Annotated in this window: 51 protein-coding genes, 1 tRNA gene, 2 pseudogenes and 1 riboswitch (2 of these 55 running past the window's edge); of the genes and pseudogenes, 32 read left to right on the top strand and 22 right to left on the bottom strand. The window is 64.5% G+C overall.

Going from position 1 to position 56,712, the window contains the following annotated elements:
• The 4 genes and pseudogenes from cobM to cbiE form a co-directional block, all read right to left on the bottom strand.
• On the bottom strand, positions 1-591 hold the 5' portion of the coding sequence (gene cobM, locus MJ8_RS20815; protein WP_201410625.1) for a precorrin-4 C(11)-methyltransferase. 174 nt of this gene lie to the left of the window's left edge; 591 of the gene's 765 nt are visible here — the first part of the coding sequence; its start codon is at positions 589-591; the stop codon falls past the left edge of the window.
• Positions 588-734 (bottom strand): annotated as a pseudogene (locus MJ8_RS20810) (cobalamin biosynthesis protein); the annotation flags it as partial. The gene cobM and the pseudogene MJ8_RS20810, both read right to left, overlap by 4 nt.
• A gap of 216 nt (positions 735-950) precedes the next feature.
• Positions 951-1,085 (bottom strand): annotated as a pseudogene (locus MJ8_RS20805) (cobalamin biosynthesis protein); the annotation flags it as partial.
• Entirely contained in the window at positions 1,085-2,326 is a 1,242-nt protein-coding gene (cbiE, locus tag MJ8_RS20800) for a precorrin-6y C5,15-methyltransferase (decarboxylating) subunit CbiE (protein WP_201410624.1), read from the bottom strand. The pseudogene MJ8_RS20805 and the gene cbiE, both read right to left, overlap by 1 nt.
• A 1-nt stretch (position 2,327) precedes the next feature.
• Between cbiE and MJ8_RS20795 the strand changes: the two genes are divergently transcribed.
• Positions 2,328-3,095, top strand: coding sequence for a cobalt-precorrin-6A reductase (locus MJ8_RS20795; RefSeq protein WP_201410623.1), 768 nt, complete (start codon positions 2,328-2,330; stop codon positions 3,093-3,095).
• Here MJ8_RS20795 and MJ8_RS20790 read toward each other — a convergent pair.
• The 8 genes from MJ8_RS20790 to MJ8_RS20755 form a co-directional block, all read right to left on the bottom strand.
• Entirely contained in the window at positions 3,059-3,823 is a 765-nt protein-coding gene (locus MJ8_RS20790) for a precorrin-3B C(17)-methyltransferase (RefSeq protein WP_201410622.1), read from the bottom strand. The two genes, MJ8_RS20795 and MJ8_RS20790, sit on opposite strands and share 37 nt — an antisense overlap.
• Complete coding sequence (locus MJ8_RS20785; RefSeq protein ID WP_201410621.1) at positions 3,820-4,569, bottom strand: precorrin-2 C(20)-methyltransferase; 750 nt, start codon at positions 4,567-4,569, stop codon at positions 3,820-3,822. The genes MJ8_RS20790 and MJ8_RS20785 overlap by 4 nt, the downstream gene beginning before the upstream one ends.
• Entirely contained in the window at positions 4,566-5,198 is a 633-nt protein-coding gene (locus tag MJ8_RS20780; RefSeq protein ID WP_201410620.1) for a precorrin-8X methylmutase, read from the bottom strand. Before MJ8_RS20780 ends, MJ8_RS20785 begins: the two co-directional genes overlap by 4 nt.
• Positions 5,199-6,563 carry a precorrin-3B synthase gene (cobG, locus tag MJ8_RS20775; RefSeq protein WP_201410619.1) on the bottom strand — a complete coding sequence of 455 codons (1,365 nt, stop codon included), beginning with the start codon at positions 6,561-6,563 and terminating at the stop codon, positions 5,199-5,201.
• The gene (gene cobN, locus MJ8_RS20770; RefSeq protein WP_201410618.1) at positions 6,560-9,898 is read right to left on the bottom strand and encodes a cobaltochelatase subunit CobN; all 3,339 of its coding nucleotides are present in this window, start codon (positions 9,896-9,898) and stop codon (positions 6,560-6,562) included. Before cobN ends, cobG begins: the two co-directional genes overlap by 4 nt.
• 16 nt (positions 9,899-9,914) lie before the next feature.
• Complete coding sequence (gene cobW, locus MJ8_RS20765; protein WP_201410617.1) at positions 9,915-10,952, bottom strand: cobalamin biosynthesis protein CobW; 1,038 nt, start codon at positions 10,950-10,952, stop codon at positions 9,915-9,917.
• Positions 10,953-10,954: 2 nt separating this feature from the next.
• Entirely contained in the window at positions 10,955-11,383 is a 429-nt protein-coding gene (locus MJ8_RS20760; protein ID WP_201410616.1) for a DUF1636 family protein, read from the bottom strand.
• A gap of 39 nt (positions 11,384-11,422) precedes the next feature.
• A riboswitch (cobalamin riboswitch) is annotated at positions 11,423-11,627 on the bottom strand.
• A 30-nt stretch (positions 11,628-11,657) separates the two neighbouring features.
• Complete coding sequence (locus MJ8_RS20755) at positions 11,658-12,857, bottom strand: winged helix-turn-helix domain-containing protein (protein WP_201410615.1); 1,200 nt, start codon at positions 12,855-12,857, stop codon at positions 11,658-11,660.
• A 334-nt stretch (positions 12,858-13,191) separates the two neighbouring features.
• Between MJ8_RS20755 and MJ8_RS20750 the strand changes: the two genes are divergently transcribed.
• The 22 genes from MJ8_RS20750 (at position 13,192) to MJ8_RS20645 (ending at position 36,421) form a co-directional block, all read left to right on the top strand.
• Complete coding sequence (locus MJ8_RS20750) at positions 13,192-13,557, top strand: NADH-quinone oxidoreductase subunit A (protein WP_042643187.1); 366 nt, start codon at positions 13,192-13,194, stop codon at positions 13,555-13,557.
• The gene (locus tag MJ8_RS20745; protein WP_015317338.1) at positions 13,548-14,129 is read left to right on the top strand and encodes a NuoB/complex I 20 kDa subunit family protein; all 582 of its coding nucleotides are present in this window, start codon (positions 13,548-13,550) and stop codon (positions 14,127-14,129) included. Before MJ8_RS20750 ends, MJ8_RS20745 begins: the two co-directional genes overlap by 10 nt.
• 4 nt (positions 14,130-14,133) lie before the next feature.
• Entirely contained in the window at positions 14,134-14,739 is a 606-nt protein-coding gene (locus MJ8_RS20740) for an NADH-quinone oxidoreductase subunit C (RefSeq protein ID WP_201410614.1), read from the top strand.
• Positions 14,740-14,748: 9 nt separating this feature from the next.
• Positions 14,749-15,939: an NADH-quinone oxidoreductase subunit D gene (locus MJ8_RS20735; protein ID WP_126060207.1), complete on the top strand. Its 1,191-nt coding sequence runs from the start codon at positions 14,749-14,751 to the stop codon at positions 15,937-15,939.
• Positions 15,940-17,283, top strand: coding sequence for an NADH-quinone oxidoreductase subunit E (locus tag MJ8_RS20730; protein ID WP_201410613.1), 1,344 nt, complete (start codon positions 15,940-15,942; stop codon positions 17,281-17,283). It abuts the gene before it with no gap.
• 10 nt (positions 17,284-17,293) lie between these two features.
• Positions 17,294-18,598, top strand: coding sequence for an NADH-quinone oxidoreductase subunit NuoF (gene nuoF / locus MJ8_RS20725; protein WP_040982034.1), 1,305 nt, complete (start codon positions 17,294-17,296; stop codon positions 18,596-18,598).
• Between the two features lie 74 nt (positions 18,599-18,672).
• Positions 18,673-19,356 (top strand): NADH-ubiquinone dehydrogenase, encoded by a 684-nt coding sequence (locus MJ8_RS20720; protein ID WP_201410612.1) that lies wholly within the window; start codon positions 18,673-18,675, stop codon positions 19,354-19,356.
• Positions 19,357-19,430: 74 nt separating this feature from the next.
• Positions 19,431-21,512, top strand: a complete 2,082-nt coding sequence (gene nuoG / locus MJ8_RS20715; RefSeq protein WP_201410611.1) for an NADH-quinone oxidoreductase subunit NuoG — start codon at positions 19,431-19,433, stop codon at positions 21,510-21,512.
• Positions 21,513-21,514: 2 nt separating this feature from the next.
• A complete protein-coding gene (gene nuoH / locus MJ8_RS20710; RefSeq protein ID WP_201410610.1) occupies positions 21,515-22,558 on the top strand; it encodes an NADH-quinone oxidoreductase subunit NuoH in 1,044 nt (347 codons plus the stop codon).
• On the top strand, positions 22,558-23,049 hold the full coding sequence (gene nuoI / locus MJ8_RS20705) for an NADH-quinone oxidoreductase subunit NuoI (RefSeq protein ID WP_040982026.1): 492 nt from the start codon (positions 22,558-22,560) through the stop codon (positions 23,047-23,049). Before nuoH ends, nuoI begins: the two co-directional genes overlap by 1 nt.
• Before the next feature lie 230 nt (positions 23,050-23,279).
• Positions 23,280-23,900 carry an NADH-quinone oxidoreductase subunit J gene (locus MJ8_RS20700; RefSeq protein WP_201410609.1) on the top strand — a complete coding sequence of 207 codons (621 nt, stop codon included), beginning with the start codon at positions 23,280-23,282 and terminating at the stop codon, positions 23,898-23,900.
• A 1-nt stretch (position 23,901) separates the two neighbouring features.
• On the top strand, positions 23,902-24,210 hold the full coding sequence (gene nuoK, locus MJ8_RS20695) for an NADH-quinone oxidoreductase subunit NuoK (RefSeq protein WP_040982022.1): 309 nt from the start codon (positions 23,902-23,904) through the stop codon (positions 24,208-24,210).
• 11 nt (positions 24,211-24,221) lie between these two features.
• Entirely contained in the window at positions 24,222-26,195 is a 1,974-nt protein-coding gene (nuoL, locus tag MJ8_RS20690; RefSeq protein ID WP_201410608.1) for an NADH-quinone oxidoreductase subunit L, read from the top strand.
• Positions 26,195-27,700: an NADH-quinone oxidoreductase subunit M gene (locus tag MJ8_RS20685; RefSeq protein ID WP_201410607.1), complete on the top strand. Its 1,506-nt coding sequence runs from the start codon at positions 26,195-26,197 to the stop codon at positions 27,698-27,700. The genes nuoL and MJ8_RS20685 overlap by 1 nt, the downstream gene beginning before the upstream one ends.
• A 14-nt stretch (positions 27,701-27,714) precedes the next feature.
• Positions 27,715-29,151: an NADH-quinone oxidoreductase subunit NuoN gene (gene nuoN, locus MJ8_RS20680; protein WP_201410606.1), complete on the top strand. Its 1,437-nt coding sequence runs from the start codon at positions 27,715-27,717 to the stop codon at positions 29,149-29,151.
• Positions 29,152-29,155: 4 nt separating this feature from the next.
• Positions 29,156-29,977, top strand: coding sequence for a biotin--[acetyl-CoA-carboxylase] ligase (locus MJ8_RS20675; protein WP_201410605.1), 822 nt, complete (start codon positions 29,156-29,158; stop codon positions 29,975-29,977).
• Positions 29,978-30,071: 94 nt separating this feature from the next.
• Positions 30,072-31,742 carry a ribonuclease J gene (locus MJ8_RS20670; protein WP_201410604.1) on the top strand — a complete coding sequence of 557 codons (1,671 nt, stop codon included), beginning with the start codon at positions 30,072-30,074 and terminating at the stop codon, positions 31,740-31,742.
• Positions 31,743-31,870: 128 nt separating this feature from the next.
• Positions 31,871-32,275, top strand: a complete 405-nt coding sequence (gene mce / locus MJ8_RS20665) for a methylmalonyl-CoA epimerase (protein WP_201410603.1) — start codon at positions 31,871-31,873, stop codon at positions 32,273-32,275.
• Positions 32,272-32,556, top strand: coding sequence for a DUF1467 family protein (locus tag MJ8_RS20660; protein WP_201410602.1), 285 nt, complete (start codon positions 32,272-32,274; stop codon positions 32,554-32,556). Before mce ends, MJ8_RS20660 begins: the two co-directional genes overlap by 4 nt.
• 573 nt (positions 32,557-33,129) lie before the next feature.
• Positions 33,130-34,458 (top strand): proline--tRNA ligase, encoded by a 1,329-nt coding sequence (gene proS / locus MJ8_RS20655; RefSeq protein ID WP_201410601.1) that lies wholly within the window; start codon positions 33,130-33,132, stop codon positions 34,456-34,458.
• Positions 34,455-35,741 (top strand): lipoprotein-releasing ABC transporter permease subunit, encoded by a 1,287-nt coding sequence (locus tag MJ8_RS20650; protein WP_201410600.1) that lies wholly within the window; start codon positions 34,455-34,457, stop codon positions 35,739-35,741. Before proS ends, MJ8_RS20650 begins: the two co-directional genes overlap by 4 nt.
• On the top strand, positions 35,738-36,421 hold the full coding sequence (locus MJ8_RS20645) for an ABC transporter ATP-binding protein (protein ID WP_041007626.1): 684 nt from the start codon (positions 35,738-35,740) through the stop codon (positions 36,419-36,421). Before MJ8_RS20650 ends, MJ8_RS20645 begins: the two co-directional genes overlap by 4 nt.
• Positions 36,422-36,508: 87 nt before the next feature.
• On the opposite strand, the gene MJ8_RS20640 is transcribed toward MJ8_RS20645, so the two are convergent.
• Complete coding sequence (locus tag MJ8_RS20640; RefSeq protein ID WP_201410599.1) at positions 36,509-39,466, bottom strand: autotransporter domain-containing protein; 2,958 nt, start codon at positions 39,464-39,466, stop codon at positions 36,509-36,511.
• A 979-nt stretch (positions 39,467-40,445) separates the two neighbouring features.
• Between MJ8_RS20640 and MJ8_RS20635 the strand changes: the two genes are divergently transcribed.
• Entirely contained in the window at positions 40,446-41,696 is a 1,251-nt protein-coding gene (locus tag MJ8_RS20635; RefSeq protein ID WP_201410598.1) for a site-2 protease family protein, read from the top strand.
• 12 nt (positions 41,697-41,708) lie between these two features.
• Here MJ8_RS20635 and lipB read toward each other — a convergent pair whose 3' ends face one another.
• Positions 41,709-42,449: a lipoyl(octanoyl) transferase LipB gene (lipB, locus tag MJ8_RS20630; protein ID WP_201410597.1), complete on the bottom strand. Its 741-nt coding sequence runs from the start codon at positions 42,447-42,449 to the stop codon at positions 41,709-41,711.
• A 235-nt stretch (positions 42,450-42,684) separates the two neighbouring features.
• Here lipB and MJ8_RS20625 point away from each other — a divergent pair.
• Positions 42,685-42,769, top strand: a tRNA-Leu gene (locus tag MJ8_RS20625).
• 146 nt (positions 42,770-42,915) lie between these two features.
• Positions 42,916-43,509 carry a CatB-related O-acetyltransferase gene (locus MJ8_RS32680; RefSeq protein WP_318528187.1) on the top strand — a complete coding sequence of 198 codons (594 nt, stop codon included), beginning with the start codon at positions 42,916-42,918 and terminating at the stop codon, positions 43,507-43,509.
• A gap of 115 nt (positions 43,510-43,624) precedes the next feature.
• Here the strand turns inward: MJ8_RS32680 and sucD are convergent, their stop codons facing one another.
• The 5 genes from sucD to MJ8_RS20595 form a co-directional block, all read right to left on the bottom strand.
• A complete protein-coding gene (sucD, locus tag MJ8_RS20615) occupies positions 43,625-44,524 on the bottom strand; it encodes a succinate--CoA ligase subunit alpha (protein ID WP_040981997.1) in 900 nt (299 codons plus the stop codon).
• Between the two features lie 13 nt (positions 44,525-44,537).
• Positions 44,538-45,725, bottom strand: a complete 1,188-nt coding sequence (locus tag MJ8_RS20610; RefSeq protein ID WP_201410596.1) for a malate--CoA ligase subunit beta — start codon at positions 45,723-45,725, stop codon at positions 44,538-44,540.
• Positions 45,726-45,744: 19 nt separating this feature from the next.
• Complete coding sequence (locus MJ8_RS20605; protein WP_201410595.1) at positions 45,745-46,707, bottom strand: HpcH/HpaI aldolase/citrate lyase family protein; 963 nt, start codon at positions 46,705-46,707, stop codon at positions 45,745-45,747.
• A 10-nt stretch (positions 46,708-46,717) separates the two neighbouring features.
• Positions 46,718-47,908 carry an aminotransferase class V-fold PLP-dependent enzyme gene (locus MJ8_RS20600; protein WP_201410594.1) on the bottom strand — a complete coding sequence of 397 codons (1,191 nt, stop codon included), beginning with the start codon at positions 47,906-47,908 and terminating at the stop codon, positions 46,718-46,720.
• A 135-nt stretch (positions 47,909-48,043) separates the two neighbouring features.
• Positions 48,044-48,715 (bottom strand): response regulator transcription factor, encoded by a 672-nt coding sequence (locus MJ8_RS20595; RefSeq protein ID WP_225247981.1) that lies wholly within the window; start codon positions 48,713-48,715, stop codon positions 48,044-48,046.
• 360 nt (positions 48,716-49,075) lie between these two features.
• Between MJ8_RS20595 and mgtE the strand changes: the two genes are divergently transcribed.
• Together mgtE and MJ8_RS20585 are read left to right on the top strand one after the other, a co-directional pair.
• On the top strand, positions 49,076-50,494 hold the full coding sequence (gene mgtE, locus MJ8_RS20590; RefSeq protein ID WP_201410593.1) for a magnesium transporter: 1,419 nt from the start codon (positions 49,076-49,078) through the stop codon (positions 50,492-50,494).
• A 142-nt stretch (positions 50,495-50,636) separates the two neighbouring features.
• Positions 50,637-51,023 carry a MerR family transcriptional regulator gene (locus tag MJ8_RS20585; protein ID WP_201410592.1) on the top strand — a complete coding sequence of 129 codons (387 nt, stop codon included), beginning with the start codon at positions 50,637-50,639 and terminating at the stop codon, positions 51,021-51,023.
• Between the two features lie 12 nt (positions 51,024-51,035).
• Here the strand turns inward: MJ8_RS20585 and MJ8_RS20580 are convergent, their stop codons facing one another.
• Both MJ8_RS20580 and MJ8_RS20575 read right to left on the bottom strand, forming a co-directional pair.
• Positions 51,036-51,515, bottom strand: coding sequence for a methyltransferase family protein (locus MJ8_RS20580; RefSeq protein WP_201410591.1), 480 nt, complete (start codon positions 51,513-51,515; stop codon positions 51,036-51,038).
• Entirely contained in the window at positions 51,512-52,513 is a 1,002-nt protein-coding gene (locus tag MJ8_RS20575) for a heparan-alpha-glucosaminide N-acetyltransferase (protein ID WP_201410590.1), read from the bottom strand. The genes MJ8_RS20580 and MJ8_RS20575 overlap by 4 nt, the downstream gene beginning before the upstream one ends.
• Before the next feature lie 285 nt (positions 52,514-52,798).
• Between MJ8_RS20575 and MJ8_RS20570 the strand changes: the two genes are divergently transcribed.
• The gene (locus MJ8_RS20570; protein ID WP_201410589.1) at positions 52,799-53,998 is read left to right on the top strand and encodes an MFS transporter; all 1,200 of its coding nucleotides are present in this window, start codon (positions 52,799-52,801) and stop codon (positions 53,996-53,998) included.
• Here MJ8_RS20570 and MJ8_RS20565 read toward each other — a convergent pair.
• Positions 53,967-55,157, bottom strand: coding sequence for an aromatic ring-hydroxylating oxygenase subunit alpha (locus MJ8_RS20565; protein ID WP_201410588.1), 1,191 nt, complete (start codon positions 55,155-55,157; stop codon positions 53,967-53,969). The two genes, MJ8_RS20570 and MJ8_RS20565, sit on opposite strands and share 32 nt — an antisense overlap.
• Before the next feature lie 104 nt (positions 55,158-55,261).
• Between MJ8_RS20565 and MJ8_RS20560 the strand changes: the two genes are divergently transcribed.
• From MJ8_RS20560 to cobO, 3 genes are all read left to right on the top strand, one after another.
• The gene (locus MJ8_RS20560; RefSeq protein WP_201410587.1) at positions 55,262-55,948 is read left to right on the top strand and encodes a gamma-glutamylcyclotransferase; all 687 of its coding nucleotides are present in this window, start codon (positions 55,262-55,264) and stop codon (positions 55,946-55,948) included.
• Positions 55,949-56,070: 122 nt separating this feature from the next.
• The gene (cobU, locus tag MJ8_RS20555; protein WP_201410586.1) at positions 56,071-56,616 is read left to right on the top strand and encodes a bifunctional adenosylcobinamide kinase/adenosylcobinamide-phosphate guanylyltransferase; all 546 of its coding nucleotides are present in this window, start codon (positions 56,071-56,073) and stop codon (positions 56,614-56,616) included.
• 1 nt (position 56,617) lies between these two features.
• Positions 56,618-56,712, top strand: partial view of a cob(I)yrinic acid a,c-diamide adenosyltransferase gene (gene cobO / locus MJ8_RS20550; RefSeq protein WP_201410585.1) — the 5' end (the start) only. Its footprint extends 535 nt past the window's final position; the window shows 95 of its 630 coding nt (coding positions 1-95); it begins with the start codon at positions 56,618-56,620; the stop codon falls past the right edge of the window.

Genomic DNA, 56,712 nt, shown 5'->3' with positions numbered 1-56,712 from the left:
GTCCGGCCAGGAGACGCGGAAGACGACCGCGACCGGACACTCGGCGCCGTAAAGCGGCGTCAAATCGGCAACGACGCGATCGATGGCGTGGATGGCAAGATGAATGGCGAGCGTGGCGCCGGTGCGGCCGAAGCCGGCCAGCGTCTCGCCCGGCGGCATCTTCGAGGCGCGGCCGGAAACGCGGGTCAGCACCAGGCTCTGCGCGAGCTCGGGAATGGTGAGCTCGCGGCGAAGCGCCGCCGCCGCCGCCGCGAATGAGGGCACGCCCGGCGTCAACGTGTAGGGGATGCGGTGCTTTTCCAGGCGCCTGATCTGCTCCGCGACGGCGCTCCACACCGAAAGATCGCCGGAATGCAGGCGCGCGACATCCTGGCCGGCCTTGTGCGCGGCGACATATTCGGCCTCGATCTCGTCGAGCGACATCGGCGCGGTGTCGATCAGCTTGGTACCGGGCGCGCAATGCTCGAGCAACTCCGGCGCTACGATCGAACCCGCATGGAGGCAGACCGGGCAACTGGCCAGCAGCCGCGCGCCGCGCAAGGTGATGAGATCGGCCGCGCCCGGGCCGGCACCGATGAAATGGACGGTCATGGCGCATCTCCGCTGATGGCGATGGCGCAGGTGACCGGGCCAAGCACCGTGCGAGGCCCGAGCAGTCTTGCGCCGGCCCCGGCAACCGCGAGCGCGGATGCCTCCGACACCGACGGAGTGCCGGCGAGTTCTTGCGAGAGGTTGCGCGAGGCGGCCCCCTCATCCGGCCCTTCGGGCCACCTTCTCCCCGGTGGGGAGAAGAGGCTGGCGCCAGCGTTGGTAGCCTCCTCTCCCCTCGGGGAGAGGTCAGCCGAGCGAAGCGGAGGCTGGGTGAGGGGGAGCGGTGGTTCGGAGCCAGCGGCGTCCACCACTAGTACCGGGAGGCTGAGCCTACGACCGGCGGCAAAAATAGCTTCTTCGTTGCGTTTGAATTCGGTTGTCGCCAAGGCGGACAATGCCGTTAGGGGCAGGCCATGCGCTTCAAGCGCGGTCTCGATCGCCGTCAATACTTCTTCGACGCTCACGCCCTTGCGGCTGCCTATGCCCGCGACCATCATGGTTTCATCCAACTCCACTGCGTGACCGGCATGGCTGGACGCCAGGCTTGCATCGAGCCGACCGGCGCCGCCCGCGATAGCGCGATGCGGGTGAGGTCGCCGCCGCGCCTGTTGTGCTGGTCGAGCAGCAGCGCCTCCATCTCCAGCGTCACCGCGTTGGCGACGAGCCGGCCACCGGGACGTAGCGCCTTGATGGCCTTCTCGAGCACGCCGGCATCGCTGCCACCGCCGCCGATGAAGATCGCATCCGGTGTTTCCAGCTTGGCGAACGCCTTGGGCGCGGCGCCTTCGATCACGACAAGGTCCGGCACGCCACAATGCGCGGCATTGCGGGCGATGCGGGCGGCGCGCTCGCCGTTGGCTTCGATGGCAATGGCGCGCAATGAGGGATGCGCCAGCATCCATTCGATGCCGATCGAGCCCGAACCGGCGCCGATGTCCCACAGCAACTCACCGCGCCGGGGCGCCAGCGCCGACAGCGTGATGGCGCGGATCTCGCGCTTGGTGATCTGGCCGTCATGCTCGAACAGGTGGTCGGCAAGGCCGACGGTCAAAGGCAGGACGCGCGCATCCGGAGTCGATTCAATTTCGAGCGCCAGCACGTTGAGCGAATTGATGTTTTTGAGATCGAAGGCATCGGCTCGAGCGGCGCGGCGCATCTCATCGGGGCCGCCCAGCGCTTCGAGGACCGTGAATCGCGACGGGCCGAAACCGAGTTCGTCGAGCAGCGCGGCGATGGCGACCGGCGCGTCGCCATCCGATGTCAGGGCAAGGATGCGCGCGCCGGGGTGGAGCAGGGGCCGGATCAGGTCGATCGGATGGCCGTGCAGCGAGATGGTCTCGACGTCCTGCAAGGCCCAGCCGAGGCGCGATGCCGCCAGCGACAGAGATGAGGGCGCCGGCAGGACGAGCATCTGTTCCGGTTCTACCTTGCGGGCCAGCGTGACGCCGACGCCGTGAAAGAACGGGTCGCCGGAGGCCAGCACGCAGACGTCCTTGCCCGCGAGCGCCAGCACGTCGCGCATTTCGGCGTCGAAGGGTGTCGGCCATGAGCGGGTTTCGCCGTTGGCGAGGGAAGAGACAAGCGCGAGATGCCGCTTTCCGCCGAACACGACGTCCGCCTGCGCGATGCGCTGCTTGGCCTCGTCGCCGAGACCCGCTACACCGTCCTCGCCGATGCCGACGATGGTGAGCCATTTTGAGGCGGGCTTGGCGGCGCGCGGACCCTTAGCAGGCATGATGACCCACCGCATTCTGATCCTCGGCGGAACCACGGAAGCCCGGCAGTTGGCCGGGAAGCTCGTCCGCCGCTCCGATTTGTCGGTCACGCTGTCGCTGGCCGGCCGCACCGAAAGTCCCGCGGCGCAAGGCGTGCCGGTGCGTGTCGGCGGCTTTGGCGGCGCCGACGGGCTGGCTGCCTATCTTCACGAGGAACATATCGATCTGCTGATCGACGCCACGCATCCATACGCCGCGCGCATCTCCGTCAACGCTGCCCAAGCGGCGCGGCAATCCGGTGTGCCGATCCTGGCGCTGCGCCGTCCCGGCTGGGAACCGCTCGCCGGCGATCGCTGGACGCTGGTCGACAATGTTACCGAGGCGGCAAGGGTGCTCGGCACAGCGCCGCGTCGCGTTTTCCTCGCCATCGGCCGGCAGGAGGCCGGCGCCTTCGAGGCCGCGCCGCAACACCGCTATTTGATCCGCAGCGTCGATCCGATCGAGCCGAAGCTCGCCGTGCCCGATGCGCTCTACCTGCTGGCGCGCGGGCCGTTCCCGGAAGCGGATGAGCGGGCGTTGCTCGAAAAGTACGGCATCGATGCCGTCGTTTCCAAGAACAGCGGCGGTGAGGCGACCTATGGCAAGATCGCCGCTGCGCGGGCGCTCGGCATCGAGGTGGTCATGATCCGCCGGCCAGCGCTGCCGGAGGTTCCCTCGGCCGAGACCGTCGATGCGCTGGCGGCAAAGGTCGATCATCTTTTCGCGCCCGTTGCCGAACGCGGCGTGTAGACCAGCGCGGGTTGCTCGCCGCGCTTGATGATCCGGGTCTCGGGCGAGCCGATGATGATGCAGGTCGACATGTCGGCCTTTGCCGCATCGGCGTCCGCCAACAGGAAAACCTCGATGCGCTCGTCCGGCCGGCCGGCGGCGCGGCCGAAGATCACCGGCGTGGTGCCGGGCAGGATCGCCTTCAGGCATTCGAAGGCGCGGCCGAGCTGCCAGGGGCGGGCCTTGCTGATCGGGTTGTAGAGCGCGATGACGAAGCCGGCTCCGGCGGCCGCGAGCAGGCGCAGCTCGATCAACTCCCAGGGTTTCAGATTGTCGGAGAGCGAGATGGCGCAGAAATCATGACCGAGCGGCGCGCCGATGCGGGCGGCGACCGCGAGCATGGCGGTGACGCCCGGAACGACCGAAAGGTCGATGGCACGCCATTCCGCAGGACCGGCTTCGATCGCCTCGCAAACGGCCGCGGCCATGGCGAAGACGCCGGGATCGCCGCCGGAAACGACGGCGACGTTGTGGCCTTCGGCGGCCTTGGCCAGCGCCTCGTTGGAACGGGCAAGCTCCTCGCGGTTGTCGGAGGCGATGCGGGTCTGATCCGGCCGCAGCTCCAGCCGGTCGAGATAGGGCTTGTAGCCATAGAAGAAGGAAGCCTCGGCGACGGCATTGGCAGCCTGCGGCGTGACCTGGTCCGCATTGCCGGGCCCGAGACCGATGACGGTAAGGCGGCCGCTCACGGCTTTGCCCCGGGACGGGCCGACCAGCCAGCGACCAGCACGATGGCGAAATAGGGCGCCTTGTCGTCCGGCTTTTCGGCGAGCCGCATCGAGACGCTGCCCGGCATGGAGCCGCGCTCGACATAGACGGCCTTGGCCAACTTGCCGGTCGCTTCCAGCGCGCGGCGGATCTTCGGCAGGTTGCGGCCGACCTTCATGATGACGGCGGCATCGGTGTCGGCGAGGCGCCGGGTCAATTCGAACTCGCTCATCGTGCCTGGCAGCACGGTCAGCACGTCGTCGCCCTGGACGATCGGCAGGCCGGTCTGCGACCAGCAACCGGACATGGCGGTGATGCCGGGGATGACCTCGGTCGGGAAGCGATGCGCCAGGCGCACATGCAGGTGCATGTAGGAGCCGTAGAAAAGCGGGTCGCCCTCCGACAAAACGGCAACCATCCTGCCGGCGCCGAGATGCTCGGCGATCTGCTCGGCCGACTGTTCATAGAAATCGGTGATCTGCGCGCGGTAGTCGTCGTGATCCTTGTCGATCTCCGTCGTCACCGGATAGAGCAGCGGCAGCTCGATCATGTCCGGGCGGAAGCGCGCCTCGACGATGGCGCGCGCATTGCTGTTGTTGCCGCGCTTGGCGAAATAGGCGACGACGTCGGCCTCGGCCAATGCCCGCGCGGCCTTCAGCGTCAAAAGCTCCGGATCGCCGGGGCCGGTGCCGACGCCGACCAGACGGCCTTCCACGATCGCGTTCACAGGCCGGGCCTCGCCAGAGAGTTGAGCGCGGCGGCGGTCATGGCGCTGCCGCCCAGCCTGCCGCGCACGATGGCATAAGGTACGCCATAGGAATTGTCGGCTAGCGCGTCCTTGGATTCGGCGGCACCGACGAAGCCGACCGGCATGCCGATGATCGCGGCGGGCTTCGGCGCGCCGTCGCGCAGTTTTTCCAAGAGATAGAACAGCGCGGTCGGCGCATTGCCGATGGCAACGACGGAGCCGGCCATGCGCTCGCCCCACAGATCGATCGCCGCGGCCGAGCGCGTGTTGCCGATCTCTCTGGCGATGTCGTGCGTGCGCGGGTCACGCAGCGTGCAGATCACCTCGTTGCCGGCCGGCAGCCGGGCGCGAGTGACGCCATGCGCGACCATTTCGGCATCGCAGAAGATCGGCGCGCCGGCGGCGAGGGCGGTACGAGCGGCGGCGACGAAATCGCTGGAGAAGACGAAATTCTTGGCGGCTTCGACCTGGCCGCAGGCATGGATCATGCGGATCGCGACATCGGCTTCGGCCTCGGAGAAGCGCGACAGGTCCGCCTCGGCGCGGATGATGGCGAAAGAGCGCTCGTAGATCGCCATCCCGTCATGGATATAGTCGTAGGCGGCCATTCACTGGTTCCGTCGATAGAGTTCGGCGACGCCGGCAGCGCCAAGCCTTGTGAGGCAAGCGGCGGCGGTCTCGCCTTGATTTCGTTCACGGCGGACCGCCGCCGCAATGGCGGCAACCCCGCGCGCGGCGTCATAGCCCGGCCTGTATCCGTCAGGAAGGGCCTTTGCCGTCCCGTCCACGACAAGTCCGGCTCCGTTTTCGTCGCCGACCAGGGTGAGCGCGGTGGTGCCGGGATGCGCGCAGCCCTTGGCGCAGCCGGAAATGTGGAGCGTCAGCGAGGCGTCGAGGAGGTCGGCGCTTTGCTTGGCGATTGTCTCGGCGATGGTGCGCGTGGCAATGCGGCCGGAGGCGCAGGCCGGCGCGCCCGGGCAAGCGGCGATGCGGGTGCGCGGATCGGTGGGGTCGGTGACGAAGCCGAGGGCTGTGGCGGCGGTTTGCAGTGAGGTACAGGCGGACGGAGAGAGGCCGAGGGCAAGCAGGGCACGACCGGGGGCGAGGCGGATTTCGGTCGCGCCGAGGTGTGAGGCTTGTGTCGCCAGGTTGATGAGGTTTTGGGCCGGCATGCTGCCGTAGGGCAGGACGATGCCGAGCGCGTGGCCGGCGTTCAATTCGAAAAAGCCAATCGGCAAGCGATAGCCCTCTACGGCGCCTCCCTCTGTCCTGCCGGACATCTCCGGCAGGACAGAGGGGGGCGCGAAGGAGTGCCAGCCTGCGAGAGAGGCCAACTGCCGCTCCGACAAATCGCGGGTATGCGCCTCCCGGCCCTTTTCCGCGACCATCCGGAGGGCAGCAACTGTAATGTCACGCCCGGCATGCGCATCGACCGTCGCGAGCGGCTTTGCACCAAGCGTGTCGCCGGCAACCGACACGGCCCAACGGACATCCCCGCCGGCCCGCACGGCCCTCAGCCTCACATCGGCTGTCACCGCATCCATCGCCAGTTGGCCACCGCCGTCGACAACCACCGATACCTTCGGCCCCAGCCCCGCCGTCAGCCCGGCCTCCTCGATCGCCGCCCTGATCCGTTCGGCCAATGGCCGCGGATCGGCAATCTCTTGCGGATCGATCCCCGCCAGTGGCCCGGTCTCGATCGGAACGCCGGCCCGCGCCGCGATACCCAGCGCGTCCACCTCGGCCGCCAGCAACCGGGCGCTCTCGGCGGTCAAACCACGTACCTGCAGGCTGCCGCGCGCGGTCACTTCCATGATGCCGTTGCCGTGGCGCAGGGCGGATTCGGCGAGTCCGATCAGCGACTTGGGAGCAAATCCCCCGGCGACCGGGTTGAGCCGCACCAGAAGCCCGTCGCCGGTCTGCATCGGCGCGCTGAGGGCAGGGCAGGCCCCGCGTCGCGAGAAGGCGTTCATGCCGCCACCCCACTTGCCTGCGCTTCCGCGATCAGGGCTGTGAGATCATCGTCGATGGAATTCCTGAGCGGATGCCAGAGGCCGCGCCGCCGCGCGGCGAGGAACCGTTCGGCGATGACTTTCGCGGCGGCGGGGTTCTCGCGCAGCAGGAAAGCCCGAACGTCGGGGTCGCCGACATAGGCGTCATGCACGGCCTCGATCAGCGCGCCTGAAATGGCATGGGTGGTCTCGGCGAAGCCGACCAGCCGGTCGACGGTCTCGGCGAATTCGGAGGCGCCGCGCGGGCCGTGACGCATCTGGCCGGCGATGAAGCGCGGGTTGACCGCGCGGGCGCGGACCACTCGGGCCACTGCTTCACCGACCGAACGCGGCTTCGGCTTTTTCGGGTCGGTGGTGTCGAGCACGATGACGTCAGCATTCCGGCCGAGCGCGGCGAGGGCGGCCGAAAAGCCGCCGATAAAGGCGACGTCGGCCGAGCCTTCGAGGATGTCGCGGCCCGGATCGTCGCCGGTGTGGACCAGGAGGTCGGCCTCAGCAATGCGGGTTTCGAAGGCGCCAGGCGCCGAAATCGCCTCTCCATCCACGCCGCCATAGGCGTGCGAGGTGGCCTCCAGATAGGCGCGGCCGATCTCCTCGCGTGCACCCCATTCGCCGCGCGACAGCAGATCCTCGACGCCGGCGCCATAGGTGCCGGGCGAGGTGCCGAAAATGCGCGGGCTGACCTTGCCTTGGACGCGGGTCGCGGCGGCGAGCGGGTTCTCCGAATCGTCCTCGTCGCGGCCGGCCACGGCATTGGCGGCGGCATCGATCAGCGCGATCTGGGTCGGGAACATGTCGCGGAAAAGGCCGGAAATGCGCCAGGTGACATCGACGCGCGGACGGCCGAGCGCAGCCGGCGGCAGCACCTCGATGCCGGTGACGCGGCCGGTGGCGGCATCCCATTGCGGCCGGCAGCCCATCAGCGCCAGGCCTTGCGCGATTTCCTCGCCGCCTGTGCGCAGCGAGGCTGAACCCCAGAGATCGATGACCAGGGAGCGCGGCCAGTCGCCATGGCTCTGCATGTAGCTGCGCACCACTTCCTCCGCTGCCGCCTGGCCGAGGTCATAGGCGGTCGGGGTCGGCATGGTGCGCGGATCGGAAGTGAAGAGGTTGCGGCCGGTGGGCAGCACATCGGAACGGCCACGCGCCGGGGCGCCGGCGGGACCCGCCTTGATGTGGCGGCCATCGAGGGCGGCAAGCAGGGCGGCCTTTTCGGCTTCCGCGCTTTGCCGGCGCAGCGGATCGGCTTCGTCCTCCGGCGCGCGGCCATAGACATGCAGCCCGTCCTTGACGGCGAAATCCTTGAGGTCGCAGAGCCAGGCATCGATGCGGCGCAACGCTTCGTCGGGCTGGTCGGTCTTCGCCACGCCGGCTTCCGAGGCAAGCCCGGTCTTCCGCGCCGTCTCAACGATCAGCTTTGCCAGGCGGTCGCGGCGGCGGCGGTCGAGGCCGTCGGCCTGGGCATATTCGTCGACCAGCCGCTCCAGCTTCTGCTGCGCTTCGTCAAGGCCAGCGCCGGTCAGCGGCGGGGGCAGGTGGCCGAGCGTCACGGCCGAGATGCGGCGCTTGGCCTGTGCCGCCTCGCCGGGATTGGAGACGATGAAGGGATAGATGACCGGCAGCGAGCCGGCGACAATCTCGGGGAAGCAGGTTTCGGAGAGCGCGACGGTCTTGCCCGGCAACCATTCCAGCGTGCCGTGGGCGCCAACATGGACGATGGCGTGGACGCCGAGCGATTTTTGCAGCCAGAGGCCGAAGGCGATTAGCTCGTGGCGGGGCGGCAGGGTCGGGTCGTGATAGTCGGCGCGCCGGTCGGCGGAGCGGCCGCGGTCGGGGGCGAGTGCCACGGTGACGTTGCCGAAGGTCGCGGCGCGGAAGGGGAAATGGGTTTTAGGGGTTACCTGCGAAGGTTTGCCCCATGCGGCTTCCACTGTATCGCGCGCTACCTCCGGCAATTCGGCCGAAAAGGCGAGATAATCCTCTACGGGGAGGCCTTGCCCTGCCTTCAGCGCATCCAGCAATTCCCGCGGCGATTGCGGAATCCCGTCAACAGCATATCCCTGTTCCTTAAGGTCCTGCAGCATCGCGAGCACGCTTGACGGCACGTCAAGTCCTACGGCGTAGCCGGTCCTTCCAGGCGCGCTGGGATAATTCGGGATCAGGATGGCAAGTTTGCGCTCGGCCCGCCCGGTCCGCCGCAGACGGATAAACGCGGCGATCCGCTTGGCGACCTGCGACACGCGATCCGCCTCGGGCCGGTTGGCGAAGGCGCGGAAGGCCAGCGCCGGATCGGTCTCAACCTCGCCCTTGAAGGAGATGGCGCCGGCGAGGATACGGCCGTCGAGTTCGGGCAGCACGACATGCATGGCGAGGTCGGCGGGCGCCAGGCCGCGCTGGTTCTTGTCCCAGACTTCGCGCCGCGTCGTGGCGACGATGACTTGGAAGACAGGCACGCCGGCGCGGTCGAACAGGGTCTCGGCGCCGGGCTCCGCGCCGGAGGCAAAGGCCGTGGCGGTAACGATGGCGGCGGGGTTCAGCGAGGCGATGGCGGTTTCGACTAAGGCGGGAGACGCCGGATCCTTGAGGCTGGACACGAAGATCGGCACGGGGGCCATGCCTTGTGAGCGCAACGCATCGGCCAGCGCGTCGATTGGCGCGACGTCCGCGGCGAGCAGCATCGAGCGGTAGAAGAGGATGGGGATGACCAGGGTACTGAGGGATAGCGCCGGCTTTTCGACGACGCCAACTCCTGGCAGGTAATATCCCGCCTTAGGCACGCTCACCGGCTCGGTCACGGCCGCATCCGACCCGGCCAGACGCGCCAGCCTTTGCACCAGCGCATTCATATTGGCTGGCCCGCCTTCGCGGAAATAGCCGAGCAACGCGTCCAGATCGGCGCGCGGCAGGGTGGAGGCTTCGATCAGGCGCTGGTCCTCGTCATGGCTTTCGCCGGGCAGCAGCGCGAGCTTTATGCCGCGCTCGCGCGCGATCGCGCCGAGCTGGTCGCAGCCATAGCGCCACCAGTCATAGCCGCCGAGGATGCGCACGAGGATGACCTTGGCGTGGCGGGCGACGCTGTCGATCCACAGGTCCACCGACATCGGATGACGCAGGTCGCGCAGCGCCGCCAGCCGCATTGACGGCAGCCGCGCAGCACCGGCCTTCCAGGCGGCGGCCAGGCCGGCGAGGTCGCTGTCGGTGAAGGACAGCGCCACCACATCCGCAGGCGTCTGCCTGAGGTCGATCGGCTCGGCGAGATCGTCGAGCGAAGCGGATGTGGTGGTGAGGATATGCATCGCGGTCCGGATTGCCTCAGCCGGCGAGGATACGCTCGATCGCCGGGCGGTTCAGCCCTTTGAGGCCGATGACGACGAGTCGCGAGCGGCGGTCGTCCTCAGCCGTCCAGGCGCGGTCGTAATAATGATTGACGCGCGGGCCGACGGCCTGCAGGAGGAGCCGCATCGGCTTGCCGCCGACCTCGACGAAGCCTTTGACGCGCAGCACGTTCTCCTGCTCGGCGGCAAGGGCGACGCGCTTTGCCAGCTCGTCGGGATTGGCGATCGACGGGATATCGACGACGAAGGAATCGAAATCGTCGTGCTCGTGATCGAGCTCGTCGTCGTGATGGGTCTTGCGGTTCTCGATATCGTCTTCGACGGCGAGACCGAGGCCGAGCAGCACCGAAGCATCGACCTTGCCCTGCGCGGTCGGCACGACTTTCACGGCGCGCGCGATATGTTCGCCGATGACGGCGTTGGCGCGCTCAGCGCCCGCCGCATCCATCAAATCGCTCTTCGACAGGATGATCAGGTCGGCGCAGGCGATCTGGTCCTCGAACACCTCCTCGACCGGATCGTCATGGTCGAGCGAATCGTCCGCGGCGCGCTGCGCCTGAAGCGCGTCCATGTCGGAGGCGACGCGGCCGTCGGCCAGCGCCGGGCCGTCGACCACGGCGACGACGCCGTCGACGGTGACGCGGCTCTTCACGGTCGGCCATTGGAAGGCTTGCACCAAGGGCTTCGGCAGAGCGAGGCCGGAGGTCTCGATCAGGATGTGGTCGACCTTCGGCGTGCGGGACAGGATCTGGTCGAGCGCCGGCACGAAATCGTCGGCGACGGTGCAGCAGATGCAGCCATTGGCGAGCTCGACGATGTTTTCCTCCGGGCAGGTGTCGACGCCGCACCCCTTCAGGATCTCGCCATCGATGCCGACATCGCCGAACTCGTTGACGATGATCGCCAGCCGCTTGCCCTTGGCGTTTTCGAGCAGGTTGCGGATCAACGTGGTCTTGCCGGCGCCGAGGAAGCCGGTGACGACGGTGCAGGGCACGCGGGAAACGGAAGCGTTCATGGTCAGTCCTTCAGCATGTCGAGGGGAGGGATGCGGGCAACCAGGCCGCGCTTGAGGGAATCGGGTCGGCCGCGCCAGGGGATCAGGCCGTCGGTCGAGGTGGCGAAGAGCTTTGCGCCGGCGACGAGGTCGGCGCCGCTGGTGGTGTCCAGGTCGCCGAAGACATAGCTCCAGCAGCCGTCGCGCAGCAGCGCGGCGCTCAGCCGGCGCTTGCAGTTGCCGAGGCATTCGACGGTGCGGATGCAGATATTTTCGCTCGAGGCGGCACGGCGCGTGTCTTCGGCCAGCAGGGCGCCGGCGCGCGGATGGGCGTCCGAGCCGCCCTCGTCACGACAGGAGGAACAGACGATGACCGTCACGCCGGCCAGCGCGTCATCGCGTTCGGACGAACTGTCCGCATTATTTGCCGGGGAACTGCCGTTGCGATCCAAAACCAGGCTCCTTGCCCGGAAAACCCGCCGGGCATTCGGATACTTAAAGTCTCAGACGGCAGGTCTCCTGGCTCGCGGGTCGTCGCCTCAGATGCCGCCTTCCCGGGAACACCCCAGTGGTTTTCGGCCGAGGCTCGTCGCTTACAGTTGCGGGGACAGCCGCGGATTTGGGTTTTCGGCCCGCACCGCATTCCCTCTTGGCTCCTCCCTTTGCCGGGAGAAGACCGTCTGGGTCAGGATTTAGGCTTACGGCTAGGCGCCTGTCAACGCGCGGCTACGACACCTTGATGTCGGCCAGCGCCGGTCCGAGGTCTCCGGCCGGCGTCACTTCGATCGCCTCTAAGCCAAGCCATGCCTGCATCTGCTTCAGTTCGTCGAACAGCTGGGCGGCGGTTTCGGCGGGAGCACCGGGCTCGGCATAAGCGGCATGGACGCGCAGCACGCTGGCCGGACGGTCGGCCCTCAGGTCGACGCGGGCGACGATGCGGTCGCCGAGCAGGAAGGGCAGCACGTAATAACCATACTGGCGCTTTTCCGCCGGCGTGTAGATCTCGATGCGGTAGCGGAAATTGAAGAGTTTTTCCGTCCGGGTGCGTTCGAAAACCACTGGATCGAAGGGCGCAAGCAGGGCGCGCGCCTCGATCCGGCGCGGGAAGCGGGCGTCCTTATGGAGATAGGCTGTTTTGTCCCAGCCTTCGACCTTCACCGGCAGCAAGTCGCCGGTCTCGACCAGCTCCTCGATGCGGTCCTTCGTGTCGCCCGGCGCGAGGCGGAAATAGTCGCGCAGGTCGCCATAGGTGGCGACGCCGTGGGCGCGCGCCGAGATGCGCAGCAATTCGCGATGGGCGTCCTCGACCGAGGGCACGGGCAGGTCTAGCACGGCCTGCGGCAAAACGCGCTCCGGCAGATCATAGTAGCGTTCGAAGCCGCGCCGGTAGGCAGTGGTGATGCGCCCGGCCCAGAAGAGCCATTCGAAAGCGTGCTTGGCCTCGCTCCAGCCCCACCAGCCGCCATTGCCCTTGTGGCCCTCGATGCCGGAGGCGGCGATCGGCCCGCGCTCGACGACCTCTCTATAGATCTCGTCGATCATCGCCTTGCGCTCACGGCCCCATTTCGCCAGGCCGAGATACATCTCGTCGCCCTGCTCGGCGCGCTGCATGCGCCAGCGCATCAAGGGATAGGTCTCAACCGGCAGGAACGAGGCCTCGTGCGCCCAATATTCAAAAACTGCGCGCTTGCGGGTGACGGCCGCGTTATCAAGCAGCGACAGCGGGTAGGAGCCGAGGCGCGAATAGAGCGGCATGTAGTGCGCGCGCACCACGGCGCTCACGGAATCGATCTGCAGCAGGCCGGTTCGCGAAAGCACCCGCGCAAGGTGGCGACGATCCGGAACCCCTGCCGGGCGAGGGTCGTTGAACCCTTGCGCGCCGAGCGCGATGCGCCTGGCCATGGCGAGCGAGATTTTCTCCTTCATCAAGGTGTCCTTGCCCCGATCGTCCGTGGATTTTTAGCCGGTGATTCCGACCATGCTAGCAGGCAAATGGCGGGAGATATGTCAGGAGAGAAAAGTGGAGTGAAAATTGAAGGAAATCAAACAGGAGCGGATCGGACCAGTTTCTTCCGATAAGGCGTCCAGGGCCGCGATTTGAACAAGGTTTGACTTGCGTCACCGAAACCGCTGCGCTAACCCTCGCCGCGTTGCAGCATGGGCCCTCCTAAAACGGTTCAGCGGTTAAACTGTCACGCTTCCGCATTAGAGTTCGTTGCTGTAATCAAAGTGAACTGCCCCGCCGAAGGAAAGCCGCCGCATGAGCGCACTCCTGAGTTCGTATCTGCCTATCGTCCTGTTCATCGCCGTGGCGATGATCGTCGGTCTCGCGCTTATCATTGCGCCCTTCCTGGTGGCCTACCGCAATCCCGATCCGGAAAAGCTTTCCGCCTACGAATGCGGGTTCAACTCGTTCGACGACGCCCGCATGAAGTTCGACATCCGCTTCTACCTGGTGTCGATCCTGTTCATCATCTTCGATCTCGAGGTCGCCTTCCTGTTCCCGTGGGCGGTGTCCTTCTCGAAGCTCGGCATGCTCGGCTTCTGGTCGATGATGGTGTTTCTGGCGGTGCTGACCATCGGCTTTGCCTATGAATGGAAAAAAGGAGCGCTGGAATGGGATTGAACGACAGTTCAGGCACCCTCGTCGCGCCAAAGCCCAAGGGCATCATCGACCCCAACACCGGCAGGCCGGTGGGGGAAGATGATCCCTTCTTCCTTGAAATCAACAATGAACTGGCCGACAAGGGCTTCCTTGTCACCTCGACCGAAGCGCTGATCACCTGGGCGCGCAGCGGCTCGCTGATGTTCATGACCTTCGGCCTCGCCTGCTGCGCGGTCGAGATGATCCACACCTCGATGCCGCGCTACGATTCGGAGCGTTTCGGCGTCGCGCCGCGCGCGTCTCCCCGCCAATCCGACATCATGATCGTTGCCGGCACGCTGACCAACAAGATGGCGCCTGCGCTGCGCAAGGTCTACGACCAGATGCCGGAGCCGCGCTACGTCATCTCGATGGGCTCCTGCGCCAATGGCGGCGGCTACTACCACTATTCCTATTCGGTGGTGCGCGGCTGCGACCGCGTCGTGCCGGTCGACATCTATGTGCCCGGCTGCCCGCCGAGCGCCGAAGCGCTGCTCTACGGCATTCTCCTTCTGCAGAAGAAGATCCGCCGCACCGGCACGATCGAACGGTGAGCCGATGACCCTGGCGTTGAACGAACTCTCCACCTATCTCGGCGAGAAGCTCTCCGGCCGCATCGGCGAAGCCGTGCTTGCCTATGGCGAGCTGACCGTCTCGGTCGAGCCGGGCAATCTGATCGAGGTGGCGACCTTCCTGCGCGACGATCCGCGCTGCCAGTTCATCTCGATCATCGACATATGCGGCGCAGACTACCCGTCGCGTGTCAGGCGCTTCGATGTCGTCTATCACCTTCTGTCGCCGAAGCAGAATGTGCGCATCCGCCTCAAGGTCCAGACCGACGAGGAAATGCTGGTGCCGTCGCTGACGGCCGTCTATCCCGGCGCCGACTGGTACGAACGCGAGACCTACGACCTCTACGGCGTGCTGTTCAGCGGCCATCCGGATCTGCGCCGCATCCTTACCGACTACGGCTTCGAGGGGCACCCGTTGCGCAAGGATTTCCCGCTGACCGGCTTCGTCGAGGTTCGCTACGATGACGAGGCCAAGCGGGTCATCTACGAGCCGGTCGAGCTCAAGCAAGAATTCCGCAATTTCGATTTTCTTTCTCCTTGGGAAGGGACGGACTACGTCCTGCCGGGGGATGAAAAAGCCAAGACGAATTGAGGCGCCACAATGGCTGAAACCTCCGTCCGCAACTTCAACATCAACTTCGGTCCGCAGCACCCTGCGGCGCATGGCGTTTTGCGCCTGGTGCTGGAGCTTGACGGCGAGGTGGTCGACCGCGTCGATCCGCATATCGGCCTGCTTCACCGCGGCACCGAGAAACTTATCGAGGCCAAGACCTACCTGCAGGCCGTGCCTTATCTCGACCGGCTCGACTATTGCGCGCCGATGAACCAGGAGCATGCCTTCGCGCTCGCGGCAGAGCGGTTGCTCGGCATCGAGGTACCGAAGCGCGGCCAGCTGATCCGCGTGCTCTATTCCGAGATGGGCCGCATCATGTCGCACATCCTGAATGTGACGACGCAGGCGATGGACGTCGGCGCGTTGACGCCGCCGCTGTGGGGCTTCGTCGAGCGCGAGAAGCTGATGGTGTTCTATGAACGCGCCTCGGGCTCGCGCATGCATGCGGCCTATTTCCGGCCGGGCGGCGTGCATCAGGACCTGCCGCAGAAGCTGGTCGAGGACATTGGCAAGTGGATCGACCCGTTTCTGAAGTCGATTGACGACCTCGACGCGCTTTTGACCGGTAACCGCATCTTTAAGCAGCGCAATGTCGATATCGGCACGGTGTCGCTGGCCGACGCCTGGGCGTGGGGCTTTTCGGGTGTGATGGTGCGCGGTTCGGGCGCGGCCTGGGACCTGCGCAAATCGCAGCCCTATGAATGCTATTCCGAGATGGATTTCGACATTCCGGTCGGCAAGAATGGCGACTGCTACGACCGTTATCTCGTGCGCATGGAAGAGATGCGCCAGTCGGCCAAGATCATGCGCCAGTGCGTGGATCTGCTGCTCGGCAAGGAGAGCGCCGGCCCGGTGTCGAATCTCGACGGCAAGGTGGTGCCGCCGAAGCGCGCGGCGATGAAGCGCTCGATGGAAGCGCTGATCCATCACTTCAAGCTCTATACCGAGGGCTATCGCGTGCCGGCCGGCGAGGTCTATGCGGCCGTCGAGGCGCCGAAGGGCGAATTCGGCGTCTATCTGGTCTCCGACGGCACCAACAAGCCCTATCGCTGCAAGCTGCGCGCGCCTGGTTTCGCGCATCTGCAGGCCATGGACTTCCTGTGCCGCGGCCACATGCTGGCCGACGTCACCGCCGTGCTTGGCTCCCTCGACATCGTGTTTGGTGAGGTCGATCGCTAAATGTCAGTCCGCCGTCTTGCAGAAGCCAGCCTCCAGCCCGCCTCATTCGCCTTCAACAAGGAGAATGCGGCGGCCGCCCAGCAGTGGATCGCCAAATACCCGAAGGGGCGCGAGCAGTCGGCCATCATCCCGCTGCTGATGCTGGCGCAGGAGCAGGAAGGCTGGGTCACCAAGGCGGCGATCGAGACGATCTCCGACATGCTCGGCATGCCGCGCATCCGCGGCCTCGAAGTCGCGACCTTCTACACGCAGTACCAGCTCAACCCGGTCGGCACACGCGCCCACATCCAGGTCTGCGGCACCACGCCCTGCATGCTGCGCGGCTCGGAAGCGCTGATGGATGTGTGCCGTTCGAAGATCCATCACGACCAGTTCCACACCAACGACAAAGGCACGCTGTCGTGGGAGGAGGTCGAATGCCTCGGCGCCTGCGTCAACGCGCCGATGGTCATGATCTTCAAGGACACTTTCGAGGACCTGACGCCTGAGCGTCTGGCCGAGATCATCGATCTCTACGACGCCGGCAAGGGCGCCGAGGTTAAGCCCGGACCGCAGAACGGCCGCCACGGGTCCGAACCGGCCGATGGTTTGAAGACGCTGACAGATGAAAAGGCGATCTTGAAGTCGACGCGCGACAAGGAAGCCAAGGCAGCCGCGAAGGCCGCCAAGGATGCCGCCGCCGCGGCGCCGGCTGCCGCTCCTGCCGCCGCCGTCTCGCCGGCGGCACCTGCCGCGGCCCCGGCACCCGCTGCGCCGGCAACTCCGCCGCCGGCGGCCTCGGGTCCGGTTGCACCGTCCAAGTCCAGCAAGCCGAAGACGCATGCTGCCGAAACCAGCCCGGCGCTCAACACGCCGTCGCCGGTCAAGGTCGCCCCGGCGACCGAGAACGGCGCCAGTGTCAGGGCGCCCCGCCACTCGGCCGCCAACGCCAACCAGGCTTCCCCCGAAGTCGAGGCTGTTGCCAAGCCGCGCAGCGGACCGCAGACGAAAGCCGAACCGGCCACGGCCTTCAAGGCGCCGGAGACCAAGCAGCCCGTTGCCAAGACGGCGAAGCCTTCGCTGGACGACAAGAACCGACCGGTCGGCGTCGAGCGCCCGGCGACGGTCGACGACCTCAAGCTGATCTCCGGCGTCGGCCCGAAGATCGAAGCGATCCTGCATTCGTTGGGCATCTACACTTTCGCCCAGGTCGCCGGCTGGAAGAAAGCCGAGCGCGAATGGGTCGACGGTTATCTCAATTTCCGCGGCCGCATCGAGCGCGACGACTGGGTGAAGCAGGCCAAGGCGCTCGCCAAGGGCGGCGTCGCCGAATACATCCGCGTCTTCGGCAAGAAGCCGGTCTGAGGGACGAAAAATGCTTCAGGACAAAGACCGCATCTTCACCAACATCTACGGCCTGTTCGACAAGTCGCTGGCCGGCGCGCAGTCGCGCGGCATCTGGGACGATACGCCAGGCCTCATCGCCAAGGGCCGCGACTGGATCGTCAACGAGATGAAAGCGTCCGGCCTGCGCGGCCGCGGCGGCGCCGGCTTCCCGACCGGGCTGAAGTGGTCGTTCATGCCCAAGCAGAGCGACGGGCGCCCGAGCTATCTCGTCATCAACGCCGACGAATCCGAGCCCGGCACCTGCAAGGACCGCGACATCCTGCGCAACGATCCGCACACGCTGGTCGAAGGCGCGCTGGTCGCCGGCTTCGCCATGGGCGCGGTCGCGGCCTATATCTATGTGCGCGGCGAGTTCATCCGCGAGCGCGAGGCATTGCAGCGGGCCATCGACGAGGCTTACGCGGCCAAGCTCATCGGCAAGAACAACACGTCCGGCTACGACTTCGACGTCTACATGCATCATGGCGCCGGCGCCTATATCTGCGGCGAGGAGACCGCGCTTCTCGAAAGCCTCGAAGGCAAGAAGGGCCAGCCGCGGCTGAAGCCGCCATTCCCTGCCAATGTCGGCCTTTACGGCTGCCCGACCACCGTCAACAACGTCGAATCGATCGCGGTGGCGCCGACCATCCTGCGCCGGGGCGCGGCCTGGTTCTCGTCCTTCGGCCGGCCGAACAATGCCGGCACCAAGCTGTTCTGCGTGTCGGGCCACGTCAACAATCCGTGCACGTTCGAAGAAGCGATGTCGATCCCGTTCCGCGAACTGATCGAGACGCATTGCGGCGGCATCCGCGGCGGCTGGGACAATCTGCTCGCGGTCATCCCGGGCGGCGCTTCTGTGCCGCTGGTGCCGGCCGAGCAGATCATGGATGCGCCGATGGATTTCGACGCGCTGCGCGATCTCAAATCCGGCCTCGGCACGGCGGCCGTCATCGTCATGGACAAGTCGACGGATGTCGTGAAGGCGATCGCCAGACTCTCCTACTTCTACAAGCATGAGAGCTGCGGCCAGTGCACGCCGTGCCGCGAAGGCACCGGCTGGATGTGGCGGGTGATGGAGCGGCTGGTGCGCGGCGAGGCGCAGAAGCGCGAGATCGACATGCTGCTCGACGTCACCAAGCAAGTCGAGGGCCACACGATCTGCGCGCTGGGCGATGCGGCGGCCTGGCCGATCCAGGGCCTGATGCGGCATTTCCGCGGCGAGGTGGAACGCCGCATCGACGAGTTTTCACGCAACGCGCACCGGGTCGAGCCGGTGATGGTGGCGGCGGAATAAGACTTCGAAATACGGGCGCAAGCCCGGACTGAAAGCAGGGGCGGGGCATACGAAGAAACGACCAGGAGCTCTCTATGGCGCCGTATTCGATACCCTATCCATTCATGCCTGATTTGGACCAACTCGAGAAGATGAACCAGGACCTGACCAAGATGATGCCGAAGGAGATGGCCAGCGCCGTCAACCTTCTGGCGCATCCGGTCGCGGGCGCCGCGGCGATGTCGGCGCTCGGCATCGGTCTTGCCAACCATGCCGTCGGCATGTGGATGGGCGCCTTCACCGGCGCGCTGGAGGCCTCGCAGCGCATGTTTGAGCCTTTCCTCGACGACCTCGCGGCTCGGAGCGAAGCGGCTGCCAACGCCTCCAAGGCGCGCAAGGCGACCGAGACTCTGATCGCCAGGGCGCAGACCTTCGCCAGGGACGTGACCGACATCGGGGCGACCGCGACCGAGAAAGCACTTGACGCGGCCGGGTCCGGCCTTGTCGCCTCACCGGCTGCGACCGGGCTGATGCCTGAGGATTTCCGGCAGCCGAAAGCCATCGACAAGCCGGCGAAGCCGTCGGACCTTAAGGCGATTTCCGGCATCGGACCGAAGCTGGAGAAGGTGCTCAACGGTCTCGGTATCTGGACCTATGGCCAGATCGCCGCCTGGACGTCGGAAGAGATCGCCTGGGTGGAAGATTACCTGTCGCTCGCCGGCCGCATCGGCCGCGACGACTGGACTGCCCAGGCCGCGGCGCTCGCCGCGAAGAAGTGAATTGAGATGCCGGGCGCGGCTCAGGTCGCGCGCGGAAAGATAGATTGCGGGACATCCGCAGGGGTTTGAGGCGAATGGCAAAGCTAAAGGTCGACGGGAAAGAGATCACGGTACCCGACCATTACACGCTGCTGCAGGCGGCCGAGGACGCCGGCGCGGAAGTGCCGCGCTTCTGCTTCCATGAGCGGCTGTCGATCGCCGGCAATTGCCGCATGTGCCTGATCGAGGTGAAGGGCGGACCGCCCAAGCCGCAGGCGTCCTGCGCCATGGGCGTGCGCGACCTGCGCCCCGGCCCGAATGGCGAGCCGCCGGAAATCTTCACCAACACGCCGATGGTCAAGAAGGCCCGTGAAGGCGTGATGGAATTCCTGCTGATCAACCACCCGCTCGATTGCCCGATCTGTGACCAGGGCGGCGAATGCGACCTGCAGGACCAGGCGATGGCCTTCGGCGTCGATTCCTCGCGCTATCACGAGAACAAGCGCGCGGTCGAAGACAAGTATATCGGCCCGCTGGTCAAGACGGTGATGAACCGCTGCATCCACTGCACGCGCTGCGTCCGCTTCACCACCGAAGTCGCCGGCATTTCCGAACTCGGCCTGATCGGCCGCGGCGAGGATGCCGAGATCACCACCTATCTCGAACAGGCGATGACGTCGGAGCTGCAGGGCAATGTCATCGACCTGTGCCCGGTCGGCGCGCTGACCTCCAAGCCTTTCGCTTTCCAGGCGCGGCCGTGGGAACTGACCAAGACGGAATCGATTGACGTCATGGACGCCGTCGGCTCGGCGATCCGAGTCGATTCCAGAGGCCGCGAAGTGATGCGCATCCTGCCGCGCGTCAATGAGGCGGTGAACGAGGAGTGGATTTCCGACAAGACCCGCTTCATCTGGGACGGCCTGCGCACGCAGCGCCTCGATCGCCCCTACGTGCGCAAGGACGGCAAGCTTGTTCCGGCAAGCTGGGCCGAAGCCTTCGCCGCGATCAAGGAACAGGTATCGAAGACGGCCCCGGAGCGGATCGGCGCGATCGCCGGCGATCTCGCCGCGGTCGAGGAAATCTACGCGCTCAAGCTGTTGATGGCGGCGCTCGGCTCGAAGAACATCGACTGCCGCCAGGATGGCGCAGCGCTCGATCCATCGCTCGGCCGCGCCAGCTACATCTTCAATCCGACCATCGAAGGCATCGAGCAGGCCGACGCGGTGCTGATCATCGGCGCCAATCCGCGCTTCGAGGCCTCGGTGCTCAACGCCCGCATCCGCAAGCGCTGGCGCGTCGGCAACCTGCCGGTCGGCGTCATCGGCGAGATCGGCGATACGCGTTACGACTATGAGCTGATCGGCGCCGGTCCGGAATCGCTCAAGGATCTCGCCGACGGCAACGGCAAGTTCTTTGAGGTGCTGAGCAAGGCCACGCACCCGCTGATCATCGTCGGCCAGGGCGCGCTGGCGCGCACGGACGGCGCGGCAGTGCTCGGCCAGGCGGCGAAGCTAGCGGCCGCCGTCAACGCGGTCACGGCCGAATGGAACGGCTTTGCGGTGCTGCACAACGCAGCGGCAAGAGTCGGCGGCCTCGATGTCGGTTTCGTGCCGGGCGAGGGGGGCAAGGATGTCGCCGGCATGCTGGGCGAGACCGATCTGCTCTTCCTGCTCGGCGCCGACGAAATCGACATGGCTAGGACCGGCGGCGCCTTCGTCGTTTATATCGGCACGCATGGCGATGCCGGCGCGCACCGCGCCAACGTCATCCTGCCGGCAGCCGCCTACACGGAAAAGTCCGGCACCTATGTCAACACCGAAGGCCGCGTGCAGCAGACCAACCGCGCCGGCTTCGCTCCTGGCGAGGCGCGTGAGGACTGGGCGATCCTGCGGGCGCTGTCGGATGTGCTCGGCAAGAAGCTGCCCTTCGATTCCCTGGCGCAGTTGCGCGCCAAGCTCTATGGCGAATTCCCGCATCTCGCCCGCATCGACCAGGTGCAGGCGGGCAGCGCCGACGACGTCGCCAGGGCCGCGAAACTCGGCGGGCGGCTGAACAAGGGCACCTTCACCTCGCCGGTGAAGGATTTCTATCTGACCAACCCGATCGCGCGGGCGTCGGCTGTGATGGCCGAATGCTCGGCGCTGGCCAAGAGCGGCTTCAAGCAGGCGGCGGAATAAGCATGGACACCTTCTTCTCCTTCTATGTGCTGCCGGCGCTGCTGATCCTGTTGAAGTCGGTCGTGCTGATCGTTGTGCTTCTGATCGGCGTCGCCTACCTGCTCTATGCCGACCGCAAGATCTGGGCGGCGGTGCAACTGCGTCGCGGCCCGAACGTCGTCGGTCCTTGGGGCACGCTGCAGGCTTTTGCCGACCTTCTGAAATTCGTCTTCAAGGAGCCGGTGATCCCGTCGGGCGCCAACAAGGGCGTGTTCCTTCTGGCGCCCCTGGTGTCGGCGGTCCTGGCGATCTCTGCCTGGGCGGTCATTCCGGTCAATGAGGGCTGGGCGATCGCCAACATCAATGTCGGCATCCTCTATGTCTTCGCCATCTCCTCGCTCGAGGTCTATGGCGTGATCATGGGCGGCTGGGCGTCCAACTCGAAATATCCGTTCCTCGGCGCGCTGCGCTCGGCCGCGCAGATGGTGTCCTACGAAGTCTCGATCGGCTTCGTCATCGTCACCGTGCTGCTCTGCGTCGGCTCGCTCAACCTCTCCGACATTGTCATGTCGCAGCAGGACGGGCTCGGCACCAAGCTCGGCCTGCCCAACACCTTCCTCGACTGGCACTGGCTCTCGCTGCTGCCGATGTTCGTTGTGTTCTTCATCTCCGCGCTTGCCGAGACGAACCGCCCCCCCTTCGACCTTGTGGAGGCGGAATCGGAACTCGTCGCCGGCCACATGGTTGAGTATTCGTCGACGCCGTTCCTGCTCTTCTTCCTCGGCGAATATGTCGCCGTCGTCCTGATGTGCGCGCTGGCGACCATCCTGTTCCTCGGCGGCTGGCTGCCGCCATTCAATTTCGCGCCTTTCACCTGGGTACCGGGGGTGATCTGGTTCGTGCTGAAGATCTGCCTGATGTTCTTCATGTTCTCGATGGTGAAGGCTTTTGTGCCGCGCTACCGCTACGACCAGCTGATGCGGCTGGGCTGGAAAGTCTTCCTGCCGATCTCGCTGTTCATGGTCGTCGCCACCGCGGCCTTCCTCAAGATCACGGGGTTTGCGTGATGTCCGCTCTGGCCCAGGCCGCAAAATCGCTGCTGCTGAAGGATTTCGTCAGCGCCTTCTTCCTGTCGATGCGCCAGTTCTTCGCGCCGAAGGAAACGATCAACTATCCGCACGAGAAGGGGCCGACCAGCCCGCGCTTCCGCGGCGAGCATGCGCTGCGCCGGTATCCGAACGGCGAGGAGCGCTGCATCGCCTGCAAGCTGTGCGAGGCGATCTGCCCGGCGCAGGCCATCACCATCGAGGCCGGCCCGCGCCGCAATGACGGCACCCGCCGCACCGTGCGCTACGACATCGACATGGTGAAGTGCATCTATTGCGGCTTCTGCCAGGAAGCCTGCCCGGTCGACGCCATCGTCGAAGGGCCGAATTTCGAATTCGCGACCGAGACACGTGAGGAGCTTTACTACAACAAGGAAAAGCTGCTCGCCAACGGCGATCGCTGGGAGCGTGAGCTGGCGCGCAACATCGCGCTGGATGCGCCCTATAGGTGATTAGCGTGCTTCTCCCCGTTTACGGGGAGAAGATGCCGGCAGGCAGATGAGGGGCGGCGCCAGCTTCTGGAAACTTGGCGTTACCCGTCATCCGGCCCTTAGGGCCACCTTCTCCCCGTAAACGGGGCGAACGAACAAGAAAGTGGACGGCGCAACGTCGTCCGTCTAAGGAACACGCGGTTTCGAACCGGAGGCGGGTCGGAGTCGGAATTTGGAACCCGGGGGAACCCATGCTGAGTGGACTAGAGGCGGCCTTTTTCTACCTCTTCGCCTTTATCGCCGTGGCGTCGGCCTTCATGGTCATTTCGTCGCGCAACCCCGTGCATTCGGTGCTCTTCCTGATCCTCACCTTCTTCAACGCCGCCGGCCTCTTCATGCTGACCGGCGCCGAGTTCCTGGCGATGATCCTGCTGGTCGTCTATGTCGGCGCGGTGATGGTGCTGTTCCTGTTCGTCGTCATGATGCTCGACGTCGACTTCGCCGAGATGAAGCAGGGCGCGCTGCAATACGCACCGATCGGCGCGCTGGTCGGACTGATCCTGGCGGCGGAACTGATCATCGTGCTCGGCGGCTACACATTCGCGCCGCAGCTGGCCTCGACGGTCGCGAAGACAACGCCGGATCTCGCCACGCGCTCCAACACGGCGGCGCTCGGCGATATCCTCTATACGGACTACCTTTATTACTTCCAGATTTCCGGCCTGGTGCTGCTGGTCGCCATGATCGGCGCCATCGTGCTGACGCTGCGCCACAAGGAAGGCGTCAAGCGGCAGTCGATCGCCGCGCAGGTCGCACGCACGCCGGCGACGGGCATGGAAATCCGCAAGGTCAAATCGGGCGAGGGCATCTGAGATGGTCGTCGGCATTGCACATTACCTGACCGTATCGGCGATCCTGTTCACGCTCGGCGTGTTCGGCATCTTCCTGAACCGTCGCAACATCATCGTCATCCTGATGTCGGTCGAGCTCATCCTGCTTGCGGTCAACATCAATTTCGTCGCGTTCTCGGCGGCGCTGCATGACCTCGTCGGACAGGTGTTCGCCCTGTTCGTGCTGACGGTCGCGGCCGCTGAAGCCGCGATCGGTCTTGCCATTCTTGTCGTCTTCTTCCGCAACCGCGGCTCGATCGCGGTCGAAGACGTGAGCGCGATGAAGGGTTGACGGGAACCATCATGTATCAGGCTATCGTCTTCCTTCCGCTGCTTGGCTTCCTGATTGTCGGCCTGTTCGGCAATTCGCTCGGCGCCAAGGCTTCCGAATACATCACCTCCGGCTTCCTGGTGATCGCGGCTATCCTGTCGTGGGTCGCCTTCTTCACCGTCGGCTTCGGCCATGGCGAGGTGTTCACCGTGCCGGTGCTGCGCTGGATCCAGTCGGGCGGCATCGACGTCTCCTGGGCGCTCAGGATCGACACGCTGACGGTGGTGATGCTGATCGTCGTCAACACGGTGTCGGCGCTGGTCCACATCTATTCGATCGGCTACATGCACCACGATCCGAACCGGCCGCGCTTCTTCGCCTATCTGTCGCTGTTCACCTTCGCGATGCTGATGCTGGTGACGGCCGACAACCTGATCCAGATGTTCTTCGGCTGGGAAGGCGTCGGTCTCGCTTCCTACCTGCTGATCGGCTTCTGGTACAAGAAGCCGTCGGCCAATGCGGCGGCGATCAAGGCCTTCGTCGTCAACCGCGTCGGCGACTTCGGCTTCGCGCTCGGCATCTTCGGCGTCTTCGTGCTGTTCGGCTCGGTCAATCTCAGCACCGTCTTCGCCAATGCGGCCTCGTTCCTGCCCGCAGAAGGCGCGCCGGCGGGTGCCGCCGTGCTCACCTTCCTTGGCCATGCGCTCGACAAGCAGACGGCGCTGACGGTGGTCTGCCTGCTGCTTTTCATGGGCGCCATGGGCAAGTCGGCGCAGGTGCCGCTGCACACCTGGCTGCCGGACGCGATGGAAGGCCCGACGCCGGTCTCCGCGCTTATCCATGCGGCGACCATGGTGACCGCCGGCGTGTTCATGCTGGCGAGGTTGTCGCCGCTGTTCGAGCTGTCGCATACGGCGCTGACCGTCGTCACCTTCATCGGCGCCTTCACCGCCTTCTTCGCGGCGACCGTCGGCCTGGTCCAGAACGACATCAAGCGCGTCATCGCCTATTCGACCTGCTCGCAGCTCGGCTACATGTTCGTGGCGCTCGGCGTCGGCGCATATGGCGCGGCGATCTTCCATCTGTTCACGCACGCCTTCTTCAAGGCGCTGCTGTTCCTCGGCTCCGGTTCGGTCATCCATGCCGTGTCCGACGAGCAGGACATGCGCAAGATGGGCGGCCTTCGCAAGCTGATCCCGACCACCTACTGGATGATGATCATCGGCACGCTGGCGCTGACCGGCGTCGGTATCCCGGCGACGGTGATCGGCACCGCCGGCTTCTTCTCGAAGGACGCCATCATCGAAACCTCCTTCGCCGGCCACAATGCGGTCGCGGGCTTTGCCTTTGTCCTGCTGGTGGTCGCCGCCTGCTTCACCAGCTTCTATTCCTGGCGGCTGATCTTCATGACTTTCCACGGTGAGCCGCGCGCCAGCCACGAAGTCATGCATCATGTCCACGAATCCCCGCCGGTGATGCTGGTGCCGCTCTACGTGCTTGCCGCGGGCGCACTGTTTGCGGGCGTCATCTTCCACGGCGCCTTCATCGGCGAGGGCTATGCCGAATTCTGGAAGGCGTCGCTGTTCACGCTACCGGACAACCACATCCTGCACGAGATCCACGAGCTGCCGCTCTGGGTGGAACTGGCGCCCTTCGTCGCAATGGTGATCGGTCTGCTCGTTGCCTGGCAGTTCTATATCCGCAAGCCTGAGATGCCGAAGGAACTGGCGGCGCAGCATCGCGGCCTCTACGCTTTCCTGCTCAACAAGTGGTACTTCGACGAGCTTTACGACTTCCTGTTCGTGCAGCCCGCAAAACGCCTCGGCAGGTTCCTGTGGAAGACCGGCGACGGCGCCATCATCGACGGCCTCGGCCCCGATGGTGTCTCGGCGCGCGTCATCGACGTCACCAACCGTGTCGTCAAGCTGCAAACCGGTTATCTCTACCATTATGCCTTCGCCATGCTGATCGGCGTGGCCGCTCTCGTCACCTGGATGATGCTCTGATGACCGACTGGCCAATCCTCTCGCTGGTCACCTTCCTGCCGCTGGTTGGTGTTCTCCTCATTCTGCCGATCAGCGACGACAGCGAAAACGCGCGCCGCAACATCCGCGCCATCGCCTTCATCACGACGGCGTTCACCTTCGTCGTCTCGCTGTTCATCTGGACGGGCTTCGACAATTCGCAGGCCGGCTTCCAGTTCGTCGAGAAGCACGCCTGGCTGGATTCGGGCATCTCCTACCATATGGGCGTCGACGGCATCTCGATGCTGTTCGTCATCCTGACGACCTTCCTTATGCCGCTTTCCATCCTCGCCTCCTGGGAAGCCATCGAGAAGCGGGTCAAGGCCTATATGATCGCCTTCCTGATCCTCGAGACGCTGATGATCGGCGTGTTCTGCGCGCTCGACATCGTCTTGTTCTACGTCTTCTTCGAGGCCGGCCTGATCCCGATGTTCATCATCATCGGCGTCTGGGGCGGCAAGCGGCGCGTCTATGCATCGTTCAAGTTCTTCCTCTACACGCTTGCGGGATCGGTGCTGATGCTGCTCGCCATCATGGCGATGTTCTTCCAGTCGGGCACCACCGATATCCCGACGCTTTTGACGCATCACTTCCCGGCCAACATGCAGACCTGGCTGTGGCTCGCCTTCTTCGCCTCCTTCGCGGTGAAGATGCCGATGTGGCCGGTGCACACCTGGTTGCCCGACGCCCACGTCGAGGCGCCGACGGCGGGCTCGGTCATCCTGGCCGCCATCCTCTTGAAGATGGGCGGATACGGCTTCCTGCGCTTCTCGCTGCCGATGTTCCCGGAAGCGTCGGCGATGTTCGCACCGCTGGTGTTCGCGCTCTCCGTCGTCGCCATCATCTACACCTCGCTGGTGGCGCTGATGCAGGAGGACATGAAGAAGCTGATCGCCTATTCGTCGGTCGCCCATATGGGCTTCGTCACCATGGGCATCTTCGCCATGAACCAGGAAGGCGTGCAGGGCGCGATCTTCCAGATGCTCAGCCACGGGCTCGTCTCGGGCGCGCTGTTCCTGTGCGTCGGCGTCGTCTACGACCGCATGCATACGCGCGAGATCGATGCTTATGGCGGGCTGGTCAACAACATGCCGAAATACGCCACCGTGTTCATGATCTTCACCATGGCCAATGTCGGCCTTCCAGGCACCAGCGGCTTCATCGGCGAATTCCTGACCATGCTCGGCGTCTTCCGGGTCAACACATGGGTGGCGTTCTTCGCCGCAACCGGCGTCATCCTGTCGGCGGCTTACGCGCTGTGGCTCTATCGCCGGGTGATCTTCGGCGCGCTGACCAAGGACAGCCTGAAGAACCTGCTGGATCTGTCGCCGCGCGAGAAGGCGATCATCTACCCGCTGGTGGTGCTGGTCATCTTCTTCGGCGTCTACCCGGCGCCGGTGTTCGACGCGACGGCCCAATCGGTCAAGACGCTCGTCACCAACGTCACCGCATCCATCAATTCCGCGCAGACCGCGGCGGCGAACTGACTGGGGAATAGACTATGACGCCGGACCTTCTCTCCAGCCTTTCGCTTTCGACGCCGGAGCTTGTCCTCGCCGCGGGCGCGCTGTTGCTCCTGATGATCGGGGCCTATTCGCGCTCCAACAGCACCATGACCGTGGCCGGTCTTGCCGTCCTCGTGCTGGTGGTGGCCGGTCTGTGGCTAGCCTTCTCCGGCGGGCAGGGCGCTGCCTATGGCGGCGCCTTCGTGCAGGATTCCTTCGGCGCCTTCATGAAGATGCTCGCGCTGATCGGCTCGGCGGTGACGCTGATCATGTCGATGCGCTTCGCGCGCCAGGAACATTTCGACAAGTTCGAGTTCCCGGTGCTTATCCTGCTCTGCACGCTCGGCATGATGCTGATGATCTCGGCCAACGGAATGATCGGGCTCTATCTCGGGCTCGAGCTGCAGTCGCTGGCGATCTACGTGCTGGCGGCGATCAACCGCGACAACCTGCGCTCGACCGAGGCGGGCCTGAAATATTTCGTCCTCGGCGCGCTGTCGTCGGGCATGCTGCTCTACGGCATCAGCCTCGTCTACGGCTACACCGGCAACACCGGCTTCCAGGAGATCGCGACGGCGCTTGGCAGCGGCGAGCGCCAGCTCGGCCTCGTCTTCGGCCTGGTGTTCGTGCTTGCAGGGCTCGCCTTCAAGATCTCGGCCGTGCCGTTCCACATGTGGACGCCGGACGTCTATGAAGGCGCGCCGACGCCGATCACTGCCTTCCTGGCCGCTGCGCCGAAAATGGCGGCGATGGCGCTGATCGTGCGCGTCACCATGGGCGCCTTCAAGCCGGTCGCCGCGGACTGGCAGCAGATCGTGGTCTTCATCTCGATCGCCTCGATGGCCCTCGGCTCTTTCGCGGCCATCGGCCAGACCAACATCAAGCGCCTGATGGCCTATTCCTCGATCGGCCATATGGGCTATGCGCTGGTCGGCCTTGCCGCCAACAGCCAAGCCGGCGTGCGGGGCGTCGCCATCTACATGCTGATCTATCTGGTGATGACGCTCGGCACCTTTGCCTTCATCCTCGCCATGCGGCGCAAGGAAGGCAATGTCGAGCAGATCAGCGATCTCGCCGGCCTTGCCTCGACCAATCCGATCATGGCCACCATCCTCACCATCCTGATGTTCTCGCTGGCCGGCATTCCCCCGCTCGCCGGCTTCTGGGGGAAGTGGTACGTGTTCCTCGCCGCCATCAATGCGCATCTTTACGCATTGGCGATCATCGGCGTGCTGGCCTCGGTGGTGGGCGCCTACTATTACCTGCGCATCATCAAGATCATGTGGTTCGACGAGCCGGTCGGCGGCTTCGTGCCGATGGCGAGCGAGCTGCGCCTGGTGCTCGGCGTCAGCGGCGCCTTCGTGCTGTTCTACGTGCTGATCGGTGGACCGATCGGCAATTATGCCGAAGCCGCCGCCAAGACGTTCTTCTGACGGGATGGCGTTTCGACTGGCTCCAACCGCGGCGTCGGAGGGGTTCCGGCTCGAGGCGCATGACAGCGTCGGCTCGACCAACGCGCTGGCGCTGGAGCACGCGCGCGCCGGCGATCCCGGCAAGCTCTGGGTCGTCTCGAAAAAGCAGGAAAGCGGTCGCGGCCGGCGTGGCCGCGCCTGGGCTACGCCCGAAGGCAATCTCGCGGCGACACTGCTCCTGGTTCCCGCCGGCGAATTGCGGCTCGCCGCGACGCTCGGCTTCGTCGCGGGGCTGGCGCTGGCCGACGCGCTCGACGCCGTCGTGCCGAAGGGCCGAATCGCCGTCGCCCTGGACGGCGCTAGCCAGGGCCGCAACCGCTTCGAATTGAAATGGCCGAATGACGTGCTGGCGTCGGGCGCCAAGCTTGCCGGCATCCTGTTGGAGTCGACGATGCTTGAGGGCAGCCGTTTCGCGGTCGCCATCGGCATCGGCGTCAATGTCGTGGCTTACCCGGAAGATCTGCCTTATCCGGCGACGTCGCTGCAGGCATTGGGTGCCGATTGCGATGCCGAAACGCTGTTCCTGGCGCTCTCGGACGCCTGGAGCGAGAATGCCCGGATGTGGGATGATGGGCGTGGGCTCGATGCCGTCAGAGAGCGCTGGCTTGCCCGCGCGGCAGGCCTCGGCGGCGAGGTTGCTGTCAGAATTGACGGCAATGTGGTGCGCGGCGTCTTCGAAACCATTGACGAGGACTGCCGTTTCGTGATCCGCGACGATGAGGGATCAGTTTTGACGATCGCTGCCGGCGACGTGCATTTCGGCGCTGTCGCCTCGGCCCGCGTATAATTTTGTTTTATGCCATTCCGGACGGAAAACCGTGACACGCATTTCCCGGAATTGCCCCAACGGCTTGGCCTGACGGCCAGGAAGGAAAGAATTCATGGCGAATAAGGAAAACGCCGAGCTCGTCTTCGCGCCGCTGGGCGGCGTCGGCGAGATCGGCATGAACTTCGCCCTCTACGGCTACGGGCCTGCCGAAGCGCGGGAGTGGATCATCGTCGATGTCGGCGTCACCTTTCCGGACTCGGCGCATCCCGGCGTCGATCTCATCCTGCCCGATACGCGTTTCATCGAGGAGAATATCGATGGCTTGCGCGGCATCGTCATCACCCACGCGCACGAGGACCATTACGGCGCGCTGCTCGACATCTGGCCGAAGCTTAAAGTTCCAGTCTGGATGACGCCGTTCACCGCCGGCCTGCTCGAAGCCAAGCGGCAGGGTGAGCAGAACGCGCCGAAGATCCCGGCGTCGATTTACCGGGCCGGCGAGAAGTTCACCATCGGACCTTTCGAGATCGAGGCCATTCCGGTGGCGCATTCGATCCCCGAGCCGATGTCGCTGGCGATCACCACTCCGGCCGGCACGGTGATCCACACCGGCGACTGGAAGATCGATCCGGCTCCGACGATCGGCCCGAAGACCGACGAGGCGCGCTTCCGCGCCTATGGCGACAAGGGCGTGCTGGCTCTGATCTGCGATTCCACCAATGCGTTGAGGGAAGGGGAGTCGCCCTCGGAGGTGGCGGTCGGCGAGGGCCTCAAGGGCGTCATCGAGCAAGCCAAGGGCCGCGTCGCGGTCACCACCTTCTCCTCCAATGTCGGGCGAATCGTCTCGATCGCCAGGGCGGCGCGCGATGCCGGCCGGCAATGCCTCGTGCTCGGCCGCTCGCTGAAGCGCGTCATCGATGTCGCGGGCGAGCTTGGCTACATGGACGGCCTGCCGGAGTTCATCTCCGAGGAGGACTATGGCTATATCCCGCGTGAGAACCTGGTGATCATCTGCACCGGCAGCCAGGGCGAGCCGCTGGCCGCACTTGCAAAGCTCTCACGCGACGAGATGAAGTCGGTGGCGCTGACGGCCGGCGATACCGTTGTATTTTCTTCGCGCACCATTCCCGGCAACGAGAAGGCGATCCTCGAGATCAAGAACCGCCTGATCGACCTCGGCATGAAGATCATCGAGGACGGCGACGCGCTGGTGCATGTCTCCGGCCATCCGCGCCGCAGCGAACTGCGCAAGATGTATGAATGGGTGCGTCCGCAGATCGGCGTTCCCGTGCATGGCGAGGCGGCGCATCTGGTGGCGCAGGGCTCGCTGATGTCGATGTCGGGCATCGGCCAGGTGGCGCAGGTGCGCGATGGCGACATGCTGAGGCTCTGGCCCGGCCCGGCGACCATTATCGATCAGGTGCCGTTCGGCCGGCTTTACAAGGACGGCTTGCTGATCGGCACCGACCAGGCGATGGGCATACGCGACCGCCGCAAGCTTTCCTTCGCCGGCCATGTCGCGGTCAATGTCGTGCTCGACGATAAATATGAGCTCGCCGGTGACCCTGATCTGGTGGCGATCGGCGTGGCGGAAGCGGATGCCAGCGGCGAGACGCTGGAGGACCTGATGCTCGATGCGGCAATCGGCGCGGTGGACTCCATTCCGCGCCAGCGCCGAAAAGACCTCGATCTGGTGCAGGAAGCGGTGCGCCGCGCCGTGCGCGCCGCCGCCAACGAAGCCTGGGGCAAGAAGCCGCTGGTGACGGTGTTCGTCACGCGGTGACGAACAAGGGAGTAGGGGAGTAAGGCAGTAGGGCGGCAGGGAAAGGGCGATAGATTTGTATACGCCGAGATTTTTCCCTACTGCCATACTGCCCTATTGCTTTACTCCCCCAAGAGCGGAGCGCTTTTATGCTTGGACGCCTGAACCATGTCGCGCTTGCCGTGCCGGATCTGGCCGCGGCAATGGCCGCCTATCGCGACACGCTGGGGGCGCAATTGAGCGAGCCGCAGGCGTTGCCGGAGCATGGCGTGACCGTCGTGTTCGTCGATGTCGGCAATACCAAGATCGAATTGCTGGAGCCGCTGGGCGAGACATCGCCGATCGCCGCCTTCCTCGAGAAGAACCCTTCGGGCGGCATGCATCACGTCTGCTATGAGGTCGACGACATCCTGGCGGCCCGCGACCGTTTGAAAGCGAGCGGTGCGCGCGTGCTGGGCGACGGCAACCCCAAAATCGGTGCCCACGGCAAGCCGGTGCTGTTCCTGCATCCCAAGGATTTCTTCGGCACGCTGGTCGAACTGGAGCAGGCATGAACTGGATCCTGTTCGCCGCGCTGTTCTTCGTCACCTGGTGGCTGGTGCTGTTTGTTGTTCTCCCGTTCAGCCTGCGCACCCAGGACGACGATCAGGATGTCACGCTTGGCACCGTTTCCAGCGCGCCACGCGGCCCGCATATGCTGCGCGCTTTCATCCGCGCGACGATCGTGACGGTGGTCGTGATGGGCATTCTCTACGGCCTGACGATGGGCCTGGGATTCAGCTTCGACGACATCATGCGGATCATGCCGGACTTTAGTCCGAATACCCATCACTGACGCCGAAGATACAGTCTCGACAAGTATTGGGCAGCATACGCGCGCCAAGGTTGAAATCGGAAGCCGGCTTCCGATTTTGGCTGTTATCTATGGCTGACGCTGTTTGGCAGATGGTGGTGCTAAGCAGATGATTGCACAAAAAAAATGCAAGGCACGAGGCCTTGCAATTTAAACGCGTCCGATCCGTTTCCGGTGTCCGGCGGCAGCGAGTTACCGCGCCTAGATCGCATCCTCCCAAGACTTTGACCGCGTAGGAGAGCAGATTTTTCTCCGCCCTCTCGGTTATCGGCGCACACTAGACCAAGGCAGGTGAAAATGTCACGAAGAATTTTGCCTCGAAACAGGCAATATCGTGCTGCACTGCACAATAGTGCGGCAGGGCTTGCTTGTGAATCGATCAAAAAGCCATTTGCGGCACTTTGCAGCCAAAATCGCCATTTTGGTAAGGTGCAGAAGGCCCGATACTTTGGGGCACTCGGGTTTCCATTCGGCCATGAAATGGCTATGAAGCCCGAGCAAGCAGCCTGAGGCGCGCCGATTCCCGCGCCGCCATCTTCATTCACGGACCAGTCCATGCGTTTGTCGCGCTACTTCCTGCCTATTCTCAAAGAAAATCCCCGCGAGGCCGAGATCGTCTCGCACCGGCTGATGCTGCGCGCCGGCATGATCCGCCAGCAGGGGCAGGGCAGCTTCTCGTGGCTGCCATTGGGCAAACGCGTGCTGGACAAGGTCTGCCAGATCATCCGCGAGGAGCAGAACCGCGCCGGCGCGCTGGAAATCCTGATGCCGACTATCCAGTCGGCGGATCTGTGGCGCGAAAGCGGCCGTTACAACGACTACGGCAAGGAGATGTTGCGCATCAAGGACCGCCAGGACCGCGACCTGCTCTACGGCCCGACCAACGAAGAGATGGTCACCGAGATTTTTCGCGCCTACGTCAAGTCCTACAAGGACCTGCCGCTCAACCTCTATCACATCCAGTGGAAGTTCCGCGACGAGGTGCGTCCGCGCTTCGGCGTCATGCGCTCACGCGAATTCCTGATGAAGGACGCTTATTCCTTCGACCTCGATTTCGAGGGCGCGAAGGCCGCCTACAACCGCATGTTCGTCTCCTATCTCAGGACGTTCACGCGCATGGGCCTGCAGGCCATTCCGATGCGCGCCGACACCGGTCCGATCGGTGGCGATCTCAGCCATGAGTTCATCATCCTGGCCGAGACCGGCGAGAGCCAGGTGTTCTGCGACCGCGCCTATCTTACGCTCGACGTGCCGGGCGCCGACACCAACTTCTCCAACGATGCCGAGATCGGCGACATCGTGAAGACGTGGACGACACCCTACGCCGCCACCGACGAGATGCATGACGAAGCGGCCTGGGAGAAAGTCGCCGAAGGCGACCGGCTTTCGGCGCGCGGCATCGAAGTCGGCCATATCTTCCATTTCGGCGAGAAGTACTCCAAGCCGATGAACGCCAAGGTGACCGGTCCCGACGGCAAGGACCATTATGCATCCGGCGGTTCCTACGGCATCGGCCCGTCGCGCCTGGTTGCGGCGATCATCGAGGCGAGCCATGACGAGAACGGCATCATCTGGCCGGAAGCGGTGGCGCCTTTCGATATCGGCCTGATCAACATGAAGGTCGGCGACGGTGAATGCGACCGCGTCTGCGACGAGCTTTATGCGGCGCTCAACGCAGCCGGCAAGGACGTGCTCTATGACGACACCGACCAGCGTCCCGGCGGCAAATTCGCCACCGCCGACCTGATCGGCCTGCCGTGGCAGGTGATCGTCGGCCCGCGCGGCGTGGCCGCCGGTGAGGTCGAGATCAAGAACCGCAAGTCGGGCGAGCGCGAGACGCTGCCGATCGCCGAGGCCAAGAAGCGCCTGGGTATCGCCGCATGAGCGAGGCGGCGGCAGCGGCCAGATCAGGGGCGGGCGCTTTCTCGGGCTTCGAGCGCATGGTGGCGTGGCGCTATCTGCGCTCGCGCCGCAAGGAGACGGTGATCTCGGTCATCGCCTCGATCTCCTTCCTCGGCATCATGCTGGGCGTCGCGACGCTGATCGTCGTCATGGCGGTGATGAACGGGTTCCGCGCCGAGTTGCTCACCCGCATCCTCGGCGTGAACGGCCACCTCATTGTGCAGCCGCTCGATTCGCCGCTGGAGGATTACGCCCAGGTGGCGAGCCGCATCAACGGTGTGTCGGGCGTCAAATATGCGATCCCGCTGATCGACGGCCAGGTGCTGGCGCAGGGCAATGTCGGCGGCGGCACGGGCGCGCTGGTGCGAGGCATCCGCGGCGAGGACCTCGGCAAGATTTCGATCGTCGCCAGCAACATCAAGCAGGGGACGCTCGACGGTTTCGACACCGGCGACGGCGTGGCGATCGGCAAGCGCATGGCGGAAAGCCTCGGGCTGGTGCTCGGCGACACGATCACGCTGATCTCGCCCGGGGGCGACGTGACGCCGATCGGCACCACGCCGCGCATGAAGGGCTACAAGGTGGCGGCGATCTTCGAGGTCGGCATGTCGGAATATGACAGCTCGATCATCTACATGCCGTTCTCCGAAGCGCAGCTCTATTTCAACATGGACGGGCGCGCGCAGACCATCGAGATCTATGTCGACAATCCCGACAATGTCGACGCGCTGAAGCCGCTGGTCGAACAGGCGGCGCAGCGGCCGGTCGACCTCGTCGATTGGCGCCAGCGCAACGAAACCTTCTTCTCGGCCCTGCAGGTCGAGCGCAACGTCATGTTCATGATCCTGACGCTGATCGTGCTGGTGGCGGCGCTCAACATCATTTCCGGCCTCATCATGCTGGTGAAGGACAAGGGCCACGACATCGCCATCCTGCGCACGATGGGCGCCTCGCGCGGCGCGATCCTGCGCATCTTCCTGATGACGGGGGCGGCGATCGGCGTCACCGGCACGATCGCCGGCGTGTTGCTCGGCGTCGTGATCTGCATCAACATCGAATCGATCCGCCAGTTCTTCTCCTGGATGACCGGCAGGATCCTGTTCAACCCCGAGCTCTATTTCCTCAGCCAGCTGCCGGCGAAGATGGACCCGCGCGAGACGACCTATGTCGTGATCATGGCGCTGGCCCTGTCGTTCCTCGCGACGGTGTTCCCGGCCTGGCGGGCGGCCCGGCTCGATCCCGTCGAAGCCTTGAGGTACGAATGATGGCCGAGGCCATTATCGAGTTGAAGGGCGTCGAGCGCCACTATGTCCAGGGGCCGCGCAAGCTCACCATTCTGAACGGTGCCGATTTTTCGCTCAGGCGCGGCGAGATGGTGGCGCTGGTGGCGCCTTCGGGCACCGGCAAGTCCACCCTTTTGCACACGGCCGGCCTCTTGGAGCGGCCCGATGCGGGCGACGTGATCCTCGCCGGCCGTGCCTGCGGCCGGCTGTCGGACGAGGAACGCACGGCGATCCGCCGCAATGATGTCGGCTTCGTCTACCAGTTCCATCATTTGCTGCCGGAGTTCTCGGCGCTCGAGAACATCATGATGCCGCAGCTGATCAAGGGGCTCCCTCCCAAGGAAGCCTCCGAGCGGGCGGCGCAGCTTCTCGACTATATGCAGATCGGCAAGCGCGCGCAGCACCGGCCGGCCGAGCTTTCCGGCGGCGAGCAGCAGCGCGTCGCCATTGCCCGCGCCGTCGCCAATGCGCCGCTGGTGCTCCTGGCCGACGAGCCGACCGGCAATCTCGACCCGACGACCGCCTCCTATGTGTTCGACGCGCTGGAGGCGCTGGTCAGGCAGTCGGGGCTGGCGGCGCTGATCGCCACTCACAATCACGAACTCGCCGGCCGCATGGACCGGCGGGTGACGCTGGCCGAGGGCAAGGTTGTTCCTCTTTAACGAAAGCATGTCGCGTGAACGGAATTCACGCGACTGCTTCAGGTCCTTGATTTTTCAGGCCGATATTCGGATGCGGCCAGCCTGCGATCACCACTTCACCCGCAGGCCGACATTGGCTCCGAAACCACGGTGCGATGGACCGTCCAGGGCGGTCTCGTAGCTGAGCGAGCCGTAGGCGCTGACGGTATCGGCTACCTTGGTGTTGAGACCGGCCTGAAGTTCGAGCGACGTGCCGCCCGTTGCGGTGTCGATCCCGACATCGTTGAACTCAACCGAACTGTCTGTCGAAAACCGGTGCCAGAAGTCGGCGCTGGCGAAAAACTGGACCGGTCGTCCGTTCATCTCGGTGTTGGCTTCCAGCCGCGCCCCGAGCCTGCCGGTAACGCCGGTCATGTCGGAATAGTCGATGCTGGTGAACGGATCCGACGTGTTCCCCAGCGATACATGCTGGACGATGATCTGCGCCTGCGGCTCAATGGCCCAAGTCTGGTCGATCGCCAGCGGCACTCCGACTTCCGCCGAGCCGAGCAGCGAAAAACCACTGATGTCATCGCCGACGCCGCGATTGGAGGTGGCGTCGCCATGCAGCCAGCCAACCATGCCCACGGCATCGAAATACCAGCCGTCCTTGTCGACATAGGTCCAATAGGCACCCAGCCCGTCGCTCATCAGGTTGAGCTTGCCGGTATGGATTTGCATCTCCCCTAGCGAATTGGCGACGATATCCCCGTCGGCCTGGCCATGCGAATAGAAAAGGCCTGCCCGGTCCTGGCTGCCGTCTTCGTGCAGCCTGCCGTAGAAGTCGGCGCCGATTTGCAGCCCCCAGATCGTCCCGTCGAATTTGGGCGCTATCTCGTAGGCCATGCCGCCGATCCGCGGCGCCCATGCGGCGTTTGACGATTGGCCGAAGACACGCGCCCAGCCGCGCGGATGCTCGCCATAAACGTCGAGGAACGACTGGTTGCCCTGGCGCTCGTGGAAGGTGCCGAGTTCAGTCAAGCCCAGTTCGGCCGCCATCATCGGTGTCACCACATAGCCGGGGATTTCCGGGCGGATCAACGGCACGTCGGGCGTGATGGGCTCGGGCGGTGGGGCCGGCGGTTCCACCGGCGGCGGTTCCACCGGCGGCAGCACCGGCACAGTCGGCGTGATGGGCGTCGGCGGCTCCGTAGGCACCGTCGGTGTTATAGGCGTGGGGTCGGTCGGGATAGGAGGCTGCGGCGGCTGTGGCGGCGGCTCGGGTGGGGTCGGAATGACGGGCAGCACCGGCACGGTCGGCGTAATGGGCGTCGGATTCGACGGAATGGGCGGCTCCGGCGGTGGATTTGTTATCGATGAGCGCAGGAACCAGTCGTTGTCGGTCGCTGCGTTCGGCGCCACCCCGCCCTGGAACAGCTGGTATTCGTAAATGCCGGCTGCGACCGGCCCGGCCAGGGTGAACGATCCGCTCCCGGTGGTCGCTCCGTTCTGGGCGTCGATCACCAGAATGCCGTTGGCGTTGGTCTGCGCGCCCGGCCCGCCGAAATTGGTGATGGCGAGCGCCGTGGCGCCCGTGCCGCTGCCGCCTCCGTTAGCGCCGTTGATGACGAGTTGGTCGGAGCGCGTGTCGCTGTCGGTGTCCAGAAAGGTCTGCAGCGCCAGCACGCCGTCGTGGCCGACATAATTGCCCATGACGACGAAACGGTTCCTCTCGGTCGAGGAGCCTGTCACCATGTCGATGGTGCCGGAGTTGCTCACGGTCACCGGATTACCGCCTACCGCCGAGGTCACGGTGTGAACCTCCGGGCTGCCGGCGATCACGCTCGACGTCGCGTCGTCGATGATGAGCTGGCCGGTCAGGGTTCCGGAATCGCCCAGCACCAAGGTGTCGCCACCAAATTCGAATGTTAGCTGCGAGCCTCGGGCAAGCGCGATGAGTTCCCAGTTCCTGATCGTGTCGACATTCGTGCCCTGCCCGCCGGCGGCATTCCGGGTGTTCTGCCAGGCGAGCTTGTCGTTGCCGGTGCCGCCATCGATGGTCAGCCCTGGCGTTAGGTTGGTCGACGTCAGATTGGAGAAGATCGCGCTGTCGTTGCCGGCCCCCGCGAACAGTCCGCTGCTGATCGTGCCGCCGCCCCAGGCGATGAAATCATTGTCGTCGCCCGCGTCCACCGAACTGGTGATCCTGCCGCCAGAGATACCGATAACGTCGGCGCCGGTGCCGGTCAGGATCTGGCCATTGATCGTCCCATCGACCATGAGGAAGTAGTCGTTGCCGGCGCCCATGTCGACGGTGCCGTTGGTCACCGGGCTGCCGCTGGCGCCGTTGGCGCGATTGATGAAATAGTCGTTGCCGCCGCCGAGCCTCGCGCCATTGTTGATGGTGCCCGCATTGTCGATCCGGTCGACGGAGTCGATGCTGCTCGTGTCGATCAGTCCACTGATGACGGCGCCCGAGCGGTTGATGACGCTGAAGGTTCCGCCACCGTTCTGCGTGATGGACTGGTTGATGGTGCCGGCATTGTCGATGATGGTGTTGTCGCCATTGATCACGACAGTATTGAGCTGAGCGCCGGCACGGTTGGTGATCGCATTCTGCCCGCCCGGGCCGGCCGTCAGGGTCAGCGACGAATTGAACATGCCGGCATTGTCGATGATGTTGCTCGCTCCATCCATTGCCACGGTGTTCACCGAATGGGCTGGGCGAACGGTCAGCGTATTGGTTCCGGTCGTGCCGTTGACGCCGATGTTCTGATTGATGCTGCCGTTCTGGTCGATGCTGAAGCTTGTGTTGCCCGTGGCGTAGATCGACATGTTCGACATCGCCGCGCCTGCGACCGTCCCGCTCAGGCTGCCGTTGATGTTGCCGCTGTTGACGATGCTGCTGTCGCCCGGTCCGGTGACGGCGATGCCGCCGGAATTGATCGTGGCGCCGCCGCTCACCGTCACCGCGACGGATTGACCCGGAGTGTTGGCATAACCGTCATTATCGGCGCCCGAGCACGCCACGACGCCGGGCGTTGTCGCGGCGCAATCGGCTAAAGATGGCGATGCCGCCAGCAGCAATGGAACCGCCGCCGTTCCCGTTGCTCCCAGCACAGCGCGACAACGACCGATTGCTGCCGTAAATGCTAAGGGCGCTGCAGGTAGGCGCCGTCGAGCCAGGGGAACATCGAATACCCGGCTTGGGAACAAGGACAGGCAAGCCTTGGACGCTTCCCGCCATGACTGCCGAGGCGAAGCGGTCTTTTCTGATCGCGAGTGTCTGATCTTCGCAGCCACGAACGATGCCCTATCTTCAATATTTGGATAGAAGTTGCGTGACGGACCGAAGTCAATAAAAATGCCTCGATATATGGGGGTATATGCCTACTCATCATGCTCCCAGTGATAATTCTGCAACATTAAATGCGGACCACCTGAAATAGCCAGATAATCTCCGTCAGCCCGCGCAGCATCAGCATTCGGATTCGCTAATACATGCCAAGCACACCGTCTTGCAAGACCGCTCAACAGAGGCAATGGTATAGATCTGTAAATTACCAAGCATTGTAATAATGGCGAATGCGCAGCTATATCAGTAATTTAGCGCGTCCCTGTTTGCTCCAGTCTTCCTGAAGAACGCCTGCTGGCGATCGATGCTCGAACAGTGGATCGACTAACCGTCATTCATCGTCGTCGTTACGAACATTACGTGAGGCGCCAGTCGGTTAACCCTTCGCTAACCGTGCTGATTCCTCGCCTGCCTCCGCATCCCGATGGTCGTTGACATTCGAACAAAATTAGAACAAATTACGAACATATTAACAACGGAGAGAGTTATGTCTGATCTGGTTCAGGATGTCGTCTCGCTGGTTTGCATGAGCACCTTTCTCGTTTCTATGGCGATCTGGATCGGCGCCATGTGACCGGGCGGCCTCGCCGCCGCTTCTCCGGGCGGGCAAGAGCCCGCCCTGGGACGGACAACAGTCCGCCCATTGTTGTTAAGTCTTTCTTGGCCGCGCCGACATAGGCTGCCTTTCCAAACAAGAGGGAGCCAAGGCAAGTGTCGGTCTTCGTCACGGTCACCCTCGTGGCCGGCAATCTCGGACTGATCTTTCTTTTGATGACCGTGCCGCTCGGGCTGCGCACGGTGACGGTCAGCCGCGTGATCAGAGCCGACCGCAACAGCCTCTGGCAGGCGCTGTGGCCGTTCGGCAGCGATACCGGCTGGTCCGGCGAAATCCTTTCCGCCGAGCCGCTCGACGGGGAGGGGACGGCGCTGATCAGGTTGTCCTGGGATGGCCGGGACGGCCGGCCGATCGAACGCAAGGCGCGGTTCGAGGACGTCGGCGAGGGCAGCGGATTCTCGATGACCGTCATCGAGGACACGGCGCTCGATCCCTCGTTCTGGGCGAACTATCGTGAGACCGCCGAGCTCGTGCCGGAGAGAGATGGCACGCGGGTCACGCTTACCCGGACCGACCGCTATCGCGGCGTTGCCTTCCTGATCTTCCGCTTCTTTGCCATGCGCCGCGAATTGCGGAAGCTCGACGTCTGGGCGGTGACTGGCACCTATCGCAGGGGCGGCTGGTTCGAGCATCCGCTCAGCCAGATCGGCTTTGCCGTGCTTTCGGCCCTGATCCTGTGGCCATTCTTCGGCCTCAATATCGGTGGCTTCGCGCTGGCGGCGATCCTGACCTCCGTCGTCGCCCTGCACGAACTCGGCCATATGGCCGCCTTCCGGCTGACCGGGCATCGTCGGGCTCGGATGATCTTCATCCCGCTGCTTGGCGGCATTGCCATCGGCGGCAGGCCCTACGACAGCCGCTTCGAGGTGGCGTTCGTGGCGCTGATGGGCGCCGGCTTCTCCGCTTTCCTGGTGCCGGTGCTGATCGTCGCCAGCGGCCTCGCCAACGGCGAAGGCCATCGCCTGGCCGCCATGCTCCTGGCTACGCTCGCCGGCTGCGCGTCGCTGTTCAACATCGCCAATCTGGTTCCGGTTTGGAAATTCGACGGCGGCCAGGTGCTGCGCCAGATCTGCCCGGGACCGGTAGCGCTTGCGCTGGCCTCCTTCCTGCTTTTGTCGGCGCTTTTGGCGCTCGGCTGGCGGGCCGGTTTCTCGCCGAGCTTCCTGCTGATTGCCGGCGCGGTTTTCGCGATGCTGAGCCTGATCACCGTGGGCAGCGGCGTGAAGCCGCGTCACGAGCTGAAGCCGATCAAGACCTTCGACCGGCTGGCCATGGCCGGCGCGTTGCTCGCCGTCTTTGCCATTCATGGCTACGGCGTGCTGTGGGCCTCCGCGCAATTAATGTAATGAGAAGGGCTCTCAGCCGACCTTGCGCGCCGGCTCCGCAATCGGAACGGCAGGCCCGAACACATCCTCGAAAGCGGATTTCAGCGCCAGGTCGAGGTCGGCCATGGTGACGGGAAGGCCAAGATCGACCAGGCTGGTCACGCCATGATCCGAAACGCCGCAGGGCACGATGCCGCTGAAATGGCCGAGGTCCGGCTCGACATTGATGGCGATGCCGTGGAAGCTCACCCAGCGCCGCAGCCGGATGCCGATCGCCGCGATCTTGTCCTCCGCCGGAGAGCCGTCCGGCAGGGCAGGGCGATCCGGCCGCGCCACCCAGACGCCGACGCGATCCTCGCGCCGCTCGCCGCGCACGTTGAAAGCGGCGAGCGTGGCGATGATCCATTGCTCGAGCGCCGCGACGAAGGCGCGCACATCCTCGCGCCGGCGCTTGAGATCAAGCATGACATAGGCCAGGCGCTGGCCGGGGCCGTGATAAGTGTATTCGCCGCCGCGGCCGGCGGCAAAGACCGGAAAGCGGTCGGGATCGATCAGGTCTTCGATTCGCGCGCTGGTTCCGGCGGTGTAGAGCGGCGGATGCTCGACCAGCCAGACCAATTCGCCGGCAGCACCGCTGCGGATCGCCTCGGCGCGCGCCTCCATGAAGGCCAGCGCGTCCGGATAGGCGGTCAGACCGGGTTCGATCACCCATTCCACCGGCGCCGAACCGGGGAGAGGGAGGAACGACGTGGCGATCTGGCTGCGTTCTGTCATGGATTGTTCGTTTATCGGCTATGCATGCCGCGATCCAAAATCGCGTTTCACCTTTGGGCGGCATGCGTCTCGGCTTATATGGCGGCAATCCCCTGAAACGTCCAGTTCCGGCCGTGCGCCGCCGGCCCGTAGAGGGTTGCGCAAATGAGCGACGAATATTCCGCTCAGCGCACTTGTTTCGCCGGAAACGATTTGCTACAGGCCCCGGGCCGGACGGTTCCGGCTCCTACCACGTGCGGTCGTGGCGGAATTGGTAGACGCGCAGCGTTGAGGTCGCTGTGGGGCAACCCGTGGAAGTTCGAGTCTTCTCGACCGCACCAATCAAGTCTTGAGTTATCAAGCCGCCAGTCTGCGGCGATGATGCCAAGCTTTTCTCATCGCTCGGGTTTCAGTCTCTACCTGGGAAATCTCTTGGGTTGTGAAGAATCGTCGGCTATGGACGAATTCGAACAAACCGGGGGGACTGATGTCGAGACTATCTAACTGGGCTCGGAGGAAGGGCCTATTTGGCCTGAAGCCGAAAATACCAGATTTTGCTACCGTTGGACGCTACACCTACGGCGTGACCGGCGAAAGTGTCTGGATGGCATCTGAGGACGCCCCGCTGATCGTCGGATCATATTGTTCGGTTGCAAGTGGCGTACAGTTCTACTGCAAAAGCGGTCACGTTCACGACTGCGCGACGTCTTTCCCGATCCACTTTTGCGTTCTCAAACAGCCAGCGCCGGCCGCAAGCCTTGGAAAGCGCAAAGGCATTCACATTGGGCACGATGTATGGATCGGCCGTAACGCCGCCATTATGCCGGGGGTGAAAATTGGCGATGGCGCAGTCATTGGCGCTCATGCCGTCGTGGCAAGAGATGTGCCGCCGTATGCTGTTGCGGCAGGCAATCCGGCAAAGGTCGTCAAGTATCGCTTCGACGACCAGGTCATTTCAAAGTTGCTGACCATTCGTTGGTGGGACTGGGACGAAGGCAAGATCAAACGGGAAGCAGAAGCGCTGACCGGCCCTATCGATGTCTTCGTGACACGCCATTTTAGGGCCCCGCGACAGCAATGACAAAGGCCACATACGCTTAGTCGAGATCAAGCCAAGCATACGCATCCTCAGCGGCACCACCGGTGCAGACCCTTGTGCGGTTTCCGCACAAGGGTAGCCGGTATCGATCGGTGCGCTACGCAGCCTTCTTCGTCCGCGCCAGCGTATCGGCCACCACTTCGCCGAAGGAGGCCGGGGTCGGCACGATGACGACGCCGGCTTCTTTCAGGATCTCGACCTTCTCCTGCGCCGACTCGCCGAAGGCGGAGATGATCGCGCCGGCGTGCCCCATGCGGCGGCCCTTCGGGGCGGACAGGCCGGCGATGTAGGCGATCAAGGGTTTGCGCATGTTGTCGCGCGCCCAAATCGCGGCTTCGGCTTCCTGCGGGCCGCCGATTTCCCCGATCATCACCACGGCGTCGGTGTCGTCGTCGCGCTCGAAGAGCTGCAGGATGTCCTTGAAGGACGAGCCGTTGATCGGATCTCCGCCGATGCCGACGCTGGTCGACACGCCGATGCCCAGCGCCTTCATCTGCGAGGCAGCCTCGTAGCCCAGCGTGCCGGAGCGGCCGACGATGCCGACGCGCCCGGGCAGATAAATGCTGCCCGGCATGATGCCCATCAGCGCTTGTCCGGGCGTAATCACGCCGGCGCAGTTCGGGCCGACCAGCCGCATGCGGTCCTCGAAGCGGTAGCGGCGCATGTAGCGCTTGACCCGCATCATGTCCTGCGAGGGGATGCCGTCGGTGATGCAGACGCAGAGTTTTATCCCGGCGTCCGCAGCCTCCATGATCGAATCGGCGGCGAAGGGCGGCGGCACGAAGACGATGCTCGCCTCGGCGCGGGTCTCGCGAACCGCGCCCTTGACGGTGTTGAAGACGGGCAGGCCGAGATGCGTCTGGCCGCCCTTGCCGGGGGTGACGCCGCCGACCAGCTTGGTGCCGTAGCGCTTCATGTCGTCGGCATGGAAGCTGCCGATCTTGCCGGTGAACCCTTGCACGATCACGCGCGTGCTGCGGTTGAGCAGGATTGCCATTTCTCGACCTCCCTCAGGCTGCTTTCTTGTTCTTGGTGGCTTCGCGCCAGGCGGCGACGGCCTTTTCGGCGGCTTCGGCCAGCGTGTCGGCGACGATCACCTTCTCGCCGGAATCGGCCAGGATCCTGCGCCCTTCCTCGACCTTGGTGCCGGAAAGGCGCACCACCAGCGGCACATCGACGCCGACCTCGCGGATCGCCTTGATGACGCCCTCGGCCACCCAGTCGCAGCGGTTGATGCCGGCGAAGATGTTGACCAGGATGGTCTCGACATTCTTGTCGCCAAGCACGGCGCGGAAGGATTTCGCCACCCGCTCCGGCGAGGCGCCGCCGCCGATGTCGAGGAAATTGGCGGGCTCGCCGCCGGCGATCTTGATCATGTCCATCGTCGCCATGGCCAACCCGGCGCCGTTGATGATGCAGCCGATATTGCCGTCCAGCCCGACATAGGAGAGGCCGCGGTCGCTGGCGAAAGTCTCTCGCGGGTCTTCCTGGCTCTTGTCGCGCAGCTCGGAGATTTCCGGACGGCGAAACAGCGCGTTCTCGTCGAACGACATTTTCGCGTCGAGCGCGACGAGGCTGCCGTCACGCGTCACCACCAGCGGATTGATCTCCAGCATCGTGGCGTCATAGTCCCGAAACACCCGGTAGCAGCCGAGGATGGTTTCGGTCGCCTTGCCGATCAAATTATCCTCGAGCCCGAGCCCGAAGGCGATCTCGCGCGCCTGGAAGCGCTGCATGCCGACCCCCGGATCGACGGTGGCGCGGATGATAGAGTCGGGCTTCTTCTCCGAGATATCCTCGATCTCCATGCCGCCGGCGGCCGACGCGACGATCATGACGCGCTCTTCCTTGCGGTCGAGCACGAAGCCGAGATAGAGCTCCTGGGCGATGTCGACCGCTTCCTCGAGATAGAGGCGCGAGATCAGCTTGCCGCGCGGGCCGGTCTGCTGGGTCACCAGCTTGCGTCCGAGCATGGCTTCCGCCGCGCTGGAAATCTCCTCGTCATTGGAACAGAGTTTTATTCCGCCGGCCTTGCCGCGGGCGCCGGAATGGACCTGCGCCTTCAGCACCCATTTCGAGCCGCCGATCTCGCGCGCCCGGTAGGTCGCCTGTTCGGGGCTGTAGGCCAGCCCACCGCGCGGCACATGCACGCCGTGGCGGGCAAGCAGTTCCTTGGCCTGGTATTCGTGGATGTCCATCTTGTCCTCCCGGTAATTTTTAGTGCGTCGCGCCATGCGCCTGGCCGGCGCGCTCGATCGCCTCGTTCACCACCAGCACGTTGCGCGCCATGCGTTCCGACGCCGCGTCGATCATCTTGCCGTCGAGCGCCGCCGCGCCCTTGCCGGCCGCTTCCGCTTCCTTCAGCACCTCGAGAATGCGGCGGGCGCGCGTGACCTCCTTCTCCGGCGGCGAGAACACATCGTTGGCCAAGGCGATCTGCGAAGGATGGATCGCCCATTTGCCCTCGATGCCGAGCGCCGCGGCACGCCTGGCGGCTGCGGTGTAGCCTTCCGGGTCGGAGAAATCGCCGAACGGTCCGTCGATGGCGCGCAGGCCATAGGCGCGGCAGGCGACCGTCATGCGCGACAGCGCGAAATGCCACTGGTCGCCGGGATAATCCGGATTGAGGCCGCCGATGTTGACGGTGCGCGCCTTGTTTGAGGCGGCATAGTCGGCGACGCCGAAATGCATCGCCTCCAGCCGGCCCGGCGTCGCGGCGATCGCCTCGACATTGGCCATGCCGAGCGCCGTCTCGATCAGCGCCTCGAGGCCGACACGCGTCTTGAAGCCCTTGGCCATCTCGATCTGGTTGACCATGGCTTCGACCATGTAGAGATCGGCCGGCACGCCGACCTTCGGCACCAGGATCGTGTCCAATCGATCGCCGGCCTGTTCCATGACGTCGACCACGTCGCGATACATGTAGTGGGTGTCGAGGCCGTTGATGCGCACCGAAACGGTCTTGCCCTTGGCGCGCCAGTCGATGTCGTTCAGCGCCTCAATGATGTTCTTGCGGGCTCGCTCCTTGTCGGGTGGCGCCACCGCATCCTCGATGTCGAGGAAGACGAAGTCGGCGGCGCTGTTGGCCGCCTTGTCGATCATTTCCGGGCTCGAACCCGGCACGGCAAGCTCGCTGCGCTGCAGCCGCAGTTTTTTCAGATGGTTTATGGTGTGGCTCATGGTCCGCTCCTCACGCCGCCTTGGCGACGGGCACGTCGGCCGTGCGGCGGAAATGCTCGATCGCCGCGGCCACGCCGGAGCCCGGCGCCAGGCGCACGCCGCAATCGAGCAGCGCCATTTCGGCCGCCGAGAGCGAGGCGCAGACCATCACCTCGTTCAGCCAGCCGAGATGGCCGATGCGGAAGACTTTTCCGAACACCTTGTTGAGGCCGCCGCCGAGCGAGGTCCGATAGGCCTGGTAGGCGCGCTTGACGACGTCGCCGCTGTCGATGCCTTCGGGCACCATGATGGCGCTGACCGTGTCGGAATGCCATTTCGGCGCTTTGGCGCAGAGCTTCAGGCCCCAGGCGTCGACCGCCTTGCGCACGCCTTCGGCAAGGCGATGGTGACGGGCGAAGATGTTGTCCAGCCCTTCCTCCTCGATCAGGTCGAGCGAGGCGCGCAGGCCGCGCAGCAGCTGCGTCGCCGGCGTGTAGGGGAAATAGCCGGCATCATTGGCGCGGATCATGTCCTCGAAGGAGAAGTAGCAGCGCCGGTGCGTCGAAAGGCGCGAGGCGGCCAGCGCCTTCTTGCTGACCGACAGGAAGCCGAGGCCGGCCGGCAGCATGAAGCCTTTCTGGGAGCCAGAGACGGCGCAGTCGACGCCCCATTCCTCCTGGCGGAAGTCGATCGAGCCGATCGAGGACACGCCGTCGACGAAAAGCAGGGCAGGGTGGTTGGCGGCATCGAGCGCGGCGCGGCAGCCGGCGACATCGCTGGTGACGCCCGTTGCGGTCTCGTTCTGCGTGCAGAACACCGCCTTGATGCGGTGTGCCTTGTCCGCCTTCAGCCGCTCCGCATAGATTTCGAGCGGAACGCCGGTGCCCCATTCGCAATCGATGACGTCGACCTCGAAGCCGAGGCGCTCGGCCATGTCGACCCACAGATGCGAGAACTGGCCGAAGCGCGACATCAGCACCTTGTCACCGGGGCTGAGGACGTTGGTCATTGCCGCCTCCCAGGCGCCGGTGCCGGAGGAGGGATAGATGAAGACGCGGCCGGTCTCGTTCTTGAACACACGCTTAATGTCCTCGAACAGCGGCAAGGTCAGGTCGGGGAAGGAGGCGGCGCGCATATCCTCCATCGGCAGGTTCATGGCCTGCCGGACTTGCTCCGGAATGTTGGTGGGCCCCGGGATGAAAAGATGCGTGAACCCAGCCATGCGCGAAACTCCTCCGATCGTTTGGGATTGTGGAGGCAGTTTCGTCTCGGCAAGGCTCGGCAACAACACCTTGCCGGGTAAGTTGTTGGCCCTTGCGGGTGGGGTGGACCTACCCGTTTGGCCTACCCGGGCAGCCTATCCGAGAGGCGATTTGGAGGTTCGGCGTTTCTCGCTGGCATAGAGCGCGACGGCCATGGCGCGGTTGCGGACGTCCAGCTTGTCGTAGAGATTCTTCAGGTGGTACTTCACCGTGTTCTCTGAAATCCCGGTCCGCGTTGCGATCTGCAAATTGGTCCAGCCGTCGGAAAGCACCGCCAGCAATTCGCGCTCGCGCACGGTGAGCCGGGACAGCGGCGTATCATTCACCTTGTTTATGTCGATATAGGGAATGCAGATGCGGCCGTGCGCGACCGCCAGGATCGTTTCGAAGATCACCGGCGGATCGTCGAACTGGAAGCAGTAGCCTTGAGCGCCTAGGCGCACGCATTGCTTCAGGATGCCGATGTCGTGGTCGTTGGAAAAGATCGTGATGCGCACGCCAAGCTCGCGGCTCTGAACTTCCGTAAGCACGTCGGCGCCGTCCATGTCGGCGAGCTTCCAGCCGACGACGGCGACGTCGAACTGCGTGGCGGTGGCCATATCGAGGAATTGCGCGCCGCTGTGCACGACGCCGAGCAAATCGAAGCGGCCGTCGCATTCCAGCATCTCGCGCAGCGCCGAAACGACGAAAGGATTGCGCTCGGCGACGACCACGCGAACGCGCCGCTCGGCAGTTCCTTCGCTCGTCTTTCCAGACTTGATGTTCAAGGGCAGCGTTTGTCCTCGGAGCGTTTGGCGATGCGCCGATCCTGCTGGATCATGCATCATGACAATTCTGCCTCAATGGGGAAGGGGTGCTCTTTCCCCAGCGACATGCGCTGTCGCGCCGGCTGAAGCGATTGTCACCCCTGCGACGCGGGGGCCATACGCTGCTCCCAAGAGGTTGCGAAGGTAAGACAATCGCCACATTTCCTTGGCTATTCCGCGCGCTAGAGCGAAATCTTTGCAAGACGAATCCTGTTGCCGCGCTATCTGCCGCACAGGTTTGGATTTCCCGAAAAGCGGTTTCCACTTTTCGGGATCATGCACTAGACCTCATTTCGGGATTCTTCGTTGCGGGAGGCGCTGGTGGAAGGCCAGGACAGACAGACGACCGGCGCCGCGCCCGCCGAGGAGCATCACGCCGACATCTATGGCGAGGACGGCGCCGTGCGCGCCTCCTTCCTCGCCCAGATCGGCGCGGCGATCGCCGACCGCGACACGATCACCCTCAAGCGCGAAGTCGACGACCTGCACCAGTCGGAACTGGGCGACGTGCTGGAGGCGCTTCATCCCGAACAGCGCCGCGCGCTGGTCGAGTTGCTCGGCTCCGATTTCGACTTCTCCGCGCTGACCGAGGTCGACGAGGCGATCCGCCTCGACATCGTCGACAATTTGCCCAACGCGCAGATCGCCCAGGCGGTGCAGGAGCTCGATTCCGACGACGCCGTCTACATTCTCGAGGACCTCGAGAAGGAAGACCAGGACGAGATCCTGTCGCAGCTGCCTTTCACCGAGCGAATCCGGCTGCGCCGCGCGCTGGACTATCCGGAAGAGACCGCCGGCCGGCGCATGCAGACCGAGTTCGTCGCCGTGCCGCCATTCTGGACGATCGGCCAGACCATCGACTACATGCGCGAGGATAAGAACCTGCCCGAGCGCTTCAGCCAGATCTTTGTCATCGACCCGAGCTTCAAGCTGGTCGGCGCCATCGATCTCGACCAGATCCTGCGCACCAAGCGCGCGGTCAAGGTCGAGGACGTCATGCATGAGACACTGCATGCGATACCTGCCACGATGGATCAGGAAGAGGCGGCCCGCGAGTTCGAGCAATACAATCTGCTCTCCGCCGCCGTGGTTGACGAGAACGGGCGGCTGGTCGGCGTGCTCACCATCGACGACGTGGTCGACGTCATCCAGGAAGAGGCGGAAGAGGACCTCCTGCGCATGGGCGGCGTCGGCGACGAAGAGCTGTCCGACACGGTGCTCGCCACCTCGCGCTCGCGGGTGCCCTGGCTGCTGGTCAATCTTGGGACCGCCTTCCTCGCCGCCTCGGTCATCGGCCTGTTCGACCGCACGATCGAGCACATTGTGGCGCTTGCCGTGTTGATGCCGATCGTCGCCGGTATGGGCGGCAATGCCGGCTCGCAGACGATGACCGTCACCGTGCGCGCGCTGGCGACCAGGGATCTCGACATCTACAACGCCGCCCGCATCATCCGTCGCGAGCTGGGTGTCGGCCTCATCAACGGCATGGTGTTCGCGGTGCTGATCGGCATGGTCGCCGGCTTCTGGTTCCGTGATCCCAATCTGGGCGGAATCATCGCGGCGGCGATGATCATCAACATGTTCGCTGCCGCGCTTGCCGGGATACTCATCCCGCTGGTGCTCGACCGCTTCAAGATCGATCCGGCGGTGGCCTCGGCCGTCTTCGTAACCACGGTTACGGACTGCGTCGGCTTCTTTGCCTTTCTCGGGCTGGCGACGTGGTGGTTTAGAGTTCCCTAAATCAATATGGGGCGTTAATTGACTTTTACGTAAATGCCGTGCGAGGTTGCCCCGGGGTCACGTGCCGATTCCGGCGCGGAATGGGTCTGATCGGAGGGAAGGGCGACGCTCCAAGCGGCGATGCCCGGGCTTGGGAGCGGCAATGCGGGAATATTACACGATCACCGAGCTGACACGCGAGTTCGACGTGTCGACGCGCACATTGCGTTTTTACGAGGACGAAGGGCTGGTGCAGCCCATAAGGCGTGGCCGCACGCGGCTGTTTAGGCCGTCCGACCGGCATCTCATCCGCCAGATCATGCGGGGCAAAAGGCTCGGTTTCTCGATCAACGAGATCCGCGAGATCATCCAGATGTACAAGGAGCCGCCCGGCGAGGTCGGCCAGCTCAAGCTGATGATCAAGCGCATCGAGGAGAAGCGCGAGGACCTGCGCCAGAAGCGGCGCGACCTGGAGGAGACGCTGGCCGAGCTGGACCAGGCCGAAGAGTCCTGCGTGGAGCGGCTGGCGGAACTTGGCGTCAACACTTAAACAGCGCTGGCCTCAGATCCAGCGCCGGACCCTTTTTGCGTAGTCGCGGTATTTCTTGCCGAACTTCGCCGCCAGGATCTTTTCCTCCTTCTCGATCGCCAGCTTCTGCGTCGCGAAGGCGGCGAGGAAGGCAAAGATCAAGAACCAGGCGATGCCGGTGATGAAGGCAACGCCGATCAGAAGCAGCGTGTTGGCGAGATACATCGGGTTGCGGGTGATGCCGAAGGGGCCGGATGTCACCAGGTGGTCGGGCTCGGCATTGGGGTCGAGCGTCGTCTTGGCCTTGAACATGGCGCGGATGGCCGTGATCCAGAGCATGGCGACGCCGAACAGCGCCACCCAGCCGACGCCGAACATGAGGTCGCCAAAAATGTCGCCGATCCAGGGCAGCGGGTAGAGCATGCCGAGCGCGACGCTCGCCGCGATCGCCACCACATAGATCACCGGCGGCCAGGGAATGATCCCGTGTCTGGGCTTTGCGATGCCCGTCATTGCTGCCCTCCCTCCATCTGGTCCTCGGTCGCGGCGGTGCAGGTTTCCGCGAGGTCGGCCAGATGCGATTTCCAGACGCTGGACTGGTCGTTGGCGTAGAGCTTGTCGAGAGACCCTTCGCCCTTCAGCGTGTCCAGCATGCAGCCACAATAGCTCGTACAGAACTTGCTGTCGCGTTGCTGCTCGCACTGCGCCTGGCACGCCGGCAGGAAGCCGGCTTCCTTGTCCTGCGGGGCGGCGGGCATGACCTGCGAGAAGAGCCACACCGAGCCGAACAGAAGCGGCTGGTGGATGAGGTAGAAGGCGAGGCTGTGACGGCCGATGAAGGTCAGCGGCTTCGACCAGCGGCCGGGCAGCCATGTCCCCAGACGGGCGAGGAGGCCTGTGGCGGATGCGAGCTTGACCGCGGCGATGCCCGCAAGTACGGCGCCGAACCACGGGAAAAGCGGCACATAGTCGTTGGAACGCGGGTTGGTGGCGGAAAGGCCGACCCACCACAGCGCCGGATGATCGAAGAATTCCGACCGCAGATAGTAGGGGGCGGCAATGACGGCCGCCGCAATGATCGCCGTCAGCAGCCAGGGCAGCCTGAGAAAGGCGAGGCCGAGCAGGCTGGCGAGCGCGATCTCGTGCAGGATGCCGAAGAAGATGAAGCCATCCGGCGTGACGATGTAGGTGACGACCGAGATGGCGGCCGCGGCGACCGCGACCATGGCGAAGCGTTTCCAGAAGCCCGGCCAGCGGATTTGCTTGCCATGGGCGAGGAAGAGGCTGACGCCGACCAGGAACAGGAAGGTCGAGGCGATGCAGCGCGCGTAGAACTTCCACCAGCCGAAAGCGGTGAGGGCGGGCGCAGTATAGCCGAAATTTTCGAGATCCCAGGTGAAGTGGTAGCTCGCCATCGCGATCAGCGCGATGCCGCGCAGGATGTCGATGGCCTGGATGCGGCCCTGCCCGGGGGTGTCCTGAACGGGTTCGCCGGTCGTTTGAAGGCTCATTGGTCTCGCAATCCGATTCAGTCCTGCCAAACGACTATCACGGTTCAAGCCGACGACAGAAGCAGCGGCCATCAATGCGTTTCATGGCAGCCATGAAATTCCGCTTTAGGCCAGAGGCGGAAAGCCTTTGGCAGGCTTCGCTTTTCGGCCTCCCGGGGTCGGTTTCCTGCTACCGGCCGGCGGTTGGTCCGGCCAGATTTGGCAAAGTTTGGATGCATGTCGTTGCCCCAGAACCGCAACACACTTCTGGGCGACATGCATTGTGATTCACGTTCCGGAGGGCCGATGTCTACCCATGTGCGCCATCCGATCTGGCTTCCGGCCCTGCGCCCGGCGGATGCGCGCACCTTCGCCTCGCTTTATGCGGTGGAATCCTTCGCCCGCGCCACCATCTCCAGCGTGATCCCGATCCAGGCCTACGAGATCCTGCACAATGAGCGGATCGTCTCGATCCTCTACACCATCGTGTCGCTGATGGGGCTTTCGGTGACGCTGTTCATGCCGATGCTGATCCGCCGCTTCGCGCGGCGCTGGGTCTACACGGCCGGCTGCGTGCTGCTGGCGATCGGCTCCGCCTTCTTCGTCACCCACACGCTGCCCGGGCAGATTGCCGGCATGCTGTGCCGCGTCATGGGGGCGAGCGCGCTGTCGATCACGCTCAACCTCTATATCATGGACCACATCCGCAAGACCGACTTCATGCAGGCGGAATCGCTGCGCATGGCGTGGTCGATGTTCGCCTGGACCGGCGGGCCGACGCTCGGCATCTTCCTCTACACCCATTTCGGCATCTATGCCGCGCATGGCGCGGTCCTGGTCTTTGCGTGCGCGCTGCTTTGCCTGTTCTGGTTCTATCGGCTGAGCGACAACCAGTCGATCCGGCCCGGCAAGTCGCGTCCCGCCAATCCGCTCGCCAATATCGGCCGCTTCGTGAAGCAGCCGAGGCTCAGGCTTGCCTGGCTGATCGCCTTCGGCCGCTCCTGCTTCTGGACGACGTTCTTCGTCTATGGCCCGCTGTTCATGGTGATCACCGGCCAGGGCGAACTCGCCGGGGGCCTGCTGGTTTCGGCCGGCAACGCGCTTCTGTTCGCGGCTATCTTCTGGGGCAGGGCGGGCAAGCGCTTCGGCGGAAGGCGCGTCATGACCTTCGCCTATTTCGCCATGTCGGCCGTGCTGTTCGCGGCAGGCGGGATCGGCGAGGCCGCGCCGCTTCTCACGGCCGCGCTGCTGCTCTTCGGCGCGCTCTTCACCATCGCGCTCGACGCGCTCGGCTCGACCGCCTTCATGCGTTCGGTGCGCTCATACGAGAAGGCGCAGATGGCGGCCGTCTATCGCACCTATCTCGATTTCTCCGAGCTGACGCCGCCGCTCGTCTATTCGGTTGTGCTCACCTTCTTCGGGCTGGGCTCGGTGTTCGTCACGCTCGGCATCCTGGCCGCCTTCTGCGGCTTCGTCACCTGGCGCTATCTGCCGAAGGCGTTTTAAAGGCCGTGTGGCACCCGCGCACCCAATCGTGGAAGCGGTGCAAATCGTATTCCTCCGGCATCAGGACACCGGCTCGATGGCGCATCGAGCGGAGCCCCTTCTGGTTGACCTCGCAGATCGCGGCGTCTTCCTCCAGCACCTGGGTGCCGAAGGCGACGATGTTGTCTATGTCGGTCTTTCCCAGCGCGTCCGGCGCGAACAGCCATTCGGCGGTGAGCTCGGTCTGCTCGGGGCCGAGCGGGGCGAGCCGCACGGTGCGCATGTAGTCGACGTGCCCCACGATGAACATAGAGGGTAGCGAGGTGGCATAAGTCTGGCCGGCGGCGCGTTCGGCCGGAGTCAGGCCGGAAAAGACGGGACCATGGACATGGCCATCCCGCGACCATGTCTCGGCGCCGGCGCGCAGGCGGCCGGAGAATTCCGGATCGTCATTGTCGGCGTGGCGCGCCCATTCGGGATCGTCATGCCTTGCCATCAGGCCGCGGCCATAGATCGGTACCAGTCGCGACAGGTCCTTGTGCACACCCGGGCAGTGCAGGCATTCGTTGAAGTTTTCCCAGAAGATCTTCCAGTTGCAGTTCATAACCTTGGTGAGCCGGTGGCCGGTGACGAGGGTTTCCAGCGGCCAGTTGGATAGATCGCCGGAGGCCTGATCGAAGAAGTTCTCCGTCGAATCTTCGGGTTCCTCGGCGAGGTTGACGAAGACGAAGCCGCGCCAGACCGAGAGCGCCATGCGGTAGAGCGGATAATCGGCCTTGTCGAAGCCCTCGGGCAAAGACTTCGACGGCACGCGCACGAGATCGCCGCGCAGCGAATAGGACCAGGCATGGTAGGGGCAGGTGAGCAGCCTGGCTTTCAGCCGCCCGGCGCTTTCCTGGCAAAGCTGTGAACCGCGATGCCGGCAGGTGTTGTGGAAGGCGCGCAGGGCGCCGGTCTCGTCGCACAGCACGACGATCTCCTGGCTGCCGATGCGCACCGTGCGGAAGGCGAGGGGTTCGGCAATGTCGGCCTCGCGGCAGACCATCAGCCAGCTTCGGTACCAAATGGCGTCGAGATCTCGCCGGTATGAATCGGCATCCCAATAGGCGACCGACGGCAAGGTCGGCTGGAGGCTGGTCAGGCCGTTGTAAGGATCGCGTTCGCTCGGATTGGGCTGCATCGGCTTCTCCTTTGCTGACGACCAGCCGACACCCCGGCAAAGCTGTTGTCAATTGCCGGCCCCGCGGATTGTAGCGCCGGCGCAGGAACCTTAAGGTCGCGTCCATGCTGCCAAGAACCATGTCGCTCACCGAGGAATTGGTCGCCCGCTGCTTCCGCATTGTAGAGGACAGCGGGCCCGATCCCGACGCCGCGCATCTGGATGACGCGGATTATGACGCAATGGCGCGTATGCTGGAGGCTCAGCTTCCCGCCAACGAACCGCTCTGGCTGTTTGGCTACGGCTCCCTGATTTGGAAGCCGGAGATCGAGCATGTCGAGGAGCGGGTGGCCGTGCTGCGCGGCTGGCACAGGTCCTTTTGCATGAAGATGACGCGCTGGCGCGGCACCAAGGAAAGCCCGGGCCTGATGATGGCGCTGGATCGCGGCGGACAGTGCAGGGGCGTCGCCTTTCGACTCGGCGACGGCGACCGGCGCGAGCAACTCGACAGGTTGCTGCGGCGGGAGGTGACGCTGAAGCCGACCAGCTACCATCCGCGCCTGCTCAATATGACGAGCGATGGCGGTCCGCTGAGGGCACTGGCCTTCGTCATCAACCGGCACGGAACCACCTATGCCGGTCCGTTGAGCGAGGAGGAGATCGTCGAGAGGCTGGCGACATCCTGCGGCCACTGGGGTTCGGGCGTCGATTATCTCTACAACACGGTGAAAAACCTGGAGCAGCGCGGCATCCACGATACGCATCTATGGCGGTTGCAGCAGCTGGTCGCCGCCCGGATCGCCGGCTCGTAGCAGTCGTGCCGCAATCGCGCCGAGCGGTGGCGGAATTTGGTTTGCCGGCAGGAGGGCTTGTGCCTAAAGTCGCGCCGTCGGGCTGATGGCCACGACGATGTTCATCCAAGGTGAAGGCAGGAATGACCGGCGCGACAGCGGCGAGCGGCAACAGAGCTTCCGATCGGAAACTGACCTTCGTCCTGGGCGGTGCCCGCTCGGGCAAAAGTTCCTATGCCGAGAAGCTGACGACCGCGAACCCATCGCCCTGGACCTACATCGCCACGGCACAGGCTTATGACGACGAGATGCGCGAGCGCATCGCGCTGCACCGGTCGCGGCGCGGCGAAGGCTGGGTCACCGTCGATGCGCCGCTCGATTTGGTCGGCGCAATCGAGAGCTTGCCAAACCACGAACCTGTGCTGATCGACTGCCTGACTTTGTGGCTCACCAATCACATGCTGGCCGAACATGATGTCGAAGCCGAGTGCCAGCGGCTCAAGGACGCGCTGTCACGGCCGCGCGGGCCTTGGTTCGTGGTTTCCAACGAGGTCGGGCTGGGCATCGTGCCCGATAACGCTTTGGCGCGCCGCTTCCGCGATGCCGCCGGCCGGCTCAACCAGCAGGTCGCGGCGACGGCCGACAGCGTTCTCATGATGGTGGCAGGGCTGCCGCTCAAGGTGAAATGACATGGCTGAGATCGAGGACAAGATGATTAGCGAGGGGGACGCCGAGCGTCATCGCGCCAAGATGGCCAAGCGGAAGGCCGTGCAGGATGCCGAGGT

The organism is Mesorhizobium sp. J8 (genome assembly GCF_016591715.1).
Lineage (GTDB): Bacteria > Pseudomonadota > Alphaproteobacteria > Rhizobiales > Rhizobiaceae > Mesorhizobium.
Note: the sequence above shows the minus strand (reverse complement) of the source record. Positions and strands in the feature narration are given on the sequence as shown.

What these genes read in the sequence shown, in the direction of transcription:
- cbiE (WP_201410624.1), bottom strand. Translation starts at nt 2,326, where the DNA reads ATGCCTGCTAAGGGTCCGCGCGCCGCCAAGCCCGCCTCAAAATGGCTC.
- MJ8_RS20795 (WP_201410623.1), top strand. Translation starts at nt 2,328, where the DNA reads ATGACCCACCGCATTCTGATCCTCGGCGGAACCACGGAAGCCCGGCAG.
- MJ8_RS20780 (WP_201410620.1), bottom strand. Translation starts at nt 5,198, where the DNA reads ATGGCCGCCTACGACTATATCCATGACGGGATGGCGATCTACGAGCGC.
- cobG (WP_201410619.1), bottom strand. Translation starts at nt 6,563, where the DNA reads ATGAACGCCTTCTCGCGACGCGGGGCCTGCCCTGCCCTCAGCGCGCCG.
- cobN (WP_201410618.1), bottom strand. Translation starts at nt 9,898, where the DNA reads ATGCATATCCTCACCACCACATCCGCTTCGCTCGACGATCTCGCCGAG.
- cobW (WP_201410617.1), bottom strand. Translation starts at nt 10,952, where the DNA reads ATGAACGCTTCCGTTTCCCGCGTGCCCTGCACCGTCGTCACCGGCTTC.
- MJ8_RS20755 (WP_201410615.1), bottom strand. Translation starts at nt 12,857, where the DNA reads ATGAAGGAGAAAATCTCGCTCGCCATGGCCAGGCGCATCGCGCTCGGC.
- MJ8_RS20750 (WP_042643187.1), top strand. Translation starts at nt 13,192, where the DNA reads ATGAGCGCACTCCTGAGTTCGTATCTGCCTATCGTCCTGTTCATCGCC.
- MJ8_RS20745 (WP_015317338.1), top strand. Translation starts at nt 13,548, where the DNA reads ATGGGATTGAACGACAGTTCAGGCACCCTCGTCGCGCCAAAGCCCAAG.
- MJ8_RS20740 (WP_201410614.1), top strand. Translation starts at nt 14,134, where the DNA reads ATGACCCTGGCGTTGAACGAACTCTCCACCTATCTCGGCGAGAAGCTC.
- MJ8_RS20735 (WP_126060207.1), top strand. Translation starts at nt 14,749, where the DNA reads ATGGCTGAAACCTCCGTCCGCAACTTCAACATCAACTTCGGTCCGCAG.
- MJ8_RS20730 (WP_201410613.1), top strand. Translation starts at nt 15,940, where the DNA reads ATGTCAGTCCGCCGTCTTGCAGAAGCCAGCCTCCAGCCCGCCTCATTC.
- nuoF (WP_040982034.1), top strand. Translation starts at nt 17,294, where the DNA reads ATGCTTCAGGACAAAGACCGCATCTTCACCAACATCTACGGCCTGTTC.
- MJ8_RS20720 (WP_201410612.1), top strand. Translation starts at nt 18,673, where the DNA reads ATGGCGCCGTATTCGATACCCTATCCATTCATGCCTGATTTGGACCAA.
- nuoG (WP_201410611.1), top strand. Translation starts at nt 19,431, where the DNA reads ATGGCAAAGCTAAAGGTCGACGGGAAAGAGATCACGGTACCCGACCAT.
- nuoH (WP_201410610.1), top strand. Translation starts at nt 21,515, where the DNA reads ATGGACACCTTCTTCTCCTTCTATGTGCTGCCGGCGCTGCTGATCCTG.
- nuoI (WP_040982026.1), top strand. Translation starts at nt 22,558, where the DNA reads ATGTCCGCTCTGGCCCAGGCCGCAAAATCGCTGCTGCTGAAGGATTTC.
- MJ8_RS20700 (WP_201410609.1), top strand. Translation starts at nt 23,280, where the DNA reads ATGCTGAGTGGACTAGAGGCGGCCTTTTTCTACCTCTTCGCCTTTATC.
- nuoK (WP_040982022.1), top strand. Translation starts at nt 23,902, where the DNA reads ATGGTCGTCGGCATTGCACATTACCTGACCGTATCGGCGATCCTGTTC.
- nuoL (WP_201410608.1), top strand. Translation starts at nt 24,222, where the DNA reads ATGTATCAGGCTATCGTCTTCCTTCCGCTGCTTGGCTTCCTGATTGTC.
- MJ8_RS20685 (WP_201410607.1), top strand. Translation starts at nt 26,195, where the DNA reads ATGACCGACTGGCCAATCCTCTCGCTGGTCACCTTCCTGCCGCTGGTT.
- nuoN (WP_201410606.1), top strand. Translation starts at nt 27,715, where the DNA reads ATGACGCCGGACCTTCTCTCCAGCCTTTCGCTTTCGACGCCGGAGCTT.
- MJ8_RS20675 (WP_201410605.1), top strand. Translation starts at nt 29,156, where the DNA reads ATGGCGTTTCGACTGGCTCCAACCGCGGCGTCGGAGGGGTTCCGGCTC.
- MJ8_RS20670 (WP_201410604.1), top strand. Translation starts at nt 30,072, where the DNA reads ATGGCGAATAAGGAAAACGCCGAGCTCGTCTTCGCGCCGCTGGGCGGC.
- mce (WP_201410603.1), top strand. Translation starts at nt 31,871, where the DNA reads ATGCTTGGACGCCTGAACCATGTCGCGCTTGCCGTGCCGGATCTGGCC.
- MJ8_RS20660 (WP_201410602.1), top strand. Translation starts at nt 32,272, where the DNA reads ATGAACTGGATCCTGTTCGCCGCGCTGTTCTTCGTCACCTGGTGGCTG.
- proS (WP_201410601.1), top strand. Translation starts at nt 33,130, where the DNA reads ATGCGTTTGTCGCGCTACTTCCTGCCTATTCTCAAAGAAAATCCCCGC.
- MJ8_RS20650 (WP_201410600.1), top strand. Translation starts at nt 34,455, where the DNA reads ATGAGCGAGGCGGCGGCAGCGGCCAGATCAGGGGCGGGCGCTTTCTCG.
- MJ8_RS20645 (WP_041007626.1), top strand. Translation starts at nt 35,738, where the DNA reads ATGATGGCCGAGGCCATTATCGAGTTGAAGGGCGTCGAGCGCCACTAT.
- lipB (WP_201410597.1), bottom strand. Translation starts at nt 42,449, where the DNA reads ATGACAGAACGCAGCCAGATCGCCACGTCGTTCCTCCCTCTCCCCGGT.
- MJ8_RS32680 (WP_318528187.1), top strand. Translation starts at nt 42,916, where the DNA reads ATGTCGAGACTATCTAACTGGGCTCGGAGGAAGGGCCTATTTGGCCTG.
- sucD (WP_040981997.1), bottom strand. Translation starts at nt 44,524, where the DNA reads ATGGCAATCCTGCTCAACCGCAGCACGCGCGTGATCGTGCAAGGGTTC.
- MJ8_RS20610 (WP_201410596.1), bottom strand. Translation starts at nt 45,725, where the DNA reads ATGGACATCCACGAATACCAGGCCAAGGAACTGCTTGCCCGCCACGGC.
- MJ8_RS20605 (WP_201410595.1), bottom strand. Translation starts at nt 46,707, where the DNA reads ATGAGCCACACCATAAACCATCTGAAAAAACTGCGGCTGCAGCGCAGC.
- MJ8_RS20600 (WP_201410594.1), bottom strand. Translation starts at nt 47,908, where the DNA reads ATGGCTGGGTTCACGCATCTTTTCATCCCGGGGCCCACCAACATTCCG.
- MJ8_RS20585 (WP_201410592.1), top strand. Translation starts at nt 50,637, where the DNA reads ATGCGGGAATATTACACGATCACCGAGCTGACACGCGAGTTCGACGTG.
- MJ8_RS20580 (WP_201410591.1), bottom strand. Translation starts at nt 51,515, where the DNA reads ATGACGGGCATCGCAAAGCCCAGACACGGGATCATTCCCTGGCCGCCG.
- MJ8_RS20575 (WP_201410590.1), bottom strand. Translation starts at nt 52,513, where the DNA reads ATGAGCCTTCAAACGACCGGCGAACCCGTTCAGGACACCCCCGGGCAG.
- MJ8_RS20570 (WP_201410589.1), top strand. Translation starts at nt 52,799, where the DNA reads ATGTCTACCCATGTGCGCCATCCGATCTGGCTTCCGGCCCTGCGCCCG.
- MJ8_RS20565 (WP_201410588.1), bottom strand. Translation starts at nt 55,157, where the DNA reads ATGCAGCCCAATCCGAGCGAACGCGATCCTTACAACGGCCTGACCAGC.
- MJ8_RS20560 (WP_201410587.1), top strand. Translation starts at nt 55,262, where the DNA reads ATGCTGCCAAGAACCATGTCGCTCACCGAGGAATTGGTCGCCCGCTGC.
- cobU (WP_201410586.1), top strand. Translation starts at nt 56,071, where the DNA reads ATGACCGGCGCGACAGCGGCGAGCGGCAACAGAGCTTCCGATCGGAAA.